Below are 41,871 nucleotides of genomic sequence, written 5' to 3' on the forward strand. Positions count from 1 at the left end.
CGCATCGCTCGGCGACATCCTCGGCGCGGCTCTGCGCGAGAACGAGGGTGACAAAGAGTCCTAAGCTCAAGCGTCACAACGCATAAAAATTGATCGGCCGGAGCCTCGCTCCGGCCGATTTTTTTGTCATCATGCGTTGACGGGCCCCCTCGCAAGGGGCAGTTTTGAAGACCGGGACAATTGGAGACACGGCATGATCAAGTCCGAACTGATCGATCGTCTGGCGGAAGCGAACCCGCATCTCTACCACCGCGATGTCGAGCGGGTCGTCAACACGATCCTTGATGGCATTACCGATGCGCTCGCGCGCGGCGAGCGGGTGGAGCTGCGTGGCTTTGGCGCCTTTTCCGTGCGACGTCGACCGGCCCGGACCGGCCGCAATCCGCGCACCGGTGAAAGCGTATCGGTCAAGGAGAAGCACGTACCCTTCTTCAAGACCGGCAAAGAGCTGCGCGAACGCGTCGATGCCTCGCGCGAGACCGCGCCCGAGATCGCCTAGCCTGCAAGGCGGGAACCCCCGCTTAACGCTACCAATTCACATCCTCTTAAGCGGATAAGCCGATAATTTCAGGCGATGTCCGCCATATCCGCGTATTCCGGTTATGTACCGCCGACGCCGCAGCCGGCGTCGCCGAACGCTTCTCAATCGAAAAGCGTTGCCTCGGGCTGCTCCAATTGTGGCTCGGGCAGTTGTCAGGGCTGCGGCGACAAACTCTCCACCCAGACCGACAACAAGGACGCCTTCACCCTCTCTGACGCGGAGCAGAAACAGGTCAACAAGCTGGCCGCCCGCGACCGTGAGGTCCGCGCCCATGAACAGGCTCACAAGGCGGTCGGCGGGCAATATACCGGCGCCATCAGCTATGACTATCAACGCGGGCCGGATGGCAAACAATACGCCGTTGGCGGCGAAGTTCCGATCGATGCCAGCGAAATTCCCGGCGATCCGGCCGCGACGATCGAGAAAATGCGCATCGTCAAAGCCGCTGCGCTCGCCCCGGCCGAACCCTCGGGCCAGGACCGCAAGGTCGCGGCGATGGCCGACGCCAAGTCCGCCAAGGCCCGGGCCGAGCTGAACGCGCAGAAGGCGGAAGAAGCCGACCCCAACGCGCCGAAAGACCCCCAGGATCAGCTCAGCCCGGACATCAACGCGCAACTGGCCGAGATGCGCCAGCAGGACGAGGCGAGCAGGACCGGCCCGGCCAACCCGGCGGTGGCAGCACCGACGGACATGACGGCCTATGCTGCCAATGCCTATGCGCAGCCCTCCAGGGCGATCACGGCTCTGGTCGCCTAGACCGCCCCTGCGGCCTCATCGCTCAAGCAAGGCGCGTATCGCGTGCTCGACGGCGGACAGGACCTCGCCGGAGCGCCAGTATTCGTTATGGACAAATGGCGACATACCGGTCGGCGTCGGCAGGCCGAGCACCGTGCGCATCTCGTATTCCGTGTCCTTGACCCAGACCTCGGCGTCAGGGTCGCGACCGCGTTCGGCCAGGAGTTGCTCCTGGTCCGGATGCCGGCCACCCCAATAGGCGGCAAATTCTTCTTCCAGCGGATAGCCCAGAACATCGTCGGGATCATAGAAGTTGAGCCAACGCTGCGCCCGGCCCCATTTAGCGGAATTACGGGTAATCCTGAGCGGCACCTTGCGTTCAACCGGGATGCCGGCGGTCAGCAGCGGCAGATTGCACCCGGTGAAGACCGCTGAGGCGAGATTTTCGAGTGTGGCGAAGGACGCGTACTCGACCTCCTCTCCCTCATCGAAAATGCGCTCAGGGTGCTGACGGACATCCCAGGCATAGCTGGACAGGATATGACAGCCCATGGACTGGCAGACGGCGAGGATCGGGGTCTTGTCGAGCTCATGGCCGAGCGCCTCCGCGCGCGCCGCGGCGCCGCGTAGCGCGCCATAGACCGTGCGCTGGACACGATAATAATTCGACCCTTTGCGGTTCTCGTGATCCAGGGCGAGCATCTGGTAGGCAGACGCATCGGCCAGCGCAGAGGCAACAAAACCGAACAGTCGTTTCCAGTCCTTGCGCTCCTTGATCAGGTCTTTCTGGTAGGCTTCCAGATCTTCCAGGCTCCACAAGACCGGGGCCCAGATCACATCCTTTTCCAGCACCTCGCCCATGCGGCGATAGAGACCGTCCCAAAGCGGCCGGTCAAAACTCTTCTTGGTCCCGAACTTGTCCCGGTAAGTTCCGATCCCGTGAAACACGAGCACAACGACAGCGCCAGCCATTCACCCCTCCCAGTGTGATGATTTAGCCAGCTACTTATAATTGTTTTCGAACCTCGAAATCCAGCCCCGGGCATCGCGGGAGGTCAAGCCGAGCAGCCAAGGCGGCCCATCCGCGCCAAACACCAAGAGAGGATAAGCGGTCTAATTCACCATCCCCGGCCGCGGCTGCGAGAAGCGGAGCAGGAAGACATGGCGCTGGCGGCGCAAGCTCGCGCCCAGGCGTCCGGCGATCTGCCGCGCAGCGCTCTGGAGCACGCCGATACCCTGGGAGCTCTGACGCATTTGCGGGTTGCGGGCCGCCATCATTTCATAGGCCAGGCGCATGATCTGGTAGTTGAGTTGGGACGCACCGGCATTGCTGAGCAGGCGCCAGACCTGGGCGTATCCGGACCGGCCGCGCGATACGGCCAGGGCCAGGCGTCCCTTCATTTCATTGGCGACCCGGCCGTAAAAGGCCTGCGCCAGACCGCCGGCAGTTTGCGTGACCGACATTTCGTCGATCTCGTCGAGTTCCAGCTCATCCTCATACAAGAGATCATCATACATGGTGCAGGCTCCTGCTTGGCTGACGGGTGCCAGACAGTGTCCGGAACAGGCCCTTGCGGCACAATTGCACAGACAAGCTAGCCCTAACCGGGGGGCCGGACGTGCCCGCCGGGGCTGGCCGGTCGGGAAAAGGGAGCTATACCCTTGCATCAGAAGGTGAGGGTTATGACCGAGATCAAATTCTGCGGCCTCAAGACCGGCAGTGATGTCGCCGCCGCGCGTGAAGCCGGTGCGCGCTGGACGGGTTATGTGGTGTTTCCGCCCAGCCCGCGTCATGTCTCCCCGGCGCTGGCAGGTGAGCTGGCGCATCTGGCGCAGGGCACCGAAACCGTCGCCGTGACCGTCAATGCGGATGACGATCTGCTGGCCCAGATCCGCGACGCCATGCAGCCGGACTGGATCCAGCTGCACGGCCAGGAAGACCCGCAGCGCGTGATCGCAGCGCGCGGCTATGCAAAGCGGGGCATTATCAAGGCCTTGCCGGTGGCCGAGGACGCCGATCTCGCAGCTGCGAAACCCTTTGACGGGGTCGCCGACTGGCTCCTGTTCGACGCCAAACCACCCAAAGGCGCCGATCGCCCCGGCGGCTGGGGTCAAGGATATGACTATTCAATACTGAAAAAGCTGAGACTTTCCTCACCCTGGCTCTTGTCCGGCGGGCTTAGCCCGACCAATGTTCTGGCCGCTGTAAATGCTGCAGGCGCACAAGCGGTCGACGTCTCTTCCGGGATCGAGACTGCGCCGGGCATCAAGAGTGCTGAATTGATGAAAGACTTCGCTGGCGCGCTGGCGCCGCAGACCCCCTAGGAGAGAGCCATGAGCGATAGAGCATCTGCCGACACCCGTCCCAATGCGCTCTCGGCCTGGCCGGATGCGCGCGGCCGTTTTGGCGATTATGGCGGACGTTTCGTCGCCGAGACGCTGATGCCCAACATTCTCGAGCTGGAAGCGGCTTATGAGGACGCCAAGCGCGACGTCAATTTCCAGCGTGAGATGGAAGAATTCCTGCGCGATTATGTCGGCAAGCCGAGCCCGATCTATTTTGCCGAACGCCTGACCGAGGCATTCGGCGGCGCCAAGATCTGGCTCAAGCGCGACGAGCTCAATCATACCGGCAGCCACAAGATCAATAACTGCCTTGGCCAGGTTCTCCTCGCCAAGCGCATGGGCAAGACCCGCATTATTGCCGAGACCGGTGCCGGCCAGCATGGCGTTGCCACCGCGACGGTTGCTGCACGTTTCGGCATTCCCTGCACCGTCTTCATGGGCGCCACCGATGTCGAGCGACAGGCACCGAACGTCTTCCGCATGAAGCTTTTGGGCGCGGAAGTCGTGCCGGTCACTTCGGGAACCGGTACGCTCAAGGACGCCATGAATGAGGCCCTGCGCGACTGGGTGACGAATGTTTCGGACACATTCTACGTCATCGGTACCGTCGCCGGCCCGCACCCCTATCCGGCCATGGTGCGCGATTTCCAGTCTATTATCGGCCGCGAAGCCCGCGCCCAGATGCTCGACCGCCTCGGCCGTCTGCCCGACGCGGCGGTCGCCTGTATCGGTGGGGGTTCGAATGCGATGGGGCTGTTCCACCCCTTCATCGAGGATGAAAGCGTGCGCCTGATCGGCGTCGAGGCCGCCGGCCATGGCATTGAGACCGGTCAGCATGCCGCTTCGCTCAAGGGCGGTGAGCCGGGCATTTTGCATGGCAACAAGACCTATCTCTTGCAGGATGATGACGGCCAGATCATCGATGCCCACTCGATCTCGGCGGGCCTGGATTATCCCGGCATCGGCCCGGAACATGCCTTCCTGCACGACGCCAAGCGCGCCGAATACGTCTCGGCGACGGATGAGGAAGCGATGGAGATGTTCCAGCTCTGCACCAAGCTGGAAGGCATTATCCCTGCGCTTGAACCCGCCCACGCCCTCGCCCGCGTCCGCGACCTCGCCAAGGAGCTGGGTCCGGACGGGCTGATCTTGATGAATATGTGCGGCCGCGGCGACAAGGATGTGCCGCAAGTGGCTGAAATGCTTGGGGTGAAACTCTAATGACCAACCGTATCACCACCCGTTTCAACGAGCTCGAAGCCTATGGCCGCCCCGGTTTCGTCGCCTATATGATGGCCGGCGATGGCGACAGCCAGGCGCTGTTGAACGCCTTGCCGGAGGCCGGTGCCGATGTCATCGAGCTGGGCATGCCGTTCACCGATCCGATGGCCGACGGCCCCTCGATCCAGGCCTCGGCCCTGCGTGCGCTGGACGCCGGCATGACGCTGAAAGGCGTATTCGACCAGGCGGCGAAATTCCGCGAACACGACACCGATACGCCGCTGGTGCTGATGGGCTATGCCAACCCGATCCACCATATGGGTTTCGAGAATTTCGCCCGTCAGGCCGAGAAGGCCGGGGTGGATGGCCTTATTTGCGTCGACATTCCGCCGGAAGAAGATGGCGAATTGCGCGAGGCACTGGGTCAGCACGGCATTGCCCTGATCCGTCTCGCCACCCCGACGACGGACGATAAGCGGCTGGAAACAGTGGTCGAAAACACCTCCGGCTTCGTTTATTACGTATCGACGACGGGTGTGACCGGCGCGGCTTCGGGTGTGGCCCAAGAGGTCGGAACCGCGGTCTCGCGGGTCAAGACCGCCTCGGGTCTGCCGGTCGTGGTCGGCTTCGGTGTTCGCACGCCGGAGCAGTCGGCGGCGATTGCGGCAGAGGCCGATGCAGTCGTTGTCGGGTCGGCAATTGTCGACGCGATGCATGAGGGTGGTGTTGCAGCCGCCACTGAGTTGGTACACACCCTGTCTCAGGCCGCCCACGGCGCGAAAAAGTGAGATAGGGCCGATGAAAGATCGGGACGCGGAAATGAACTGGTTGTCCAAACTGACCCCGCCGGGGATGTCGAAGATTTTCTCCAAGCGCGACACGCCGGACAATCTCTGGGTCAAATGCCCCATTTCCGATGAAATGGTCTTCCACAAGGATCTCGAAGCCGGTCTCTTCGTGACCCCGGCCGGCCATCACATGCGTATCGGCCCAGCCTGGCGCTTCCAGTTCACCTTTGATGGTGATTTCGAAGAGCTCGACACGCCGGAAGTGCCCAAGGACCCGCTCAAATTCCGCGACGACAAACCCTATAGCTCGCGCATCGCTGCAGCCCGCAAGAAAACCGGGCGCGATGACGCCATGGCCATAGGCGTGGGTGAAATCGGCGGCGTGGAAAGCGTCGTCCTGGTGCAGAATTTCGCCTTCATGGGTGGCTCGCTGGGCATGGCCGCCGGTGAAGCCTTCATCACTGCTGCCGAAGCCGCTGTGAAGCGCCGCACGCCGCTTGTCGTGTTCACCGCTGCCGGTGGTGCCCGCATGCAGGAAGGCGCGCTGTCGCTGATGCAGATGCCGCGCACGACCATCGCCGTGGAAATGCTGCGCGAAGCCGGCCTACCCTATATCGTCGTCCTCACCGACCCGACCACGGGCGGCGTAACCGCCTCCTACGCCATGCTGGGCGATGTCCATATTGCCGAGCCGGGCGCCCTGATCGGTTTTGCCGGACCGCGCGTGATCGAACAGACCATCCGCGAGAAACTGCCGGAAGGCTTCCAGCGCTCCGAATACCTGCTGGAAAAGGGCATGGTCGATAAAGTCGTGCATCGTCGCGAGATTCCGGCTACGCTGTCGCGCATGTTACGCGTAATGCTGAAACGACCCGGATCGTCAGCCCCTGCCGCGCTGACACCTCCTCCCGCCGACCATGTGGTCGATCAGGGAGAGGAGCATTAGTACCAGGCGTCAGGCGCTAGATGACGCGCTTGCGCGGCTTGGTCGGCTGCACCCAAAAAAGATCGATCTCTCCATGGGGCGCCTGCAGCGCCTCTTGGCGACATTGGGCAATCCGCAGGATCAATTGCCGCCGACGATCCACATCGCCGGGACCAATGGCAAGGGATCGACCTGCGCCTTCCTGGCGCAAATGGCGCGGGCCAAGGGCGAACGCGTCCACATCTACACCTCGCCGCACCTGGTCAATTTCAACGAACGCATCCTGCTCGACAGTGAGCCGGTTGATGACCGCACCCTGATCGAGGCGCTGGCACGGGCCGAAGCGGCCAATTTTGGCGAGCCGATCACCTTTTTCGAGATCACGACGGCGGCGGCCTTTCTTCTATTCTCCGAACACCCGGCAGACCGGCTCATCCTGGAAGTCGGGCTGGGCGGACGCACGGATGCCACCAATGTGATCGCCAAACCGGCCCTGACGATCATCACACCGGTCAGCATGGATCACCAGGAATTCCTCGGCACCTCACTGGACAAGATCGCCCGCATGAAGGCGGGGATCGCCAAGTTCGGTGTACCGATGGTGATCGGCAATCAGGAAGCGGAAGCGGAAGCGGCCTTGCGCGAGGAGGCGGCGACCGTCGGTGCGCCGGTCTTCGCCTGGGGCAAGGATTATCGCGCCTACCCGCAGCATGGCCGTCTCGTCTACGAAGATGAAAGCCGCGTCTGGGATCTGCCGGCCCCTGGCCTTCTCGGGCCGCACCAGATTCTCAATGCCGGCGCCGCCGCAGCGGCGGCCGCCGTGCTGCAATGGCCGGAGGAAGCCGTCGCTGAGGGTATCGCCAAGGCGAAATGGCCCGGTCGCCTGCAGAATATCACCGGCGGCCCGCTCGGCGAGGTCGCCAAGTCCGCCAATGCCGAGCTCTGGCTCGATGGCGGTCACAATGAGAGCGCCGCTCGCGCCCTGTCCCATGCCCTTGCCGACATGGATGAGCGCGAGGACCGGCCGCTGATCATCATCGCCGGTTTTACCGCCAATCGCGACGTGCAGTCCTGGGCGACGCATTTTGCAGGGCTGGCGCGCCAGCTGATCGCGGTCGAGTTCCACACCGGCCGTGGGGCCTCCATGCCGGCCGATGATGTGGTCAAGGATTGCGAACGGGTGGGGTTGAAGGCGGAAACCGCACCGGGCCTGATCCAGGCCATGCGCATTGCTGCCCGTTCCTCGCCACCGCCGCGCATTCTGATCGGCGGCTCGCTTTATCTGGCGGGCGAGGCCCTGGCCCTGGGCGGCGCACCGCCGCACAAGACAGCCGGCTGACATCGCCACAAAGAAAACGGGCCGTTCCAGATCTGGAACGGCCCGCTTTTCCTGTCATGGCTGGCAGCGCTTAGCTGATGGTTTCGCGCACCCATTCGGCGATTTTTTCCTTCGCCATCATGCCGACCTTGGTGGAGGCCACCTGGCCGTCCTTGAAGATCATCAGGGTCGGGATGCCGCGCACGCCATACTTGCCCGGCGTCATCGGATGGTCGTCGATATTGACCTTGGCCACGGTGAGCTGGCCGGACATTTCCGTCGCGATTTCGTCCAGCGCAGGGGCGATCGTCTTACACGGTCCGCACCACTCCGCCCAGAAATCGACCAGGACCGGTTCGCCGGAATTCAGCACATCGGTTTCGAACGAGTCATCGCTGACCTGTTTGGTCGCCATGGGGCTACTCCTTATCTTCGGGACGAATCCGGCGCGCCGGACTCCATCGATGGCGCCCGAGGTAAGGACCGAGGCCCGTCACGTCAAGCGGGAAGCCCGATTGGAACTGTGTCGAGAAGGCTGTCGGGCAAGACCATCAGGTCCGCCGTATCGGTCCAGAGCAGGGCACAACGGACCTGTTTTCCCGGATGCAGTGCCGCAAGCAAAGCCCGGTAAGTCGCCATCTGGCCAAGATAAACCGGCGCCACATCCGCGACTGTCTGCGGCGGTGGGCGGTTGGTTTTATAGTCGATGATCAGAACTTCGTGATCGGTGATACGCAAACGGTCGACCTGACCCCGAACCAGAACTTTTCCAGCTGGACCGGCCAATTGACCGCTCAGCGATACCTCCGCCTGACTGCCCGGCCCAAAAATCGGGGCATAGGCCGCATCACCCAGAATGTGGAAGACTTCCTCATGGATCCGCGCCCGCATCTGTTCAGACAGATCGCTCTGGGCCGATAGAAAGCGCTCCGCCGCCCGCTCACGGCGATCAACCGGCAAGTCGGGCAGGGTTTCCAGGAGTTTGTGAATGACATCACCACGGCGGAAACGGTAGCCGGCATCCGGTGCCAGCGGCGAGACGACCGCGACATCCTCCTCATCGCTGCCAAACAGGCTCGAGGGCGCGGCCGGCCGCGCCGTGCTGGCGTCGGCGGTAGGAATGGCGACGGCCCAGTCCGGCAGGCTCGTTTTCCGCGTTTGCGGGGGTGCTGCAGGACCGAGCCGCGCCGGCACCGGACCGAAACGCAAACCACCCAGATTCTCGCCCTCAGGCCCGCACAAAGGGGTCTCACAGGCCACCCAATTCGCGCCCGACCAGCGCTCGGCCAGGCGGGTATACCAGCTGTCCTCGGCAATCGCGCCGCTGCCACGCCCCTGTTTCCAGCCGCAGACGATCAGGCGGTCGCGCGCCCGCGTCAGCGCCACATAAAGCAATCGCTGATGTTCCGCCTGTTGTTTCTGGCGGATGGTCTCGCGCAGCTCGGCCACCACCTCGGGGTCTCCATCCTTGCGCGGCGACCAGATCAGGCCGGCCTTGGCATGAGCAAACAGGGAGGACGCCCGGCCGCTTTGCGGCGAACGGGTTGTGTCAGGCAGGATGATCACCGGCCGCTCCAGCCCCTTGGAGGCGTGCACCGTCATGATCTGGACTTCATTGTGCTGACTGGCCAGCTCGCGCTTGACCGGGGTTTCCTCGCGTTCAATCGCAGCGATGAAACTGGCCAGGGCGCCACCGCCCTCCCGATCATGATCGAGGGCACGGTTGAGGAATTCCTCCGCCGCATCACGCGCCTCTTCGGACAAGCGGGCAAAGACCCGGGCCCAGCGGGTTTCACCGCTTGCCGAACGGGCATTGAGGAAACCGGCATACAGGGCATAGACACCGATGGTCTCGGACTTGTCGCGCCAGGCCTTGAGCGCGTCCCGGGCCTCGGTGAAACGGCTGTCCGTCGTCGTCAGCAGGGCCCGCCACAGCCCGCCGCGATCACTCGTCGGCCGCGCCTGGGCCAGGTCGAACAGGGCCTCGTCATCGATCAGCGGCACCCCACCATCATCGGCGTCAAAGAAGGGCGATTTGAGGACTTCCGCGAGCGCCAGGTCATCACTGGAGGTCACAGCCAGGCGTCCCAGTGCCAGCAGGTCCTTGACCACGGTTTGCTCCTTCAGGAGCATGCGGTCGGCCCCGGCCACCGGAACCCCGGCCAGCTTGAGCTGACGGATCAGCTCCTCGACAAAACCGCCGGTCCGGCGCCAGACCAGGACGCCGATATCGCGCGGCTCGACCGGCCGCGGCGTGAATTGACCGCCGGCCTCCTGCCAGACCGCATCACCATCATCGAGCATGCGCTTGATCTCGCGGGCCAGGGCTTCTGCCAGGCGATCGCGGGCCGATCCGAAGGGCTGTGCGTCGACCGGATCAAAGATCGACTTCACCTCTTCCGGCTCGGTGCGGGGCAAGGCCGGCCAGAGCTCTACACAGCCCGGCGTGCCCTGACGCGCGGCCTGGTGCGCTTGGTAGCGTGAAAACGGGCGCCCCGGGGCGGGACCGAGGAATTTCACCTCGGTATCGGCGAAGACCTGGTCGACAGCCTCAAGCACCTGCGCAGCGGAGCGGAAGGAGACATCGAGCCCGGGCCGGGCCGCTTGCAGACCGGCAGCGGCCGCCTTGGCTTCAAGCCTTTCCCCTTCGGCAACAAAGCGGGCCGGCTCGGCCCCCTGGAAGGAGTAGATCGACTGCTTCTCATCGCCGACGATAAACAGCGAGCGCTCTTCCGCGCGGGCGCCCTCACCGGCAAAGAACTCTGCGGTCAGCCCTTCAATCATGTCCCATTGCCGCGGCGCCGTATCCTGGGCCTCGTCCACGAGGGCGTGCATCAAGGCCGCATCGAGCTTGTAGCCGACCCAGCCGGAAAAGGCGTTGTCCGGGCTCAAAAGATTGCCGGCCAGGACGATGAGATCATCAAAGTCGAGCGCGCGCTGCCGCTCCCGCTCCTGATCCAGTCGTTCCAGGTAGAGGGCAACAAATTCCAGCGCCGCAGCACTGGAAGCCGCGACTTCGAGCGTGCGGATATTTTGCCGGACCGTTTCCATGCGCTCGGCTTCCGCATCCATCAGCGGCGCAACCGCGGGCGCCGCCTTGGAGCATGCGGCTGAGACCAGCCGCGCGGCCCGGTGCCCTTCGCCGTTCCGGGTAAAGAAAACCGACAGATAGGCGCGATAGGCCTGGTCGATATCGCCGGCCCTCAGGGCCGTCTCAATGGCATCGGCGCGGCCGGCGTCCTGCTTGCCGCCATCATGGCGCAAGGCATGGGCGGCAGCGTCCAGCTCGGCCCGGGGCAGAGCGGCCATGGCGTCATTTTTGGCCGCTTCAGGCGTCTCTCCCGGTGCGCAATCCAGCACCTCGTAGAGCGCATCCACAACATTGCCCTGTTCGAGGCTCGCGCGCAGATCATGCCGGTGACCATCCGCCCAAGCGACCAGATGATCGACCGCCTCGGCACCACCAGAGGCGAGCAGAACGCGGACAATATCCGGTGAAATCGCCGTTAGCGCCTGTCGCCGGGCGGTCTGGGCGATATCCTTCTGGGCTGCATCATCGAGCGTCTGGAAACCTGGCAGGGCGCCGGCTTCAAGCGGGAAACGGCGCAGCAGGCTTTCACAAAAGGCGTGAATGGTCTGGATTTTCAGCCCGCCTGGCGTCTCCAGCGCCAGCGCGAAAAGCTTGCGGGCGCGTGGCAGATTGCCGGCATCAGGGGCATGACCGCGCAGCTTGGTGAGCTCGCCGGTCAATGCCTCGTCGGCGAGCACCGACCAGGCTCCAAGCCGGTCGAACAGGCGTTCCTTCATTTCCGCTGCGGCGGCCTTGGTATAGGTGACACAGAGAATGCGGTCCGGCGCGGTGCCATCGAGCAGGATATTGACGACGCGGTCGACCAGAACCCGGGTCTTGCCTGAACCGGCATTAGCCTCGACAAAGACGTGCACATCCGGGCGCGCCGCATCGCGCTGCGCCCGGGTCGCCGCTTCAACGATGGCGGGATCAAAGCCGGCGCTCATTCCGCTCCCTCCTCACCATTGGCGGCAACGGCCCATTCGCCGCGCCGGGCAAGGTGATCAAAGTCGCCGTAATCATCCTTGTACTGGGCCCGCGGCTGGGACGGATAGGCTTCGTTTTCATCGTCGAAACGGGCAATCAGCTTGCGCAAATTCTCCAACGCATCGAGGGCAAGTTCCTCGGCCGGGTCGGCCTTGTCGATCCGCGTCTCCCGGCCCGCCTCCTTATTACCGGACACGGTGAGATAAAGCAGGGCAGACGGCGCGCCCGGCTCGAGCCGGTCGAACACACCGGCCTGCTGCGCCATGGCTGCTGTAAGCGGCAATTGCGGCTCGAAACCCACCTTGACCATCTTGGCCGAGGGCGCGGTTCCGGTCTTGTAGTCAAGCGTTTCCAGATGACCATCAGGTGTGCGGTCAAAACGGTCGGCGCGTCCGCTCAACTGCCAGTCTCCGGCGGGCCCCTCCAGGGTCATCACACCCTTGATTTCAAGCGCCGCCGGCTTGCGCCCGGTTTTGCGCCGCTGGATTTCCCAGTCGGCGAACCAGCGCGCGGCGCGTTCAAAGCGTGGCATTTCAAGGCTCAGTGCCTCCGGCGCAAATCCGGCCTCCACCAGCGCCAAGCGGGCCTCTTGGCATAATTCCTCAACCGCGTTTGCCGGCACCTCATCGACCCACCGTTCAACACAGGCCTGCAGGGCATCATGCAAAGCGGTGCCGCGCTCGCGCGGGCCGGGCACCATGTCGGCCGGATCGAGCGGCCGCAGGCCAAGCAAATGCCGGGCATAGATAGAGTAGGGATCACGCACCCAGGTACGGATTTCCGTGATCGACATTTTTCGCGGCCGGGCGCTGACCGGCGGGCGCGGCTGCGGCGGCGCGGCGGGTTTGGGGGCGTGGGCGGGCCGGTCGAGGGCCCGGGCGAGGGCGAGATAGTCCACCTCCGGCCGCAGGGCGCTGTCAGCCTCCTCAGCCAGGGCTCCGCGCGCCAGGGTCTGCAGGCGCCAGAGCCAGCGCGAGGCGACGGTGGGCGCCCCATCGGCGCGGGCAGAGCGGGTCAGGAACACTTCGCCACCAGCTGCGGCGATCTGGGAAAAGTCATGTGCGGCAAGACCATAGCGCCGCTCCGGCGCACCCAGCCCGGCACTTTCGCGCATTCGGCGCGACATCCAGGGGTCGGCGCTGGGTCCTTGCGGCCAAACCCCTTCATTGAGCCCGCCGAGGATGATCCGGTCCGCCCGGATCAGCCGGGCTTCGAGCGGCCCGAGGATCTGCAGGCGCGGGTGAACACCAAGGCTGGGCGGTATCCGCCGGCCGCGCAGAAGCTCGCGGAAAGCAGCGGCGTATTCGCCCAGGGTCATGGCGGGTAGGGCGTCGCTTTCATGGATGAGCTCGCGCATCAGCAGGGCCGCGCTTTCCCCGCCTTCGCCGCGCCAGAGCCGCAGCGCACCATGGGTTTCACCGTCCCGGGCAAGCGCCTCTGCAGCCTCGGCATGGGACCGGGCCCAGTCCGCCATGGTCCGGGTTTCGGTGCGCTCCGGGTCCGCTTTCGGGGCATTTCCGGTGGCCTGTAAGCGCGCAATCGCCGCGTCTAGTGTGTCCAATATGTCCCCGGCCGCATGCCGGTCGTCCGGGAACAGGCGGTCACCGAATTTGTCCAGCCGGCGTCGAAGCGAAGCGACATCGGAACCGGGACGTGCCCCGCGCAGGGCCGCGGCCTCAAACTTGGCCATGACGGTGTGGGTGTCGCCGCGCGCGCGGCCGGCGGCGAACAGGGGCGAGGCCCAGAGCGCGGATTGCCGGACAACGCTGCCCGGGTCTTCGGCAACGGCGAGCAAGCGGTCGAGAAAAGCGCCGCTGGCGCACTGGGCCAGGGGCAGGCCACCGGAATCATCAAGCCGGACCCCGAACCGGGTCATCTCCGCCGCCACCCGCTGGGCCAGGGCCCGATCGGGCGTCACCAGGATGGCGCGGGCCGCGGGGTCTTCCAGGGTTTCGCGCAGGAGCAGCGCGCAGATCCGGGCCTCGGCCAGCGGGTCCGGTGCTTCGATCAGATTGAGCGCATCGAGCGCCTGGTGGAAGAAGTTCTCGCCATATTGCTCCCGTAACAGACCGATACGGCCAAGCCAGCCATCGGTGGCGCTGGCGGGACGCAAGGCCTCGGCGATCAACAGGCGGCGGGCCCGGGCCGGTTCGCTCTCCGCGGCGCCAGGCCATTGCCGGACCCCGGACGGTGTCGTTCCCGCCTCGGTGATGAAAGCCCGCATGGCCCATTGCGGATGGGCTTCATCGATACCGGCCCAGACTGCCTCATCGGCATCCCAGTCAAACCCGGGCAACACCACAGCCCCCTCGCGCAGGCCGGCGACGATCCGCATCAGGCGGCGCACAGCGGGGATGGAGCCGGTGGAGCCCACCACCAGGACCGGATGATCCGGCGGCTGGTCCTGCCAGCGGTCGGCCAGGGCGTGTAGCACCATGGCGCGCCGCGCGGCCGCGTCCATCATGCCCAGCTCGGACAGTCTTTGCGGCCAGGCCTGGTTGAGAATGGAGAGAAATTCGAAAGCCTCGCGCCGGTCTTCCGGCAAGTGCTCGAGCACTTCAGCATCAAGCGCTGAAAGGTCCTCGACATCCTCATTGGCCAGATCATCGAGCAATTGCGCCAGCGGTTCGGCCAAGACCAGGGCACCGGCCAGCCCGATCGGACGGCCAAGCGCCTTTTCCTTGGCCAGGACCAGGCGAGCCAGTTCGAATTTTCGCTTGGCGCCGGGTATGGCGGGCGGCGCAAGGCCGGCGAGTTCACCGGGCTCAAAGGGCGGATCATCGACATCGATATCGCCAAGCGGTTTGATCCGCGGCAGCAGTGCCACGCCGCTGCCCGACAAATCGGCAAAGGCATCACCGAGCGCCTTGGCGGCCCGGCGGGTCGGGGTCAGGATCAACAGCCGGGTCAGGGCATCACCGGGATAGGCCGCCGCCAGCTGTGCCGCGATAGCCGCGAGATGGTCGGCCTCCGGCGCCAGGGTGAAAATGCGCGGGGCGGGCGTATCAAACAGCGCAGCGGTCAAGAGATCAGGCGCGCCTCCGCCTGGGCTCTGGCTTCGGGATCACCGACATGCATCCAGAATGACGTCATCGGCAGTCCGCGGACCCGGCCCTGCGGGATCAACTCGCGCCAGACCTCGGTCATGGAATAGCGCGCTACCGGGCGGCCCGACATGATTTTCGGATTGTGGATCTGCACTCCGGCATAGGCATAGGGCGCCGAGGGTCGATCGCCGCGCCAGTCCAGCCGGCCGTCCTCGCCGAGGTAGAAATCCCCCGGCCCGTCAAAGCCGAGCGTGCGTTCCAGCGGGGCGAGCAGGAGGAGAACATCCATCTCATCACCTTTCCAGGCCGCCCGCATGCGGTCGAGTTCACGCTCACCCTCATCAACCCAGATGGCGTCGATATTGGAGATGAAGACCGGATCCTGACCCAGCAAGGGCAGCGCCTTGGCCACACCACCGCCGGTTTCCAACACCTCGTCGCGCTCATCGGACACGGTCACCGCAGGCGCACCGCTCCAACCGCCAAGATGCTGTTCCATACGATCGGCGAAATGGTGGATATTGACCACGGCACGGTCCACACCGGTCGCAGCGAACCGGTCCAGCGCCCAGTCGACCAGCGCCTTGCCGCCGACCTCGACCAGAGCTTTGGGGCGGTCATTGGTGAGAGGCCGCATGCGCGTGCCCAGGCCCGCCGCCAGGGCCATGCCGGTCTTGATCTCGATCACTTGTGCGCTTCCTTGAACACGCAATCGGCGTGCGTCTTGGCCCACATCAAGAGCGGCATCAGGGCGGGATGCTGCAGGTCGGCCACAAAATGGCGCGCCACATGCGGCAGCATATCGAGATAGCGCGGCTTGCCGTCACGCACCGCAAGGCGGACGAAAATGCCCAAAATCTTGGCATTGCGCTGGGCGCCGAGCACGGCATAGCTGGCATCGAAGCCCGCCACATCATCAATCCCCGCCTGCTCACAGAAGCGGGCCTTCAGCGGCACGATGAGTTTGCGGTCAACATTGCGGCGCGCATCTTCCAGCAGGGAGACGAGATCATAGGCCGGATGGCCCATCAGCGCGTCCTGGAAATCGAGCAGGCCGACACGGGCATGGCCGTCCCGGTCAGGCAGATGAATCAGGTTCTCAGCGTGGAAGTCGCGCAGCACCAGGCCCGGCGCACAGGCGTCTAGACGTTCCAGCGCCGTCGACCAGATCTCGCGCCATTCCGCCCGGGCGGCATCGCTCACCGGTGCTTCGGCATAGCGTTCCAGGAACCAGTCGAGGAAGAGGTCGAGCTCGGCCATATAGGCGACGCTGTCATAGGCCTGCACCGTCCAGTTCTGCCCGTCATAGTCCAGCTGCGGGTCGAAGCTGGAGCGGTAGAGCGCAGCCAGGGCGTCGACAGCGAGGGAGTAGACCGTGCCCTCGTGCATCTGGTCCGGCACGATGCGGGCGTAAAGATCATCGCCGAGATCTTCCAGGATCAGGAAACCGTCCTCGAGATCGGCAGCCAGGATTTTCGGCGCCGAGAAACCGCGTTCGGTCAGCGCCCGGGCAAGCCCGGCGAAAGCCGCCAGATTGGGCCCGGCCAGACGGGCCACGGCGTTATAGCCAAGCGCTTCGCGTTCTTGCGCCGTCGCATCAACCGGGCAGGCCGGGGCTTCCGCGCCGGCCGGAGCATCCATCAGGATGGCCTCGCGCTTGCCGTCCACCAGGCGGGCATAGCTGCGGGTTGAAGCGTCACCGCTCAAAGGCCGGACTTCAGCCGATCCCCAGCCGGCCCGCTCAATAAAGGCCGACCGCGCGGCCGCGCGCTCAGATGTCGTCAAGGCGTGTCTCCCAATCTCCCCGGCCCGTGATCCGGACCTGGCGCTTTAGCGCACCGTTATCGTCTTGGTTTTTGTCATCTTGGCCCGGCATCGACAAGTCGATCTCCAACCGTGTCTGTGGACACCATTCGCCGAGCCGGTCAGGCCATTCAATCAGGCAGATGGCGTCCTCAAAAGCGTCGTCGAGACCCAACTCCTCTAGCTCTGCCTCCTCCTCGATGCGATAAAGATCAGCATGCCAGAGGGGGGTGCCAGATTCAGTCTCATAGGTCTGAACGATGGTGTAGGTTGGGCTTGGCGCATCGCTGACACCGCACAACGCCTCAATGATTGCCCGCGCGAGTGTGGTCTTGCCGGCACCGAGACCACCGGTGAGGAAGACGACATCGCCAGCGCCGAGCCGAGCCGCGATACGGCGTCCGAAATCGCGGGTTTCGTCCAGGCTGCAAAGCGCAAGAGGCAAGTGAGAGGTCATGTCCAAGCGCTTAGCGAAGCCCGCGCGCAACGGCAAGCGGTGAAAGCCTGTCTTGACTCCGCGGTGAACGCTGTTCATTTCCGTATCCAAGAGCGGAGTGACCCATGCCCAAGATCACCTATATCGAACATAACGGAAAAGAGCACACCCATGACGTCGCCACCGGGCTGACGGTAATGGAAGGTGCTGTGCGTAATCTCGTGCCCGGCATCGACGCCGATTGCGGCGGTGCCTGTGCCTGTGCCACCTGCCACGTCTATATCGACGCGGCCTGGACCGACAAGACCGGCACCCGCGAAGCCATGGAAGAATCCATGCTCGACTTCGCCGACCATGTTCAGGACACCTCGCGCCTGTCCTGCCAGATCAAGGTCACCGATGACATGGACGGCATGATCGTCCGCATGCCGGAACACCAGGGCTAATCAGCTCAGGGTGAAACAGCAAAACGCCCGGCTGGTGCGAACCGGCCGGGCGTTTTTTGTGTGACCTCAACCTGATCAGTGCCCGCCTTCAGACGGCTATACCATCCGACGCGTCGGACGAGATCTCATGGCGTATTGAAGTTGCGGATCACTTCGTAAGTGATCGAGGTGTTGGTCGCATCGATAACACGCAACTCTGCCCCTCGATATCCGATTATCGAAGATTCATTGAGGTCATATTCAACATCATTGGTGAAAGCCGGACGCGCCATATTCCCTGTCGATTCGCGATAGGAAATGTTGATCCTGTTTCCGATGCGGCCGCTGTAGATCAACGTTTGCTGAAACGAGTTCTCACTGGATACAGAACGTGTCGAACGCTCAAACCCTCGGTCACGACAGGAAGCAAGATTAAACACCGTTATAACGCAAAGACGCTGTTCGGCTTTTCCAGCTCGAATCGACATCGGGGGGTCCATAAACGCACCGGCCCCCAGGAATGCAGTACCACCAGGCGCGGCAACAGCTCCGCGCGGCCCGAGAGCGAAACTGTGGTAGGTCCACTCGTCATCGAACCCCGTCTGGATGTAAAAACCACCGTGAAACGTATATCCAGAAACCGTTGTGCCAGGTGAAACGCTAATCCCTTGCTGTCGCTGAATATTCCCCTGAGCAAGCATCTCATCGCCAACTCGCACGGTTGCAACGACACCAAGTGGCGGATTGCTATACTGTTCGACGTCCACGGTTTGATTGTATTGCGGCGTAGCACAGCCGCATAAGAACGCGGCTATCGCTAGCACAAAGCCAGCCCATCTCATCTGGACCTCCCCCAATTTTGTTCCAGGCAATACTATTCAAAGACAGCTCCGATACAAATTTATTCGCGAATATTTTGATAATTGCAATTTTTGCGCGAATCGCACCAGTCCAGAAGACTGCACGCACCTGGCTGCACGCAAGATCGAAGCGATAACGAATAATGCTTTGATGTCGCGATGTTATCAGAAACACCGGTGGCGGATTTGCTACGGGATCGGCTCTGTCAATGAGAGGACTTGAGGCTACCAATCCTCAATCTTCAATCCAATGGAACGGCTAGTCGCCTAGATCGTCTCACCCAGGGACGAGACCGGCGTCTTGACCAGGCCAAGCTCCGGCGGCACGCCCTTGCCGCTGGCTTCCATCGGCAGGTGGCAAGCCACCTTGGTGCCCTTGCCCGGCTCTGATTGCAGCTCGACCCAACCGCCATGCAGCTGGGCGATCTCTTTCACCAGGGCGAGCCCCAGGCCGGCGCCGCCGCGCTCACCGCGAGCAAAACGGTCAAACACCTTGGCCTGTTGGTCCGGCGCAATACCTTCACCATCATCGGACACCCAGAGCGTCACTTCATCGCCCTGGGCGCGGGCGCCGATGGTGACATTGCCGCCCGGCTCGACATGGCGCAGCGCGTTGGACAAGAGGTTCATCGTCACCTGTTTCAGGCGATTGCGATCAGCCCGCAGCAAGCCGAGCGGACCGTCGATCTCAACATCGAGCTTGATCGAATTATGGTCGGCGCGGGCGGCCAGGAGTTCCGCGCTCTCGCGAGCGACGCTTTCAATATCGACATCGCCGAGATCGAGCTCAAGCTGGCCCGCATCAATCGCCGCGACATCGAGAATATCATCGATCAGCTTGGCGAGATGCTCCGAGGCCGCCTGTATCGCCGCCATTGGCTCTTTCTGGCGATCGGTCAGCTCGCCGGCAAAGCCATGGGCCAGCATGTCGGCATAACCGCCAATCGTCGTCAGCGGCGTGCGCAGCTGATAGCTCACATGCTCGACGAATTCGGTCTTGATGCGCTCGGAGGCTTCAAGCGCCTCGGCCCGTTCGCGCAGGGCTTCTTCAATGCGGCGGCTATCGGTGACATCATCCCAGCAGATCAGCGTCGCGCCATCGGGCAGCGGCCGGGTCAGATAGGTCAGCACGCGTTCATCGGAGCGGTGCATTTCACCGGTCACCTGCTTACGCGCCTGCGGGCTCGGATCGGTGACGCGGCCCTTGATGTCATTCCAGATGCGGTCATCGGCGAACAGGCCGGCACAGGTTTCCGCCACCGTGTCGAAATCAGGTTGACCATCGAGCTCATCCGGCTCGAAACCCCAGAGCTCTTCAAAAGCATTGTTATTGAGCTGCAACCGGCCATTGGCGCCAAACACGGCCACCGCCTCGTGCAGCTTGTCCAAGGTCGCCCGCTGCACATTGATCAGCGTATTATAGCGCGCCTTCAAGGACAGCTCGTCCGTCTTGTCCTCGAAGATCAGCATCAGGCCGCCGAGCGGGTGACGCTGGCGGGCGATACGCAGGGTCCGGCCATCAGGCAGCGGCCAGAGCTCGTCCGGCGTCTCGTCATTCGGCGAGGCGTCATAATAGGCCAGCTCATCGGCCTTCCACTGGGCGAAATCGGCCTGTTCCGGGAGCAAGCGCTTTTCCCGCATGCGGTCGAGCAACTGGGCATGACCCGGGCGTTCGGTGAGCCAGGCATCATCAAGCTTGAACAAGGCCTTGAAGGCCTTGTTGTGGAAGCTCAAGCGCTTGGATCGGTCGAACACGACCACGGCTTCGGCCATATGATGCAGGGTTTCATCATGGGCGCGGCGGAAGCGCTTGAGGTCGGCCTTGGCTTCCTCGCTCGCCGTCTGGTCGATGGCGATTCCGGCAGCGCCGCCGGAAACCGGGAAGATGAGAAATTCCATCGCCCGGCGGCGACCATTGATGACAACAATCCGCGTCTCACTGACCGGCTTGGACTCCTGGATGGCCTTGGCGGCCTGGTCCTTCATGCCATTATCGAGCAGAAGCTGTTCGCCCAGCACCTCGTCCAGGCCCTTGCGGTCAATGGCGGCGACATAAATCTGGTTGGCCCATTCAATACGGCCGGAGGCATTGGTCCGCCAGGCCGGGAATGGCGCTCGGCCGAGCATGTCGAGGAAAGCGACCGGATCCTGGCTGACCAGGCGGCGGGCTTCTTCGATACGGCCGCGGGCACCGGATTCTTCCAGGCCGCGAATGGTGGAATCAGACAGCCAGACCACCAGCTGCGTTCCAGCCGCACGGCCATCGACTTCCAGGAAGCGCCCGCTCGGCCCGATAATCGTCAGCGAGAAGGGCCGGCCCTGTTGCATCAGGTCCTGGAAGCGCTTGCGCAATGTGGTTTCGTCACCGCTGGAGGAGCGGGCTTCGTAATCGGCGAGACCTTCCATGAGAATGCCGGCCGGATCGGGACCATCCGTCGCCTCGGCAAAACGCAAAAGCGAAGCGAGCGCCACAGAAGACCCGAAGATCTTCGGCTGGCCCCAGCCCGTCGCAGTTTCCTCAAACGGCGGCTCGTCCCAAACCAGGACAAGTCCGGGGTGAGCCCCGAAAATACTGTCGGCCCGGGCGATACGATCTTCCAGATCGTTGAGCTTGCGGCGCCACACAGCCTGCGCGGCACGCGCGCCTGCTGTCTTGCGAAACGCCCAAATCCCGACCACGAGCGCGAACGCCATGGCGCCGAATGTGACAATCATTGTCGCAAACTGGAAAGTCTGTCCGGTCATCTAATCCGCCCTACACGAAGACCGGCCCCACCAAAAAATACGGGCCCTCGCGAATCACCATGATAGCGATGCGCCGAGTCGCGGGCGATGCTTGCGCCCGCAAAAATCTAAATAAGTTATTTTCCTAGCCGCCCGAGAAAGCGGCAATTACCCGGTTTTTCCACAACCGGTTGAGCGAAAAAACAGAGTCGGCTCAAGGCTTTGAATCGCCGCCGGCGAGACGGGAGCGGGCCTGCACGAAGCTGTGGAAACTTCCTAATGAAAGGTTAACGGCGGCGCTAGCGGATACGGACTTCGCCGGCGCGGAACTCGAACATGACGACACAGTTCTGCAACCGGTCAACACCGCTAAGCGGTTGAAATTGCCAGTCAGAAACAGCCTGACGGGCAACCCGGTTGAAGCCGCCCCCGGGAACCGAACGGGCAATACGGATATTCTCCACCTCACCGGGTTGGGCGACATCAAAGCGCACCACGACCCAGCCCTGACGGCCCCGCACATATTCACGCGCCGGATAGCGCGGCAGGTCAGCACTCACGGCAGCAAGGGTTGAGCCGCGGCAGTCTTCCGGGCCGATCAGGCGCTCGACATTAGGGGGTACCGGGTAATCGCCGGTCGGCATGAAAGGCCGGTCGCGGACATCACCCTCAACGCCGGGTACCGGCAGGTCGGGCAGGTCCGGCAAATCCACCTCCGGCAGGCTGGCACAGGCCGACACGCACAAAGTCAAAGACAGCAATAATGCCCGCATACCGCGATTTCCCGTAAGCTTACACAACCACATGCGCACTCAAACCGCCCAAAGTCCGGCCTCGGAAGGGAAAAAAACCCTAAAGCGCGATTAAGAACTTCCCTGTTCGGCGTCGGGACTTGTATGATCCCTGACAGTGGGAAGCTATCGCAACGGCACGTTCTCTGCACGTAACGAGCGATAGGTTATTGAGGGTGTATAGTAAATGTCACTGCTGCCGACTGCCCATGCCGGGCAAACCTACGGCTCGCGCCGCGTCGATTTCTTTACAGTCTCGGGTCAGGTTTCAGCGTCCGATGCCCATATTGGCCGCATCACCGACACCGATGGCATGGATCATGATGTGAAGCTGGCGGAACAGACCAGCGCCTTGGCACCCGGTGACAGCGCGACCATTCTGCGGATCCAGTCCGGCCCCAATCGCCGCTCCCGTCCGGTCGCCATCATCAACCATTCGCGCGGTGTATGGATGCGCGCAGCTTCCGAGGCCACCTCGGTCCTGGCCCGCTCAGGTGTGACGCGGACCTTCAACTGGTGGCTTTCAATTGTTTTCCTGACCTTGGTGGCCATGGCCTCGGTCTGGCCGCTGCTGCACACCTTCCTGACCGAGATCAACCGCTCGATGATGGCGAGCATTCCCAGTTTCGATCTCTATGCCGACCTCGCAGCCCAATTCCCGGGCCTGGCCGGCTGGCGACTGGAAAGCGGTTTGTCGACCGGGTTGAATGACGCCTTGTCGAGCCTCGGCTTTGTGCCGATGAACCTGTTGACCGAGATCGGCGTGTTCAGCCTGGCCGGGCTGATGGCCTTGGTCAGCTTCTCGGCCCGCTCCTGGCGCCTGATCTATGTCCCCGCCCTGGCGGTCGTCGCCGTGCTCGCCGGTGCGATTTTCGGCGGCGCGGAGGCCACTTTGGCCATTATCGGCGCATCGATCGCGCTGTTCATGCTGGGCGGTTTCATCAACCGTGTGCGCGATAGCGGCCGCCTCAACAGCCGCGTCGAACAGCTCGCCGAACACGTCTTGCGCAACCCGCCGGTGGAGGAAGTGCGCACCGCTCCGGCCATGGCCGCTGTCACCGCTGCCGGCGCCGCGATGGCAATGTCGCAGCCGGAGACCAGCGCCAGCAGTGCTGTGGCCGAAACTCCGGCCGGTCCGGTGGGAGAGCCCGTCATGGAGCCGGCCCCGGAAGCCGCTCCGGTTGAAGCGGCAGCCGCTGAGCCCGTCGCGCTTGAAGCCAGCGCCGAAATCGCCCCGAGCGAGGACGCCGAAACCGAGGCCGAGCCGGCCGCCGAAGCCGAGCCGGTCGAAACGGCTGATGAAGTCGACGCGCAACCGGTCGAAGCCGCCGCCACGGACGAGCCCGAAGATGATCTCCCGTCGATGGAAGCGGTCGCCGCAGCGGCTGCACTGAGCCAGCAGGAACAGGCCCAGTCCGAAGGATCTGACGCGGTCGAGACCGTCAGCGAAACGGTCGAAACCCAGGCCGAAACCGTGGAACTGGAAGACGACCGCACCTTGCCGGTGGCACCGCCGCCGCCCATGCCGACGGCCGTAGAGCCTGAAGCCACGGAGCCGCAAAGCCCTGAGGCGACGGACGCACCAGCTGCAGAGGCCGACACCACGCAAAGCGAGCAGCCTGAACCCGCCGAAGCGCCGGTCATGGAAGCGGCACCGGTCGAGGTCGAAGCTGAGGCTGAACCGGCGATGCAGGCCGATGCTGAAGAGGCCGCGCCGGAAACAGCGACCGGGGCCGAGCTTGGCGCACCGATTGACGATCCGATGATCGATGATGCTGGTGATCCGATGATGGATGATGCTGGAGCGTCAGACTTTGCACCGGGTGCACCGGAGGTCGAACTGGAAGATGAGCCTCAGTCCTAGCACTGAGGCCATTTCCGCCTCGCCGCTTTAATCGGTCTCGTAAAAACCGGCTTCGACGAGGCCGGCCAGGGCGTCAATCGCTTCCTCGGCCTGGCTGCCATCGCTGCGGATCTCGATCTCGCTGCCCTTGCTGGCTGCCAGCATCAGCAATTCCATAATGCTGTCGGCATTGACCGTCTCACCGTCACGGCTGACATGGATGGTGGCATCAAAGCCCTGGGCCATTTCGACGAATTTGGCAGCCGCACGGGCGTGAAGGCCGCGGGCATTGCAGACAGTGACACGGCGTTCGGCTGAATTCACTTACCGGCTCCTTCAAGCACGGTGGAGGCAATGGCGATATAGCGCTTGCCGGCATCAACACCCATCGCCGCCAGCTCGTCGAGCGATGAACGCGAGCGGGCTTCAGCCAGCTTGATCAGCATCGGCAGATTGACCCCAGCGATCACCTCGACCTTGCCCGGCTCGAGCAGGGAGATGGCAAGATTGGACGGGGTGCCGCCGAACATGTCCGTAAGGATGAGCACGCCCTCACCGCGATCCGCATCGGCGATCGACTGGCGGATATCGGCCCGGCGCTTTTCCAGATCATCATCAGGACCGATACAGACAGCCAGGAACGCATCCATCGGCCCCACCACATGCTCTGTGGCGGCGACGAATTCATCGGCCAGACGGCCGTGGCTGACAATGACGACTCCGATCATGACGTCTATGTAAACGCGGCTTTCGCTCCGGGGGAAAGCCTTTTTGCAACTGCGAGGGTGCGAAGTTCAGTCGCGGGCCGGGGCGAGGCCTATTCCGCCGGTGCCGCGGGCAGGTCGACGGTGAAGCGTGCACCGCGGACACTGCCATCCTCATTGAGCCGGTTCACTGCGTAGATCTGGCCGCCATGGGCCTTGACGATCTGGCGCGAGATTGCAAGGCCGAGCCCGGAATGGGCCCCGAAAGCCGCCCCCTTGGGACGTTCGGTGTAGAAGCGCTCGAAAATTGTCTCGAGATTTTCTTCCGGAATGCCCGGCCCCTGATCATCGACCGTGACAACCAGAGAGCTGCCGCCATCGCGATGTCCGCGGCGGGCGGAGATGGTGATGGTGCTGCCGGCCGGCGAGAAGGTCAGGGCATTGTCGACCAGGTTGCGGAAGACCTGCCCCAGCGGCACTTCGCGCCCCAGCACACGGCCATTGCGGACCTTGTTGACGAAGTCGAGGCGAACCTCCGACTGGGCTTCATTATAGGTCTCGCTCAGCTCGCCGAGGAGACCGGTGAGATCGAACGGCCCGATATCCTCACGCGCCAGTTCCGCATCAACCCGCGAGGCGCGGGAGATATCAGTGATCAACCGGTCCAGCCGCCCGACATCGGCCGCGATCACCTTGAGCAGCCGGTCACGGCGGACCTCATCCTTGGCCAGGGGCAGAACTTCCGCCGCCGAGCGAATGGAGGTGAGCGGGTTTTTCAGTTCATGGGCGACATCGGCGGCGAAGCGTTCAATCGCATCGAGCCGGTCGTAAAGCGCCTCGGTCATCTCCGAAAGCGAGACGCCGAGCTCGCCGATCTCGTCGCGCCGGGCGCGCAGATCAGGCATTTTCACCCGCCGCCCGCCGGCCCGCCGCGCTTCCTGCGCAACCCGCGCCAGGCGCCGGATCGGCCGCGCGATGAACACCGTCAAGGACAGCGAGGACACGCCGGTGACCAGGGCGGCAATGAGGATAAAGGGCACCAGGGCCCGTCGCTCGGCCTGGATCAGGGTATCAAGATCATAGCTTTCAATGGTCACGACCCCGATCACCGCACGCACCGGCTGGATCGGAATGGAAACAGACACCACGCGGCTGCCCGCCTCGTCATAACGCACACCGGCAACGCGCTCGCCCTGGATGACCTGCTGCACTTCCTCGGTCAGGTCCCGGTTCAGCGCGGCGCGTTCCTCGGCGGTCGACAGGACGCTGGAGAAGCCGTCCAGAATCCGGGTCGGCAGGGTCCGGGCCGCTTGGGCGAGACCGGCCCGCTCCTCGCCCGGGGGCGGCAGGTCGACGGTTTCAAACACATCCGCCAGCAAATGGCTGTCGGCAACGATATCGCCACCCTTGTCGAACAAAAGAACGCGGGATTCTTCCGGCACATAGAGCTGGCGCAGTAGCGCGCGCGCATCGGCATTATTCATCGCCGGGGTTGGCGAGGTGACCGATGCCCCTTCAGCCAGGACATTGGCGATCAACTCGCCCTGCACACGCAGGCTTTCAATCTTGGCATTGACCAGGCCGCGCCGCGTTTCCGTCAGCGCCATCATGCCGACGACGAGCACGCCCAGGGCGATAAAATTGGCGAACAGGATCAGCTGCGCCAGACGTGAGGAGGCGCTCGGCCGGATGCCCCGGACCAGAGCGACCAGCCGCCGCCACAAACGCACTACGGGCGCAAACGCGCCCGCAGGGGCCGGATCAGTCCTCTTTGTATCGGTATCCAACGCCATAGAGCGTCTCGATCGAGTCGAAAGTCTTGTCGACTTCGCGGAATTTCTTGCGGATGCGCTTGATATGGCTGTCGATGGTGCGGTCGTCGACATAGACCTGATCATCATAGGCCGCGTCCATCAGGTTATCGCGGCTTTTGACATAGCCCGGGCGCGTCGCCAGAGCCTGAAGGATCAGGAATTCGGTGACGGTGAGCCGGACCGGTTCGCCATTCCAGGAACAGGCATGGCGATTGGGATCCAGCAGCAGCTTGCCGCGCTCGAGCGGCTTGCTGTCACCGGGCTCAAGCCCGGCCGGCGCGGCGATATCGCCCTGCGCACCGGCACGGCGCAAAACCGCCTTGACCCGCTCACCCAGGAGACGCTGGGAGAAGGGCTTGGCGATATAATCGTCAGCCCCGAGATTGAGCCCCAGCGCTTCGTCGAACTCATCATCCTTGGAGGTCAGGAAAATGACCGGCAGGTTGGAGGACTGGCGCAGGCGGCGCAGCAATTCCAACCCGTCCATGCGCGGCATTTTGATGTCGAAAATACCCAGATCCGGCGGGTCTTCCGTCAATGCCGTCAGGGCCGAAGCGCCATCATTATAGGTCCGCACATTATAGCCCTCACCCTCGAGGAAAATGGAGACCGATGTGATGATGTTCTCGTCGTCGTCGACAAGCGCGATGGTAGCCATGCCTTCTCCGAAATCTGTCCCGAATTAAGTTGCTCCAAATCACCCGATCGGAAAAACCCAGAGCCGACGCGGGCTTGCTGCCCGGTTCGCGTTTCACCATAGACATCTCTGCCCGCACACGCCAAGCGCTTCGCAACAGCTTGGCCATGGTTAGTAAGGTTTTAAACGAATTCGGCAAGAATGAGGTGGCGCGAGAGGATCAGCTGCCATGGCCGAAGACGTTCATTACGAAGTCTTTCTCAAGAAGAACGAGAAATCCGGCTGGGCCCTGCACGGGGCCTGCAAGGAGCGTGATGAATCGATCAAGGTCGCGCACACTTTGCTGTCCCAGTACAAGTCCGGCTCGGTCCGCGTCACCAAGGAACGCTTCAATAATGGCGAGCGCACCTTCCGGTCAGTCCCGATTTTCGAAGGCGGGGCCGAAGCCTTTGGTCAGATCAAGGACAAGACCGGCGATGCCGGCCTGCCCTGTTTCGCCCCCGATGATCTGTCGAAAGGCCATGCCCGCGACACCATCCGCCGCTCACTGACAGGCTGGTTCGAGCGTCAGCAAGCGCTTCCCATGGAGCTTTTGCATAGCGCCGACCTGGTGGAAAAGCTCGAAGCCTCCGGTACCGAGCTGCAGCACGCCGTGCAGAAAGTCGCCGTCGCCAGCGCCCAGGACAACGCCGCCAATGTCCAGACCGTGGTCAAACAGCTCAATGACCTGGTGCAGATGAGTCTGAACCGGATCTACAAGGATGCGCGCGAGGACCGGCTGCAGACCTATCCCAAGGGCAAGGATTTCGCCGAAGTGGCCGGCGCCATCCACCAGAATGATGCGCGCGGATATGCCTTGCGCGCCGCCATGACCGACCGGCTCAAAACAGCCAAGAAATACGGTGACAAGCTCGACCTCCTGCTGGAAATGGCTGACACCCTGCCGACCGATGAGGCGGCACGGGAATTTGCCCATGACGAAGTCGACGCCTTCCTGACCGACCTGATCGGCTTTGACGCCGGCCGCGATGCGCTGCTGGGCAAATGCAATGACCTCGGCGAGACGGTGATCCGGCTGACCTGCCTTTATGATGGCGATCATGGTGCGGAAGCGCTCGGCATGGCCCCGCGCGCCGCCAAGCGGATGGCGCAGAAGATCGGCGATGGCGATCTCGGCGAATGCCGCACCGCCATTGCCCAGGTTTTGCTGAAAGAGCTGGAAAAACCCAAGCGTCTGCGGCCGTCCTCGATCCGCGAAGAAATCCGCCTGGCCCGCGATCTGGCACAAAAACTGGTCATGTCGGCTGATGCAGCCCTGCCGGTCGACCGCCTGATCAAGGCGTTCACCTCGCGCTCCTCCCGCCTGCTACAGCCCGAGGCGATCGATGAATTGCTGCGCTATGCGCGCGACCCGAACGAGGAGATCGATCTCCTTCTGGGGCTGGAGGAGAATCTCGTCGGCGAAGGCAATAAGTCCAAGCTGGCGGGCTATGTCCGCTCAACGCTGGGCGCCAACAAGACGGAAACCCATTTCGTGCGCGGTCCGGGCAAGCCGCTCGAGGCCCTGTCCCAGCTCACCGCACACCAGGCCCGCGTTCTGCGCGGCACCTATCCCGAACGTGACAAGACTGAACTGGCCGCGGCGCTGGATCAGCTGGGGCTGAAAATCCTTGATACCACCAATATTCTCTGTGCCGTCGAGAAAGGCCCCCGACCAGCCCTCGACCGGGCCCAGGCGCTATTGAAACTGGCCCAGGCCGGTGCCCTGCCCAAGGGTGAATGCCTGCGCGATGCCCAGGCCCGCGCCGTCAGGCTGATCAAGTCGGAAATGGGTCTGAAAGAGGCCCAGAGCCCGGATGGCCGCCCGAAAGTGCAGCAAATCCAGCAGCTCATGGCCCAGATCAATACCGCAGCCTGACCAAAGCGTCACTTGCCCGTCTTTCTGGTCGCGGGCAATCTCTCCCGCCTCAAACAGGGGGAGATTTCATCCATGCTTCGTTTTCTGACCGGCCTTGCGGCCCTGACACTCCTGGCCGCACCGGCTGCAATGGCCGATGATGAGGCCGATATCATTGCCGCCATGGATGAGGTCTATGCCGTCATCTCCGGCCCGGTCGGTGAAGCACGTGATTTCGACCATATGCGCACCCTGTTCCTGCCCAACGCCTCGATGGGCGCGGTTGGCCCGGGCCCGGACGGCAATGGCCGCGGCCGTGTCATCACGCTGGAAGACTATATCGAGCGCAATGGTTCCTGGCTCTCGGACAATGGTTTCACCGAGACCGCAACCCGCAACCAGGTCGAGGTCTTCGGCGAGATCGCCTATCTGCGCTCGGCCTATGAGGGCTATAACGGCGCCACCGGTGAGCTGATCCTGACCGGGGTGAATTTCGTGACCTTCTTCAAGATTGAAGGCGAGTGGAAAGTCGCCTCCCTGCTCTGGCGCCAGCAGTCGGATGACTGGCCGGTCGAAGCCGCATTCGACTAGGCCATGGCATACCGGCTTGCCCAAATCCGGCAAGTCACGTCATCTATGGGTCATTCCGGCCCGCCTGATGCGGGCCCCAGCAGGACCGGCGGACGGCGGGCATGACCACAACACGCGTTCTCCTCGATGACGATCTGTCGATCGCAACGCGCTTCATCAGTCCGACGCTGAGCGTGTTCAACGCCCGCGACGGCGTTTTCACCCCGGTTGAGCGGCTCAAGGCGGAAGGCGTCACGCATTTCGCGTATGCCTGCCGGGATGAGCGCTATGGCGATCTAGTCCGCTCCGCAGCGGGTTTCGAGCACGAAGATGCCGGTGAGGCGGATCAGGGATTGTCGAGCACGGGTCTGGAAGCCGGGCGGATCATCGACACGCTCGACCAGCGCATCGGCTCCGATGTCGAGCTGATGGGCCGCACTGGCCAGCTCGACGGTTTTGTCAGCGATGCGCCGGCGATCATCGGAGCGGACAGCGCCTTCAAGCGCCACCCCTCCGCCGTGATCGAGCCGGGCTGTATCATCAACACCGAAAACGGACCGGTCGTGATCGATGCCAATGCCCGTATTGCCCGCATGAGCTATATCGCCGGGCCTGCCTATATCGGTCCGGATGCGCGCATCGACAGCGCCCATCTCTCCAGCACTGTGATCGGCCGTCATGGACGCCTGGGCGGCGAAGTGGAAGCTTCCATCTTCAACGACTTCTCCAACAAGCATCATGAGGGCTTTGTCGGCCATTCACTGATTGGCCAATGGGTCAATCTCGGGGCCCTGACGACAACCTCGGACCTGAAGAATAATTACGGCGAGGTGCGGCTCACTGCACCGGCGCACGGGGCCGCTCATGATGTGCCGGTCGCCTATGATACCGGTACGATCAAGTTCGGCTCGGTGATCTCCGAATTCGTCAAGACCGGCATCGGCACGCTGCTGTCGACCGGCTCGGTCATCGATCTCGGCGCCAATCTGTTCGAAGCGCCGGAGGGCAAATATGTACCGGCCTTCGTCTGGGGGTCCGCGCGGGCGCCGCGTTACCGGCTGGACCGCTTCCTCGGCGATGCTGAAACCATTGCCGCGCGGCGCAAGCAGACGCTGAGCGCGGCCCGGTTGGCCGTGCTTCGCCATCTCTACACCCAGGCTACAGCCTGATGACCTCCCAACGCCTGCCCTTCAAGGCCATCCTGTTCGACATGGATGGTGTGCTGGTGGACAGCAATCCGGCCATCGAAGCGAGCTGGCAGCTCTGGGCGGGCAAGCATGGCCTCGATTTCGCCGAGGTGAAGGCGCGCATTCATGGCCGCAAGGCGGTCGAGGTCGTGCGCCACTTCCTGCCCGGGGCGGATATCGAGGCGGTCTGGGCCGAGCTGATCGAACAGGAAATGGCCAGCGCCCATCTGACCATCCCGATCCCCGGCATCGCCACAATCCTGTCGGCATTGCAGCGGGAAGAATGGGCCGTGGTGACCTCGGCTCCACTGGAATTGGCGCAGGCCCGCATGACAGCCGCCGGCCATCCGCAACCCGTCGCCTGGGTCACCGCCCGCGATGTCGAGCGCGGCAAGCCGGCACCGGACGGATTTCTCATGGGGGCGGAAAAGCTGGGCGTGGCCCCGGCCGATTGCCTGGTCATCGAGGACGCCGGCCCCGGCATCGCGGCAGCCCGGGCAGCGGGCATGCGGGCGATCTATATCCATGCACAGAGCGAGACGCCGGCCGGCACCACGGCGCACATCACCGGGCATGACCAGCTGAGCATTGAGCGCGATGCGTCCGGTGCCGCCACGCTCCGCGTCGCGATCAGGTGAATTCCAGGCGTTCCTGGGAGAAGAAGAAGAGCGACTGGATCGACTTGTCCTCAATACCGCTTTCGGAGTTGAGCAGGCGCTTCATGGAATCCTTGCGGCTATCGAGCGCGGCATCGAAGTCGGCATTGATCTTGGCTTCGGTTCCGCTCTTGGTCAGCGCACTTTTGAGCGCGGAATAAAACTCGAAATCGCCGGCCAGGAAGAGGCTCTCATAGAGGATTTTCGAGGCGATTTTCTGATGGATATCGCCATAGCCCAGCTGGGTGCGCATTTTCTCTTCCGTCTTGACGACGAAATCGACTTCCTCGCGGAAATTGGTCGACCGCAGGATGTAATGCTTCACCTCGAGCATTTCCTCGTCGATCTCGGCGATGCGCGCCGGATCAAACCCGTCGCGGAAAACCACGACGATATCGACATCAGAGCCCTGCACCATCTTGCCCAGCTCGGCGTTTTCGCGCGGCTCGTTATGGGCGAGGTAATAGGCGATATCGCCGGCGACGAAACAGACGCCATTGGCCAGTACATCGCGGCGGGCTGACTGGCTCAGCGCCATCAGCGTCTGACGGGCGACTTTCAGCTTGTAGACCGAAATCTCGCGATGCTGGTTGGAGAGCTGGATCTGGCGCTCGATCACCTGCTCGCGCTGGTGCGGCAGGGAGATCAGGGTGAAGGTCAGGAAATCGCGCAGGATGGACGGGCTCAGGCGGATATAATCCTCCCGCGTCACATCAAAGCGCAGATAATAGCGGGCGAAGTGCGAGATCTGCAGGAAGCCCGAGCCGAAACAGGCCCGCCAGACATCCAGATAGGCCGCCCCGTCGAGGGCTGCCATGAGTTCACGGCCTAGCAACGGCCCGCGTGCATTGACCGCGTCGATGATGCGCGATTCCAGATCGATCTTCACCGTGTCATTCCCCGCTCAAAAGCAACGGGGCGGACCTTGCGGTCCGCCCCGGCGCTTGATGATCAATCCATCAGCTTTTGCATCAGGAAGGCGTAGAGCATCGCATCGCGACGGGCGAGCTCTTCCAGATTGGCCGCAGCGGAGTGACCGCCTTCGATGTTCTCGTAATAGAGATAATCATGGCCGAGATCGGACAGCAGATGCGCCATCTTGCGGGCATGGCCCGGGTGGACGCGATCGTCCTTGGTCGAGGTGTAGAGATAGATCTCCGGATACTCACCATTGGCATCGACATTGTGATACGGCGAGATCGAGCGCAGGAAAGCGCCCTCGTCCGGATCTTCCGGATTACCGTATTCACCCATCCAGGACGCGCCGGCCAGCAGCGTGTGATATCGCAGCATGTCGAGCAGCGGCACGGCGGAGATAACCGCGTTCCACAGATCCGGGCGCTGGGTGTACATCACACCCGTCAGCAGGCCGCCATTGGAACCGCCATAGACGGCCGTCCGGCGCGGGCTGGTCAGACCATTATCGTGCATGTCCTCGGCGACCGCGATGAGGTCGTCATAGATGCGCTGGCGATCCATTTTCAGACCGGCCTGGTGCCAGGACGGGCCGAACTCGCCACCGCCGCGGATATTGGCAACCACATAGGCGCCGCCATTTTCCAGCCAGAGCTGGCCACGGCTGCCGGAATAGCTCGGGCGGATGGAGACCTCGAACCCGCCATAAGCGTAGAGCAGGGTCGGGGTGGAACCATCCATCACCGTGTCTTCACGGCGCACGACGAAATACGGGATCATGGTGCCGTCGGTCGACTCAGCTTCCAGCTGCTCGACGACCAGCCCTTCGGCGTTGAAACGCTCCGGGATGGACTTGATCGGGTTCACCGTCATGTCCGCCGCATTGATCATGTACAGCGTATCCGGCGTCAGGAAGCCTTCGGCATTCATGAAAGCGATGTCCTCGCCGGAATTGGTCGAACCCAGACCGATGGTCAGGTTCTCCGGCACCGGAAGGCTTTCCGAGGTCCATTCGCCATCCGCGAACTGGAAGGCCTCGATACCGCCCACGACATTCTCGTCGATCGCCACCATCAGGGCCGAGCGGGTCGCCCCGATACCGCCAAGCGACTGGCGCTCGCGCGGAATGTAAACCGTGTGCACGTCCGGCAGTTCACCGGCGGCAGCAAAGGCCGCCATCTCGAAGGACAAGAGAGCACCGGACGGATAGGTCTCGCCCCCCTCAACCGGGGTCCAGTCTTCCTGCAGGGTGAAAACGAGCTGGCCCTGATACATTTCCTGGATCGAGGATTTCGGCGGCAGCGGCAGCTGCATGGCCTCGCCCTCATTGGGCAGATACCACCAGGTCGTGTCGTAGAATGTGTCCGCTTCCGAGGCCATCATGTAGACGGTGCCGTCGCTGTCTTCGACGCGGAAGGAGAACAGGCCGACATCCTCGCGATCGCCGCGCACAGCCTCGGTGGCGTCAGACAGCTCGGTGCCGCGGGCCCAGCGATAGGCCACGGACGGGTATCCGCTATCAGTGGTGTCCGCCTCGCTGGTCGCAAGACCGACCATGAGCGTGTCGGCATCGATCCAGCTCACACCGCCCTTGGATTCCGGGGTGACAAAACCACCTTCGACGAAAGCGCGCTCGGAGACCGAGAATTCACGGCGTACGGCGGCGTCGGATCCCCCGTCGGACAGCGTGATCATGCAGCGGTCATAGGCCGGGGCGAGGCAGTTGGCGCCGCGCCAGACCCAGTTTGAGCCCTCCGCATCGGACAGCGTGTCGAGATCGAGGATGACATCCCATTCCGGTTCGTCGGTGAGATAGCTTTCCAGCGTCGTGCGGCGCCACAAACCATGGGTATTGGTCGCGTCCTGCCAGAAATTCCAGACATAGCCGCCCTGGAAGGCCCCATAGGGGATGCGGTCCTCGCTCTGGTAGACCGCAAGCGCCTGGTCAAACAGGCCCTGATAGCGCGCATCGCCCTGCAGGCGTTCGAACGTGCGGGCGTTCTCGCCCTCGGCCCAGGCGATGGCTTCCTCGCCCTCGACCTCTTCCAGCCACAGACGCGGATCATTGTTCGGATCGATCTCGACGATCTGGCGCTCGCCGCCGCTATCGGCTGTGCCTGCCTCCACTGGTGCATCCTCTTGCTGGGTCGCCGGATTACAGGCCGCAAGCGCAAGCATGCTGACACCGGCAATCGAGGCCTTGGTCACGTTAGACATTCATGTCTCCCCTTAACTCTGCGGCGCGCAGTTAAGACCGAGCCATGCTGGACGTAAAGCCGTCTAAGCGCTATCGGAGCGCCATGAAGGCAAGACGCATGAATGGCGCGGGCAACCGCTTTATCCTGGCAGACGTCCGCGGGCGTGCCGGACGGGTCTCTCCGGCGGCGGACCAGGTTCGCCGCTGGGCGGGTGAATTCCAGTTTGATCAACTACTTGTGCTGGAAGACGCGGATGGCGCCGACGCCTTTATGCGGATCTGGAATGCCGATGGCGACGAGGTCGGCGCCTGCGGCAATGGTACGCGGGCCGCAGCCCAGGCCATGATGCAGGATGACGCGCTCGACCGGGTGGCAATCGGAACTGTGGGCGGCTTGCTGCATGCCGACACCGCTGGCAATGGCCAGATCCGCGTCGATATGGGCGAGCCGCGGCTGAACTGGCAGAACATTCCGCTGGCGCGCGAGATGGACACGGTTCAGCTCGATTTTGCCGCCGAGGCCGGCGGCGTGCGGGTGGAAAACCCCGGCGCGGTCAATATGGGCAATCCCCACGCCGTCTTCTTCGTGCGCGATGTGGAGAGCCTGCCGCTGGCCGCCATCGGGCGCGAGATCGAAATGGATCCGGTCTTCCCCGAGCGGGTCAATGCCAGCTTCGCCCAGATTTTCGACGCCAGCCATATCCGCCTGCGGGTCTGGGAGCGCGGCGCGGGCATCACCGCCGCCTGCGGTACTGCCGCCTGCGCCACCCTCGTTGCTGCGCACCGCCGCGGCCTCGCCGCACGCTCCGCCTCTATCATGGCCGATGGCGGCGAGTTGCATGTGGAATGGCGCGAGCGCGATAACCACGTCGTCCTGACCGGCCCCGTCGAAGACGAGGGCGAGGTCGATATCCAACTCTAACCTTTGGGGCAGAGCCATGAGCGAAGCGATCTGGACCGTTTATCTTTCCGGCGAAATTCACACCGACTGGCGCGAACGGATCATCGACGCCGTCGATCGCATGGACCTGCCGGTGGAGTTTGTCGGCCCGGTCACCGTGCATGCCGATAGCGATGATTGCGGCGCGGTGATCCTCGGCGAGGAAGATCAGCCTTTCTGGCGCGACCATAAGGGCGCCAAGCTCAACGCTATTCGCACCCGTACCCTGATGGAGCGGGCCGATATCGCGGTGGTCCGCTTCGGCGACAAGTACAAGCAGTGGAATGCCGCCTTCGATGCCGGCTTCGCGGCCGCGCTCGGGACGCCGTTGATCACCCTGCACGATGAAAACCTGACCCATGCCCTGAAAGAGGTTGATGGAGCAGCCCTGGCCGTCGCGCGCGAGCCGGAACAGGTGGCGGAAATCCTTGCCTACGTTATCGACGGTACGTTGAACCGCTAGCGCGGCTTTCCCCTCACTGCCGAGTTCATTGTCGCCAAGCGTCATTGTCTCATATTATCCCCGCGAGGGCCGCGATTTCGTCGCGGTTGGGGATCAGCATCCGGGTCAGACCCAAGGGCAAGATGATGCGCCAATTCTTTCTTAGCGCCGCGCTGGCGGCCGGCCTGGCCGTACCGGCCCTGGCCCAGGACGACGCTCCTGTCGTAACCCAGCAAACCGTGTCGATGGAACTATTCGGCCTGGCTAATCAGGCCCTGCAAGCCGGTGATTTCGAAGCCGCCAAACGCGCCCTGGAAGCCGTGCGCGATCTCAAGCCGGGCCATCCGGCTGTGCTCAACGGCCTGGTCACCGTCGCCCGGCGGGCCGAGCATCCGGAAGATGCGCTGACTGCGCTGGAAGCCATGGATGCCGCCGGGCTGACCTATGACCTCACCCGTGTCGAGGCCTGGCTCAGCGAAGCAGACCCGGACCGTTTCGCCGCCGTGCGCGCGGCCCTCGCAGCCAATGGCGAACCCGTCGGCCGCGCCGAGCGGGCAGCGGTGATTGATCGCCCGGGCGCGCTGATTGAGGGCGTGGCCGTCGATATCGAGACCGACCGGATTTTCCTGTCCTCCGTGGCCGAGCGCGAAATCCTTTTGCTTGAACCCTTTGCCCCCAATGACCCGATTGTTTTCGCCGACCGGGAAGACGGTTTGTGGTCGGTCTTCGGGATCGCCGTTGATGACCGCACGCGCATGGTCTGGGCCGCCTCCGGCGTGGTGCCGCAGACCCCTATGGAAGACGGCGAGGCGGAGGGCACCGCCCTGTTCGCCTTTGATCTGATGACCGGCGATCTTTATCGCCGCTATGAGATCGACGGTGCGGTCCGCATGGCCGACTTCGTTGTCCGCGATGGCATGGTCTATGTCGCCGACGCCGGGGCGCCGCGCATCTATGTGCTCAACTCCATTTCAGGTGAGCTGGAACTCCTGGTCGAGGATCCGCGCTTCGTCAGCCTGCAGGGCCTCGCCCTGACCCGCGGCGCACTCTATGCGGCGGATTATTCCACCGGCCTCTGGCGCATTGATCTGGGAGACCGCTCGGTCTCCCTGGTCCGTCCCGGCGATGCGTCGCTGATCGGTATTGATGGCCTGCTCAACACCCGGGATGGCCGCATCGTCGCCGTCCGCAACGGCGCAGCACCCCATCAGATGATGGCCATCGATCTTGATCGCGAGGGCCGCGAGGTGGAGAGCACTGAAGTGTTGCTGCGCGGGCATGCGGACATGACCGGCGGTACCGAGCCGACCCTGGTGGATCTGGCGGATGGCCGGGCCTGGCTGGTTGCCAATGCGGCCTGGCCGCTCTTCCCCGAGGATGGCAGCGTGCCCGAATCGGAACGCCCCTACACTGTCATCCTGGAAATGGATCTTCCGTAAACGACGCCCTCAGATTCCATTCATCCATTTCTCATAATCTTGATGGTCTCCACCGCGCGAGCAAAGGAGGCGATGATGATGGAGACTGACAGGGATTTCGCCGCACAGCTGAGCGGCCACCGGCTGACTACAGCAGAAGTGCTGTACTACATGCCGGACCATCCGAGCCTTATTCAGAGCTTTCTCTGGCAAACCCAGGACCTTGCGCCGCGATATCCGCGATTGATCAGATTTCTCGATTTCTGGCGCGCCGAAATCGATGCCGTGATCCACACCGTGCGCATCGCCCATCGCGGACTGATCGGGCCGGCCGAGTGGAGCCGGGCGGATATCGAGCTGCGCCTGAACTAGAATTCGATCATCTGGATCAGATTGCCACAGGTGTCATCAAAGACGGCGAGGGTGACCTCGCCCGCCTTGACCGGCGCCTGGGTGAAGCTCACGCCGGCCGCTTTAAGGCGTTCATACTCGGACTGGATGTCATCAACGCTGAAGGCCGTCCAGGGAATACCGTCTGCCTTGAGCGCGACCTGCATCTGCCGGGCGGCGGGGTGCTGATTGGGCTCGAGGCCGAGCTCGACACCCTCGGGTTCCTCCGGCGAGACAAGGGTCAGCCAGTTAAACTCGCCCATCGGGATATCGTGTTTGATCACAAAGCCCAGCGTGCCGGTATAAAACTCTCGCGCCCGGGCCTGATCCTCAACCATCACGCTCTTGATGTACATTTTCATGGCTCACCCCTCCTGTCTGCTCGCAGCATGCACTCGCGATCATGACGGCGAGTGTGAGCGTTTTCAATTTACTCCAGGACAAATCACTCAGGCGGAGGGCTACTCGCCGCGCATGCGCAGGATTCCCGCCCCGCACGCCTGCTGGATCACCGGCTCGGCGGCGACGAGGCGGCGCGTCACCGAGGACAGGCTGGTCGGATTGGCGCCGCGGGCGCGCAGGCGCTCGGCGCGCTGCTCACTGCTCAGTTGCGGATCGGCCGCGATCACGACGACAGCCAGCTCTTCGGCGGTAAAACGGGAATGGGCTTCGCGGGAAACGCAATGACAGGAGTCATGCTCGCCACCGCGGGCCAGACAGGTGGCGAAAATCTCGTCCCCACCCGGGTCATCGACATGCGCGGGCAGGGCTGCATAGGCCATTGCCACCACGGCGCTGATCATCGACATGACGCCAAACCTTTCCCCTAAACAAATACCATCCTAGGGCTTTCGCGGCTTTTTCGCCACTTAGCCCTTTCCTCGGCGCCCGGGGCGGGCATAATTATTTATGCGAGGACGCTAAGCGGTGGAGTTAGAGATGAAACGATCTCTCCTGATCCTGTTGACCATGACTGTGCTGGCCGCCTGTACCAGCATGCCGACCCCATACCAGCCGGCCGTCGGCTCACGCTGGGGCTATGAAGAGAACCAGATTGAGAGCAATCGCTTCCGGGTATCCTTCGGCGGCAATTCCATCACCGAGCGCGAAACGGTGGAAACCTATCTCATCTACCGCGCCGCAGAACTGACGGTGGAACAGGGCTTTGACCATTTCGAAGTGGTCGAACGCAATGTCGACAGCGAAACCCGCTATATCGGCGGCGACCCCTATGATGCGCGCTATCGCGGCTTCTACGTGCACTACAGCTATTACCATCCGCGCTGGGGCTGGCGGGGCTGGTACGACCCGTTCTGGGATGATGTGCATACCCGTGAGATCACCCGTTTCGAGGCCAGCGCCGAAATCGTCATGGGCAATGGCCCCAAGCCCGACCATCCGCGCGCCTTTGATGCCCGCGACGTCATGGCCAACCTCGCCGACGAGATCATTCTGCCCACACCTGAGTAAGGGCAAGACGAGAACCAGACAGGAGGCCGGGGTTACGCCCCGGCCTTTTGTTTTTGCGCCCGTCTAAACCGGACTGCAGCACCCGGCCGACTGCCGGCTTGACTCCAATCCGTCCATTTCTTAGCGTTCGCTAATTAGCGCTTGCTAAGGAGCATCCATGACCGATGGCCGGACCCGCATTCTCGACGCCTCGCTGGCGCTCTTTACCGAGCGCAGTTTCGACGCCGTCTCGATCCGGGATATCGGTGAACGGGCCGGACTGACCAATCCGGCGCTGTATCAGCACTTCCGCGGCAAGCAGGCGCTGGGCGAGGCGCTCTACATGGCCTGCTATGCCCGGCTGATCGACGCCATGGAAGCCGAGCTCAATGCGGCGGCCTCACCGTTGGAGAATATGGCGAGCTATGTCCGCGCCTCGGTCAAACTTCATGGCCAACGCCCCAGCCCGCTGCCTTTCCTTGAGGACCATCAGCGGCTGTTCGGCAAGCTGGCCGTCGAGCACTATGGCGACCGGGCGATCTCGAAAAGACTGGCAAGCTGGGCCCGCGCGGGCCAGCAGGACGGCTCGATCCGAAGCGATATCCCGGTCAGCTTCATTGTCGGACTGACCATCGGACAGCTGACCAAGTGGATCATGCTGTCACAGATGGACCTCGCCCCGCACGACGATGCGGCGGAACACCTCATCACCCTGATGCGCGCGGCCATTGGCACGCGCTGACCCTGCCTGAACGGAGTATTGCGTATGAATTCCTGGCCCCTGCTCGCCCTGTCCGGCGCTCTGTCCACTGGCCTGGCCGCCTGTGGCCAGGCGGCGGCCCAAGACCGGCTGCAAACCGCGGCCGATGCCCTTGCCGCCAATACAGCGGTCCCGGCCGCGGCGGTGATCCGGGCCGAATGCGGCACCGTGAGCACGGCCATCGCCGGCTATACCCGGCTCGACGGGCTCACACCGGCTGGCGCGGACAGCCGCTTCAATCTAGGCTCCAACGCCAAGTCCATGCTGGCGACCGTCGCCGCCATGCTGGTTGAAAGTGGACACATCGGCTGGGACACCAGCGTGCAGGCTTCCGGCGCCTTCCCGGAACTGACTGCGGACAACCCCAATGGCGCCATCACCCTGCGCGAGCTGTTCAGCCATACCGGCGGCGTTGCCACCTATCATACCGGTACGGCGCTGAATGCGGTTGAGGTGACCGGCCCGCAGGACAGCCATCATCGCCAGTTTGCGCTGCAGGCCCTGCTCGAGGACCCGGCCGGCGTGCGCGGCGCCTATGCCTATTCCAATGCCGGTCCGGTCATCGCGGCGGTTATGCTCGAACATGTTTCGCAACGCAGCTGGCTGGACCTGGTGCAGCAAGACCTCCTGCAGGGCTGGGATCTGGAGGCCGGGCTGGGCGAGCCGCGGCCCGTCGGCGCGTCGCAACCGGTCGGCCATTATCAAGGTCCAGAAGGGCTTACCGCCTATGACGAGGTCGAGCCGGAAATCGCGCCCTTCCTGCAGCCATCCGGCTATATCGCCATCACGCCGGAGAGTTATGGCCACTATCTCAGCCACCATGTCTGCGGCCTGCAGGGGCAGGATGCCCCCGGGCTGAGCGCGGAGAGTTTTGTGACCTTGCACACCACGGTGCACGGCACGCCTTCGGCTCTGGGGTGGGCGCGCCAGGAGGTTCAGGGCGAGCTGCAATCCTTCCACATCGGCTCGACCGGCGCTTACTACGCCTTCGCCCTGTTGAATGATCAGCGTGCCGTCGCCGTCCTGGTCAATTCCGGCAGCCCGGACGCAGCGGCAGCAGCCCAGGCAACCCTGCTCGAGCTCGGCACCGAAGCCCGCCCCGACTGGGGCAATTAAGGCAAAACAAAACCCCGGAAGCGGCCTTCCGGGGTTTTGCATTTAAAGCGTTGCCGGCCCTTATTTCGGGGGCATGCGGGCGCCGGCGTCGAGGCGGACGCACTCGGCGTTCATGTAGTCATTGGTGACCATGAAGGCGACCAGGTCGGCGTATTCCGCCGGGGTACCGAAACGGGTCGGGAATTGCAGGTGCGAGGCCAGGGAGATTTTCACTTCCGGCGGCATCTGCTGGTAGATCGGCGTCTCGAAGAAGCCCGGCAGGATGGTGTTGACGCGAATCTGTTCCTTGGCGAGATCGCGGGCCATCGGCAGGGTCATGCCGTAAATGCCACCCTTGGAAGCGGAATAGGACACCTGGCCGATCTGGCCGTCCTGGGCGGCCACGGAGGCCGTGTGGACAATGATGCCGCGGCCGCTATCGCCGATCGGGTCGAGGCTCATCATGCCCGCCGCCGACTTGGCCGCGCACATGAAAGAACCGATCAGATTGATGGCGATGACGCGGTTGAAGCGCTCCATCGAGTGGGCGGAAATCTCACCGGAAGAGGACGAGCGACGTGCCGTTTTCTCCGCCGCACCGACGCCGGCACAATTGATCAGGATGCGTTCCTGGCCATTCGCCGCGCGGGCCTTTTCGAAACCGGCATCGACGCTGGCTTCGTCCGCCACATTGACCTGGCAGAAAACGCCGCCGATCTCGCCGGCAACCGCTTCGCCGCGCTCGGCATTCATGTCGAAAATGGCGACCTTGGCGCCATCGGCCGCGAGACGGCGGGCTGTACCTTCGCCGAGACCGGATGCACCGCCCGTAACGACCGCGGAGATGGAATTGTCGAGTTTCATTGGTTCTCCCCTGGATTGATAACCGTATGCCCAGCGACATAGCCTGAGACGGGAGAAAAGAAAACGCGCCGCCTGA

Annotated in this window: 40 protein-coding genes; 20 read left to right on the top strand and 20 right to left on the bottom strand. The window is 63.3% G+C overall.

The genetic code is table 11. The features are described 5' to 3' along the window. The first annotated feature begins 193 nt into the window (after positions 1 to 193). On the top strand, positions 194 to 499 hold the full coding sequence (locus tag Q1V57_RS08480) for an integration host factor subunit beta (protein ID WP_300529626.1): 306 nt from the start codon (positions 194 to 196) through the stop codon (positions 497 to 499). A 75-nt stretch (positions 500 to 574) separates the two neighbouring features. Continuing rightward, positions 575 to 1,297, top strand: a complete 723-nt coding sequence (locus Q1V57_RS08485; RefSeq protein WP_300529627.1) for a putative metalloprotease CJM1_0395 family protein — start codon at positions 575 to 577, stop codon at positions 1,295 to 1,297. 15 nt (positions 1,298 to 1,312) lie between these two features. Here the strand turns inward: Q1V57_RS08485 and Q1V57_RS08490 are convergent, their stop codons facing one another. Continuing rightward, positions 1,313 to 2,248, bottom strand: a complete 936-nt coding sequence (locus Q1V57_RS08490; RefSeq protein ID WP_300529629.1) for a hypothetical protein — start codon at positions 2,246 to 2,248, stop codon at positions 1,313 to 1,315. Positions 2,249 to 2,389: 141 nt separating this feature from the next. Continuing rightward, positions 2,390 to 2,794, bottom strand: coding sequence for a hypothetical protein (locus tag Q1V57_RS08495; protein WP_300529631.1), 405 nt, complete (start codon positions 2,792 to 2,794; stop codon positions 2,390 to 2,392). Between the two features lie 165 nt (positions 2,795 to 2,959). Here Q1V57_RS08495 and Q1V57_RS08500 point away from each other — a divergent pair, with 165 nt between their 5' ends. The 5 genes from Q1V57_RS08500 (at position 2,960) to Q1V57_RS08520 (ending at position 7,895) form a co-directional block, all read left to right on the top strand. Next, positions 2,960 to 3,601: a phosphoribosylanthranilate isomerase gene (locus Q1V57_RS08500; RefSeq protein ID WP_300529633.1), complete on the top strand. Its 642-nt coding sequence runs from the start codon at positions 2,960 to 2,962 to the stop codon at positions 3,599 to 3,601. A gap of 9 nt (positions 3,602 to 3,610) precedes the next feature. Then, positions 3,611 to 4,843, top strand: a complete 1,233-nt coding sequence (trpB, locus tag Q1V57_RS08505) for a tryptophan synthase subunit beta (RefSeq protein ID WP_300529635.1) — start codon at positions 3,611 to 3,613, stop codon at positions 4,841 to 4,843. Next, positions 4,843 to 5,631: a tryptophan synthase subunit alpha gene (gene trpA / locus Q1V57_RS08510; protein WP_300529637.1), complete on the top strand. Its 789-nt coding sequence runs from the start codon at positions 4,843 to 4,845 to the stop codon at positions 5,629 to 5,631. Before trpB ends, trpA begins: the two co-directional genes overlap by 1 nt. A 31-nt stretch (positions 5,632 to 5,662) precedes the next feature. Next, entirely contained in the window at positions 5,663 to 6,577 is a 915-nt protein-coding gene (gene accD, locus Q1V57_RS08515) for an acetyl-CoA carboxylase, carboxyltransferase subunit beta (RefSeq protein WP_366145109.1), read from the top strand. Positions 6,578 to 6,650: 73 nt separating this feature from the next. Next, positions 6,651 to 7,895: a folylpolyglutamate synthase/dihydrofolate synthase family protein gene (locus tag Q1V57_RS08520; protein ID WP_300529641.1), complete on the top strand. Its 1,245-nt coding sequence runs from the start codon at positions 6,651 to 6,653 to the stop codon at positions 7,893 to 7,895. A 70-nt stretch (positions 7,896 to 7,965) separates the two neighbouring features. On the opposite strand, the gene trxA is transcribed toward Q1V57_RS08520, so the two are convergent. The 6 genes from trxA to tsaE all read right to left on the bottom strand — a co-directional run bounded on the left by trxA (position 7,966) and on the right by tsaE (position 17,316). Then, positions 7,966 to 8,289 (bottom strand): thioredoxin TrxA, encoded by a 324-nt coding sequence (gene trxA / locus Q1V57_RS08525; protein ID WP_300529643.1) that lies wholly within the window; start codon positions 8,287 to 8,289, stop codon positions 7,966 to 7,968. Positions 8,290 to 8,372: 83 nt separating this feature from the next. Then, a complete protein-coding gene (gene addA / locus Q1V57_RS08530) occupies positions 8,373 to 11,891 on the bottom strand; it encodes a double-strand break repair helicase AddA (protein WP_300529645.1) in 3,519 nt (1,172 codons plus the stop codon). Next, positions 11,888 to 14,956, bottom strand: a complete 3,069-nt coding sequence (addB, locus tag Q1V57_RS08535; RefSeq protein WP_300529647.1) for a double-strand break repair protein AddB — start codon at positions 14,954 to 14,956, stop codon at positions 11,888 to 11,890. Before addB ends, addA begins: the two co-directional genes overlap by 4 nt. Further along, entirely contained in the window at positions 14,953 to 15,666 is a 714-nt protein-coding gene (locus Q1V57_RS08540; protein ID WP_300529649.1) for a nucleotidyltransferase family protein, read from the bottom strand. Before Q1V57_RS08540 ends, addB begins: the two co-directional genes overlap by 4 nt. Further along, the gene (locus Q1V57_RS08545; RefSeq protein WP_300529651.1) at positions 15,663 to 16,763 is read right to left on the bottom strand and encodes a phosphotransferase; all 1,101 of its coding nucleotides are present in this window, start codon (positions 16,761 to 16,763) and stop codon (positions 15,663 to 15,665) included. The genes Q1V57_RS08540 and Q1V57_RS08545 overlap by 4 nt, the downstream gene beginning before the upstream one ends. Next, the gene (gene tsaE / locus Q1V57_RS08550) at positions 16,750 to 17,316 is read right to left on the bottom strand and encodes a tRNA (adenosine(37)-N6)-threonylcarbamoyltransferase complex ATPase subunit type 1 TsaE (protein ID WP_300529653.1); all 567 of its coding nucleotides are present in this window, start codon (positions 17,314 to 17,316) and stop codon (positions 16,750 to 16,752) included. Before tsaE ends, Q1V57_RS08545 begins: the two co-directional genes overlap by 14 nt. A 26-nt stretch (positions 17,317 to 17,342) precedes the next feature. On the opposite strand from tsaE, the gene Q1V57_RS08555 reads away from it, so the two are divergent. Further along, entirely contained in the window at positions 17,343 to 17,663 is a 321-nt protein-coding gene (locus Q1V57_RS08555; RefSeq protein ID WP_300529655.1) for a 2Fe-2S iron-sulfur cluster-binding protein, read from the top strand. Positions 17,664 to 17,788: 125 nt separating this feature from the next. Here the strand turns inward: Q1V57_RS08555 and Q1V57_RS08560 are convergent, their stop codons facing one another. The 3 genes from Q1V57_RS08560 to Q1V57_RS08570 all read right to left on the bottom strand — a co-directional run bounded on the left by Q1V57_RS08560 (position 17,789) and on the right by Q1V57_RS08570 (position 21,999). Further along, complete coding sequence (locus tag Q1V57_RS08560) at positions 17,789 to 18,484, bottom strand: hypothetical protein (protein WP_300529657.1); 696 nt, start codon at positions 18,482 to 18,484, stop codon at positions 17,789 to 17,791. A gap of 285 nt (positions 18,485 to 18,769) precedes the next feature. Next, a complete protein-coding gene (locus tag Q1V57_RS08565; RefSeq protein ID WP_300529659.1) occupies positions 18,770 to 21,247 on the bottom strand; it encodes a PAS domain-containing sensor histidine kinase in 2,478 nt (825 codons plus the stop codon). Between the two features lie 278 nt (positions 21,248 to 21,525). Next, a complete protein-coding gene (locus Q1V57_RS08570) occupies positions 21,526 to 21,999 on the bottom strand; it encodes an energy transducer TonB (RefSeq protein WP_300529660.1) in 474 nt (157 codons plus the stop codon). 205 nt (positions 22,000 to 22,204) lie between these two features. On the opposite strand from Q1V57_RS08570, the gene Q1V57_RS08575 reads away from it, so the two are divergent. Then, positions 22,205 to 23,881 carry a hypothetical protein gene (locus Q1V57_RS08575; RefSeq protein ID WP_300529662.1) on the top strand — a complete coding sequence of 559 codons (1,677 nt, stop codon included), beginning with the start codon at positions 22,205 to 22,207 and terminating at the stop codon, positions 23,879 to 23,881. 27 nt (positions 23,882 to 23,908) lie between these two features. Here Q1V57_RS08575 and Q1V57_RS08580 read toward each other — a convergent pair whose 3' ends face one another. The 4 genes from Q1V57_RS08580 to Q1V57_RS08595 all read right to left on the bottom strand — a co-directional run bounded on the left by Q1V57_RS08580 (position 23,909) and on the right by Q1V57_RS08595 (position 27,036). After that, positions 23,909 to 24,184, bottom strand: coding sequence for an HPr family phosphocarrier protein (locus tag Q1V57_RS08580; protein ID WP_300529663.1), 276 nt, complete (start codon positions 24,182 to 24,184; stop codon positions 23,909 to 23,911). Then, positions 24,181 to 24,588 (bottom strand): PTS sugar transporter subunit IIA, encoded by a 408-nt coding sequence (locus Q1V57_RS08585; RefSeq protein ID WP_300529665.1) that lies wholly within the window; start codon positions 24,586 to 24,588, stop codon positions 24,181 to 24,183. The genes Q1V57_RS08580 and Q1V57_RS08585 overlap by 4 nt, the downstream gene beginning before the upstream one ends. A gap of 89 nt (positions 24,589 to 24,677) precedes the next feature. Beyond that, on the bottom strand, positions 24,678 to 26,294 hold the full coding sequence (locus Q1V57_RS08590) for a stimulus-sensing domain-containing protein (protein ID WP_300529666.1): 1,617 nt from the start codon (positions 26,292 to 26,294) through the stop codon (positions 24,678 to 24,680). Positions 26,295 to 26,325: 31 nt separating this feature from the next. Then, positions 26,326 to 27,036, bottom strand: a complete 711-nt coding sequence (locus Q1V57_RS08595; protein WP_300529667.1) for a response regulator transcription factor — start codon at positions 27,034 to 27,036, stop codon at positions 26,326 to 26,328. A 208-nt stretch (positions 27,037 to 27,244) separates the two neighbouring features. On the opposite strand from Q1V57_RS08595, the gene Q1V57_RS08600 reads away from it, so the two are divergent. The 4 genes from Q1V57_RS08600 (at position 27,245) to Q1V57_RS08615 (ending at position 31,307) form a co-directional block, all read left to right on the top strand. Then, positions 27,245 to 28,933 (top strand): hypothetical protein, encoded by a 1,689-nt coding sequence (locus Q1V57_RS08600; RefSeq protein WP_300529669.1) that lies wholly within the window; start codon positions 27,245 to 27,247, stop codon positions 28,931 to 28,933. 72 nt (positions 28,934 to 29,005) lie between these two features. Then, complete coding sequence (locus Q1V57_RS08605; RefSeq protein ID WP_300529671.1) at positions 29,006 to 29,503, top strand: hypothetical protein; 498 nt, start codon at positions 29,006 to 29,008, stop codon at positions 29,501 to 29,503. A gap of 101 nt (positions 29,504 to 29,604) precedes the next feature. Then, complete coding sequence (locus Q1V57_RS08610; protein ID WP_300529673.1) at positions 29,605 to 30,651, top strand: hypothetical protein; 1,047 nt, start codon at positions 29,605 to 29,607, stop codon at positions 30,649 to 30,651. Next, entirely contained in the window at positions 30,651 to 31,307 is a 657-nt protein-coding gene (locus Q1V57_RS08615) for an HAD-IA family hydrolase (protein ID WP_300529675.1), read from the top strand. Before Q1V57_RS08610 ends, Q1V57_RS08615 begins: the two co-directional genes overlap by 1 nt. On the opposite strand, the gene Q1V57_RS08620 is transcribed toward Q1V57_RS08615, so the two are convergent. Continuing rightward, on the bottom strand, positions 31,300 to 32,214 hold the full coding sequence (locus Q1V57_RS08620) for a hypothetical protein (protein ID WP_300529676.1): 915 nt from the start codon (positions 32,212 to 32,214) through the stop codon (positions 31,300 to 31,302). The two genes, Q1V57_RS08615 and Q1V57_RS08620, sit on opposite strands and share 8 nt — an antisense overlap. A gap of 62 nt (positions 32,215 to 32,276) precedes the next feature. Continuing rightward, complete coding sequence (locus Q1V57_RS08625; RefSeq protein ID WP_300529678.1) at positions 32,277 to 34,457, bottom strand: prolyl oligopeptidase family serine peptidase; 2,181 nt, start codon at positions 34,455 to 34,457, stop codon at positions 32,277 to 32,279. Positions 34,458 to 34,501: 44 nt separating this feature from the next. Between Q1V57_RS08625 and dapF the strand changes: the two genes are divergently transcribed. From dapF to Q1V57_RS08645, 4 genes are all read left to right on the top strand, one after another. Continuing rightward, on the top strand, positions 34,502 to 35,359 hold the full coding sequence (gene dapF, locus Q1V57_RS08630) for a diaminopimelate epimerase (RefSeq protein ID WP_300529679.1): 858 nt from the start codon (positions 34,502 to 34,504) through the stop codon (positions 35,357 to 35,359). A gap of 16 nt (positions 35,360 to 35,375) precedes the next feature. Next, positions 35,376 to 35,840: a YtoQ family protein gene (locus tag Q1V57_RS08635; protein ID WP_300529681.1), complete on the top strand. Its 465-nt coding sequence runs from the start codon at positions 35,376 to 35,378 to the stop codon at positions 35,838 to 35,840. Between the two features lie 125 nt (positions 35,841 to 35,965). After that, the gene (locus tag Q1V57_RS08640; RefSeq protein ID WP_300529683.1) at positions 35,966 to 37,258 is read left to right on the top strand and encodes a tetratricopeptide repeat protein; all 1,293 of its coding nucleotides are present in this window, start codon (positions 35,966 to 35,968) and stop codon (positions 37,256 to 37,258) included. A gap of 75 nt (positions 37,259 to 37,333) precedes the next feature. Then, positions 37,334 to 37,609, top strand: a complete 276-nt coding sequence (locus tag Q1V57_RS08645) for a Usg family protein (RefSeq protein WP_300529685.1) — start codon at positions 37,334 to 37,336, stop codon at positions 37,607 to 37,609. Here the strand turns inward: Q1V57_RS08645 and Q1V57_RS08650 are convergent. Together Q1V57_RS08650 and Q1V57_RS08655 are read right to left on the bottom strand one after the other, a co-directional pair. Beyond that, positions 37,606 to 37,989, bottom strand: coding sequence for a VOC family protein (locus Q1V57_RS08650; protein WP_300529686.1), 384 nt, complete (start codon positions 37,987 to 37,989; stop codon positions 37,606 to 37,608). The two genes, Q1V57_RS08645 and Q1V57_RS08650, sit on opposite strands and share 4 nt — an antisense overlap. Before the next feature lie 99 nt (positions 37,990 to 38,088). Further along, positions 38,089 to 38,436: a hypothetical protein gene (locus tag Q1V57_RS08655; RefSeq protein WP_300529688.1), complete on the bottom strand. Its 348-nt coding sequence runs from the start codon at positions 38,434 to 38,436 to the stop codon at positions 38,089 to 38,091. Positions 38,437 to 38,566: 130 nt separating this feature from the next. On the opposite strand from Q1V57_RS08655, the gene Q1V57_RS08660 reads away from it, so the two are divergent. The 3 genes from Q1V57_RS08660 (at position 38,567) to Q1V57_RS08670 (ending at position 40,952) form a co-directional block, all read left to right on the top strand. After that, positions 38,567 to 39,097 (top strand): hypothetical protein, encoded by a 531-nt coding sequence (locus Q1V57_RS08660; RefSeq protein WP_300529690.1) that lies wholly within the window; start codon positions 38,567 to 38,569, stop codon positions 39,095 to 39,097. Positions 39,098 to 39,254: 157 nt separating this feature from the next. After that, complete coding sequence (locus Q1V57_RS08665; protein WP_300529692.1) at positions 39,255 to 39,818, top strand: TetR/AcrR family transcriptional regulator; 564 nt, start codon at positions 39,255 to 39,257, stop codon at positions 39,816 to 39,818. Between the two features lie 24 nt (positions 39,819 to 39,842). Beyond that, on the top strand, positions 39,843 to 40,952 hold the full coding sequence (locus Q1V57_RS08670) for a serine hydrolase domain-containing protein (protein WP_300529693.1): 1,110 nt from the start codon (positions 39,843 to 39,845) through the stop codon (positions 40,950 to 40,952). Positions 40,953 to 41,012: 60 nt separating this feature from the next. Here Q1V57_RS08670 and Q1V57_RS08675 read toward each other — a convergent pair whose 3' ends face one another. Next, on the bottom strand, positions 41,013 to 41,795 hold the full coding sequence (locus Q1V57_RS08675; protein ID WP_300529695.1) for an SDR family NAD(P)-dependent oxidoreductase: 783 nt from the start codon (positions 41,793 to 41,795) through the stop codon (positions 41,013 to 41,015). Between the last annotated feature and the right edge of the window lie 76 nt (positions 41,796 to 41,871).

The organism is Maricaulis sp., from assembly GCF_030149425.1.
In the GTDB taxonomy this organism is placed as follows: Bacteria; Pseudomonadota; Alphaproteobacteria; order Caulobacterales; family Maricaulaceae; genus Maricaulis.

What these genes read in the sequence shown, in the direction of transcription:
- Q1V57_RS08480 (WP_300529626.1), top strand. Translation starts at nt 194, where the DNA reads ATGATCAAGTCCGAACTGATCGATCGTCTGGCGGAAGCGAACCCGCAT.
- Q1V57_RS08485 (WP_300529627.1), top strand. Translation starts at nt 575, where the DNA reads ATGTCCGCCATATCCGCGTATTCCGGTTATGTACCGCCGACGCCGCAG.
- Q1V57_RS08490 (WP_300529629.1), bottom strand. Translation starts at nt 2,248, where the DNA reads ATGGCTGGCGCTGTCGTTGTGCTCGTGTTTCACGGGATCGGAACTTAC.
- Q1V57_RS08495 (WP_300529631.1), bottom strand. Translation starts at nt 2,794, where the DNA reads ATGTATGATGATCTCTTGTATGAGGATGAGCTGGAACTCGACGAGATC.
- Q1V57_RS08500 (WP_300529633.1), top strand. Translation starts at nt 2,960, where the DNA reads ATGACCGAGATCAAATTCTGCGGCCTCAAGACCGGCAGTGATGTCGCC.
- trpB (WP_300529635.1), top strand. Translation starts at nt 3,611, where the DNA reads ATGAGCGATAGAGCATCTGCCGACACCCGTCCCAATGCGCTCTCGGCC.
- trpA (WP_300529637.1), top strand. Translation starts at nt 4,843, where the DNA reads ATGACCAACCGTATCACCACCCGTTTCAACGAGCTCGAAGCCTATGGC.
- accD (WP_366145109.1), top strand. Translation starts at nt 5,663, where the DNA reads ATGAACTGGTTGTCCAAACTGACCCCGCCGGGGATGTCGAAGATTTTC.
- Q1V57_RS08520 (WP_300529641.1), top strand. Translation starts at nt 6,651, where the DNA reads ATGGGGCGCCTGCAGCGCCTCTTGGCGACATTGGGCAATCCGCAGGAT.
- trxA (WP_300529643.1), bottom strand. Translation starts at nt 8,289, where the DNA reads ATGGCGACCAAACAGGTCAGCGATGACTCGTTCGAAACCGATGTGCTG.
- addA (WP_300529645.1), bottom strand. Translation starts at nt 11,891, where the DNA reads ATGAGCGCCGGCTTTGATCCCGCCATCGTTGAAGCGGCGACCCGGGCG.
- tsaE (WP_300529653.1), bottom strand. Translation starts at nt 17,316, where the DNA reads ATGAACAGCGTTCACCGCGGAGTCAAGACAGGCTTTCACCGCTTGCCG.
- Q1V57_RS08555 (WP_300529655.1), top strand. Translation starts at nt 17,343, where the DNA reads ATGCCCAAGATCACCTATATCGAACATAACGGAAAAGAGCACACCCAT.
- Q1V57_RS08560 (WP_300529657.1), bottom strand. Translation starts at nt 18,484, where the DNA reads ATGAGATGGGCTGGCTTTGTGCTAGCGATAGCCGCGTTCTTATGCGGC.
- Q1V57_RS08565 (WP_300529659.1), bottom strand. Translation starts at nt 21,247, where the DNA reads ATGACCGGACAGACTTTCCAGTTTGCGACAATGATTGTCACATTCGGC.
- Q1V57_RS08570 (WP_300529660.1), bottom strand. Translation starts at nt 21,999, where the DNA reads ATGCGGGCATTATTGCTGTCTTTGACTTTGTGCGTGTCGGCCTGTGCC.
- Q1V57_RS08575 (WP_300529662.1), top strand. Translation starts at nt 22,205, where the DNA reads ATGTCACTGCTGCCGACTGCCCATGCCGGGCAAACCTACGGCTCGCGC.
- Q1V57_RS08585 (WP_300529665.1), bottom strand. Translation starts at nt 24,588, where the DNA reads ATGATCGGAGTCGTCATTGTCAGCCACGGCCGTCTGGCCGATGAATTC.
- Q1V57_RS08595 (WP_300529667.1), bottom strand. Translation starts at nt 27,036, where the DNA reads ATGGCTACCATCGCGCTTGTCGACGACGACGAGAACATCATCACATCG.
- Q1V57_RS08600 (WP_300529669.1), top strand. Translation starts at nt 27,245, where the DNA reads ATGGCCGAAGACGTTCATTACGAAGTCTTTCTCAAGAAGAACGAGAAA.
- Q1V57_RS08605 (WP_300529671.1), top strand. Translation starts at nt 29,006, where the DNA reads ATGCTTCGTTTTCTGACCGGCCTTGCGGCCCTGACACTCCTGGCCGCA.
- Q1V57_RS08610 (WP_300529673.1), top strand. Translation starts at nt 29,605, where the DNA reads ATGACCACAACACGCGTTCTCCTCGATGACGATCTGTCGATCGCAACG.
- Q1V57_RS08615 (WP_300529675.1), top strand. Translation starts at nt 30,651, where the DNA reads ATGACCTCCCAACGCCTGCCCTTCAAGGCCATCCTGTTCGACATGGAT.
- Q1V57_RS08625 (WP_300529678.1), bottom strand. Translation starts at nt 34,457, where the DNA reads ATGTCTAACGTGACCAAGGCCTCGATTGCCGGTGTCAGCATGCTTGCG.
- dapF (WP_300529679.1), top strand. Translation starts at nt 34,502, where the DNA reads ATGCTGGACGTAAAGCCGTCTAAGCGCTATCGGAGCGCCATGAAGGCA.
- Q1V57_RS08635 (WP_300529681.1), top strand. Translation starts at nt 35,376, where the DNA reads ATGAGCGAAGCGATCTGGACCGTTTATCTTTCCGGCGAAATTCACACC.
- Q1V57_RS08640 (WP_300529683.1), top strand. Translation starts at nt 35,966, where the DNA reads ATGCGCCAATTCTTTCTTAGCGCCGCGCTGGCGGCCGGCCTGGCCGTA.
- Q1V57_RS08645 (WP_300529685.1), top strand. Translation starts at nt 37,334, where the DNA reads ATGATGGAGACTGACAGGGATTTCGCCGCACAGCTGAGCGGCCACCGG.
- Q1V57_RS08650 (WP_300529686.1), bottom strand. Translation starts at nt 37,989, where the DNA reads ATGAAAATGTACATCAAGAGCGTGATGGTTGAGGATCAGGCCCGGGCG.
- Q1V57_RS08655 (WP_300529688.1), bottom strand. Translation starts at nt 38,436, where the DNA reads ATGTCGATGATCAGCGCCGTGGTGGCAATGGCCTATGCAGCCCTGCCC.
- Q1V57_RS08660 (WP_300529690.1), top strand. Translation starts at nt 38,567, where the DNA reads ATGAAACGATCTCTCCTGATCCTGTTGACCATGACTGTGCTGGCCGCC.
- Q1V57_RS08665 (WP_300529692.1), top strand. Translation starts at nt 39,255, where the DNA reads ATGACCGATGGCCGGACCCGCATTCTCGACGCCTCGCTGGCGCTCTTT.
- Q1V57_RS08670 (WP_300529693.1), top strand. Translation starts at nt 39,843, where the DNA reads ATGAATTCCTGGCCCCTGCTCGCCCTGTCCGGCGCTCTGTCCACTGGC.
- Q1V57_RS08675 (WP_300529695.1), bottom strand. Translation starts at nt 41,795, where the DNA reads ATGAAACTCGACAATTCCATCTCCGCGGTCGTTACGGGCGGTGCATCC.